Origin of the sequence: Dyella sp. A6, assembly GCF_036320485.1 — a bacterium.
Taxonomy (GTDB): domain Bacteria; phylum Pseudomonadota; class Gammaproteobacteria; order Xanthomonadales; family Rhodanobacteraceae; genus Rhodanobacter_A; species Rhodanobacter_A aluminiiresistens.
Window position 1 is genome coordinate 1,716,787 of record NZ_CP132911.1, and the last position, 55,904, is coordinate 1,772,690.

General features: G+C 62.7%; 54 protein-coding genes, 3 pseudogenes and 1 riboswitch (2 of these 58 only partly in view). Of the genes and pseudogenes, 31 read left to right on the plus strand and 26 right to left on the minus strand.

All coding sequences use genetic code 11. The features are described 5' to 3' along the window. The 8 genes from RA164_RS07485 to RA164_RS07520 form a co-directional block, all read left to right on the plus strand. Positions 1-170 carry the end of a xanthine dehydrogenase family protein molybdopterin-binding subunit gene (locus RA164_RS07485; RefSeq protein WP_329743325.1) on the plus strand. Its footprint begins 2,092 nt before the window's first position, so 170 of the gene's 2,262 nt are visible here — the last part of the coding sequence; its start codon lies beyond the left edge, outside the window; its stop codon occupies positions 168-170. Positions 171-198: 28 nt separating this feature from the next. Further along, on the plus strand, positions 199-1,572 hold the full coding sequence (locus RA164_RS07490) for a c-type cytochrome (RefSeq protein WP_329743326.1): 1,374 nt from the start codon (positions 199-201) through the stop codon (positions 1,570-1,572). 87 nt (positions 1,573-1,659) lie between these two features. Further along, positions 1,660-1,797: riboswitch (molybdenum cofactor riboswitch) on the plus strand. Next, on the plus strand, positions 1,790-2,773 hold the full coding sequence (gene moaA / locus RA164_RS07495) for a GTP 3',8-cyclase MoaA (RefSeq protein ID WP_329743327.1): 984 nt from the start codon (positions 1,790-1,792) through the stop codon (positions 2,771-2,773). (Overlaps the previous riboswitch by 8 nt.) A 3-nt stretch (positions 2,774-2,776) precedes the next feature. Further along, positions 2,777-3,775, plus strand: a complete 999-nt coding sequence (moaCB, locus tag RA164_RS07500; RefSeq protein WP_329743328.1) for a bifunctional molybdenum cofactor biosynthesis protein MoaC/MoaB — start codon at positions 2,777-2,779, stop codon at positions 3,773-3,775. Continuing rightward, a complete protein-coding gene (locus tag RA164_RS07505; protein WP_412731076.1) occupies positions 3,772-5,025 on the plus strand; it encodes a molybdopterin molybdotransferase MoeA in 1,254 nt (417 codons plus the stop codon). The genes moaCB and RA164_RS07505 overlap by 4 nt, the downstream gene beginning before the upstream one ends. Next, positions 5,022-5,282, plus strand: a complete 261-nt coding sequence (locus tag RA164_RS07510) for a MoaD/ThiS family protein (RefSeq protein ID WP_329743329.1) — start codon at positions 5,022-5,024, stop codon at positions 5,280-5,282. The genes RA164_RS07505 and RA164_RS07510 overlap by 4 nt, the downstream gene beginning before the upstream one ends. Position 5,283: 1 nt before the next feature. After that, complete coding sequence (locus tag RA164_RS07515) at positions 5,284-5,880, plus strand: molybdenum cofactor guanylyltransferase (protein ID WP_329743330.1); 597 nt, start codon at positions 5,284-5,286, stop codon at positions 5,878-5,880. Then, complete coding sequence (locus RA164_RS07520; RefSeq protein WP_329743331.1) at positions 5,877-6,230, plus strand: hypothetical protein; 354 nt, start codon at positions 5,877-5,879, stop codon at positions 6,228-6,230. Before RA164_RS07515 ends, RA164_RS07520 begins: the two co-directional genes overlap by 4 nt. Before the next feature lie 42 nt (positions 6,231-6,272). Here RA164_RS07520 and fdhD read toward each other — a convergent pair whose 3' ends face one another. Next, positions 6,273-7,142: a formate dehydrogenase accessory sulfurtransferase FdhD gene (gene fdhD, locus RA164_RS07525; RefSeq protein ID WP_329743332.1), complete on the minus strand. Its 870-nt coding sequence runs from the start codon at positions 7,140-7,142 to the stop codon at positions 6,273-6,275. 28 nt (positions 7,143-7,170) lie between these two features. Next, a complete protein-coding gene (locus RA164_RS07530; protein WP_329743333.1) occupies positions 7,171-9,480 on the minus strand; it encodes an FdhF/YdeP family oxidoreductase in 2,310 nt (769 codons plus the stop codon). A gap of 277 nt (positions 9,481-9,757) precedes the next feature. Between RA164_RS07530 and RA164_RS07535 the strand changes: the two genes are divergently transcribed. After that, complete coding sequence (locus RA164_RS07535) at positions 9,758-11,692, plus strand: AI-2E family transporter (protein WP_329743334.1); 1,935 nt, start codon at positions 9,758-9,760, stop codon at positions 11,690-11,692. Positions 11,693-11,725: 33 nt separating this feature from the next. Here RA164_RS07535 and RA164_RS07540 read toward each other — a convergent pair whose 3' ends face one another. Beyond that, entirely contained in the window at positions 11,726-12,742 is a 1,017-nt protein-coding gene (locus RA164_RS07540) for an IS30 family transposase (protein ID WP_412731077.1), read from the minus strand. 53 nt (positions 12,743-12,795) lie between these two features. Further along, positions 12,796-13,904 (minus strand): IS3 family transposase gene (locus tag RA164_RS07545; protein ID WP_329743335.1). Its coding sequence is split into 2 segments (ribosomal slippage): positions 12,796-13,643 and positions 13,643-13,904, totalling 1,110 coding nucleotides; the frame shifts between segments, so codons are not numbered across the junction. Between the two features lie 264 nt (positions 13,905-14,168). On the opposite strand from RA164_RS07545, the gene clcA reads away from it, so the two are divergent. From clcA to RA164_RS07575, 6 genes are all read left to right on the plus strand, one after another. Then, a complete protein-coding gene (gene clcA / locus RA164_RS07550) occupies positions 14,169-15,566 on the plus strand; it encodes a H(+)/Cl(-) exchange transporter ClcA (RefSeq protein WP_329743336.1) in 1,398 nt (465 codons plus the stop codon). Between the two features lie 271 nt (positions 15,567-15,837). After that, positions 15,838-16,470: a MarC family protein gene (locus tag RA164_RS07555; protein WP_329743337.1), complete on the plus strand. Its 633-nt coding sequence runs from the start codon at positions 15,838-15,840 to the stop codon at positions 16,468-16,470. Between the two features lie 46 nt (positions 16,471-16,516). Then, positions 16,517-18,805 (plus strand): FdhF/YdeP family oxidoreductase, encoded by a 2,289-nt coding sequence (locus RA164_RS07560; protein ID WP_329743338.1) that lies wholly within the window; start codon positions 16,517-16,519, stop codon positions 18,803-18,805. Positions 18,806-18,874: 69 nt separating this feature from the next. Beyond that, positions 18,875-19,798 (plus strand): bestrophin family protein, encoded by a 924-nt coding sequence (locus tag RA164_RS07565; RefSeq protein ID WP_329743339.1) that lies wholly within the window; start codon positions 18,875-18,877, stop codon positions 19,796-19,798. 60 nt (positions 19,799-19,858) lie between these two features. Further along, a complete protein-coding gene (locus RA164_RS07570; RefSeq protein WP_329743340.1) occupies positions 19,859-20,272 on the plus strand; it encodes a DoxX family protein in 414 nt (137 codons plus the stop codon). 124 nt (positions 20,273-20,396) lie between these two features. Beyond that, entirely contained in the window at positions 20,397-20,762 is a 366-nt protein-coding gene (locus tag RA164_RS07575; RefSeq protein WP_329743341.1) for a YciI family protein, read from the plus strand. A 351-nt stretch (positions 20,763-21,113) separates the two neighbouring features. Here RA164_RS07575 and RA164_RS07580 read toward each other — a convergent pair whose 3' ends face one another. Continuing rightward, entirely contained in the window at positions 21,114-21,509 is a 396-nt protein-coding gene (locus RA164_RS07580) for a peptidase C13 (protein ID WP_329743342.1), read from the minus strand. 452 nt (positions 21,510-21,961) lie between these two features. After that, positions 21,962-22,447 carry a hypothetical protein gene (locus tag RA164_RS07585; RefSeq protein WP_329743343.1) on the minus strand — a complete coding sequence of 162 codons (486 nt, stop codon included), beginning with the start codon at positions 22,445-22,447 and terminating at the stop codon, positions 21,962-21,964. Between the two features lie 528 nt (positions 22,448-22,975). Here RA164_RS07585 and RA164_RS07590 point away from each other — a divergent pair. The 3 genes from RA164_RS07590 (at position 22,976) to RA164_RS07600 (ending at position 28,934) form a co-directional block, all read left to right on the plus strand. Next, the gene (locus tag RA164_RS07590; protein WP_329743344.1) at positions 22,976-24,538 is read left to right on the plus strand and encodes an efflux transporter outer membrane subunit; all 1,563 of its coding nucleotides are present in this window, start codon (positions 22,976-22,978) and stop codon (positions 24,536-24,538) included. A gap of 152 nt (positions 24,539-24,690) precedes the next feature. Then, complete coding sequence (locus RA164_RS07595; protein WP_329743345.1) at positions 24,691-25,800, plus strand: efflux RND transporter periplasmic adaptor subunit; 1,110 nt, start codon at positions 24,691-24,693, stop codon at positions 25,798-25,800. After that, the gene (locus tag RA164_RS07600; protein WP_329743346.1) at positions 25,797-28,934 is read left to right on the plus strand and encodes an efflux RND transporter permease subunit; all 3,138 of its coding nucleotides are present in this window, start codon (positions 25,797-25,799) and stop codon (positions 28,932-28,934) included. The genes RA164_RS07595 and RA164_RS07600 overlap by 4 nt, the downstream gene beginning before the upstream one ends. Positions 28,935-29,042: 108 nt before the next feature. On the opposite strand, the gene RA164_RS07605 is transcribed toward RA164_RS07600, so the two are convergent. Further along, entirely contained in the window at positions 29,043-29,942 is a 900-nt protein-coding gene (locus RA164_RS07605; protein ID WP_329743347.1) for a LysR family transcriptional regulator, read from the minus strand. A gap of 145 nt (positions 29,943-30,087) precedes the next feature. On the opposite strand from RA164_RS07605, the gene RA164_RS07610 reads away from it, so the two are divergent. From RA164_RS07610 to RA164_RS07620, 3 genes are all read left to right on the plus strand, one after another. Next, positions 30,088-30,498, plus strand: a complete 411-nt coding sequence (locus RA164_RS07610) for a (R)-mandelonitrile lyase (RefSeq protein WP_329743507.1) — start codon at positions 30,088-30,090, stop codon at positions 30,496-30,498. Between the two features lie 24 nt (positions 30,499-30,522). Then, the gene (locus RA164_RS07615) at positions 30,523-30,750 is read left to right on the plus strand and encodes a tautomerase family protein (protein WP_329743348.1); all 228 of its coding nucleotides are present in this window, start codon (positions 30,523-30,525) and stop codon (positions 30,748-30,750) included. Between the two features lie 67 nt (positions 30,751-30,817). Beyond that, the gene (locus RA164_RS07620; protein ID WP_329743349.1) at positions 30,818-31,858 is read left to right on the plus strand and encodes a zinc-dependent alcohol dehydrogenase family protein; all 1,041 of its coding nucleotides are present in this window, start codon (positions 30,818-30,820) and stop codon (positions 31,856-31,858) included. A gap of 151 nt (positions 31,859-32,009) precedes the next feature. Here RA164_RS07620 and RA164_RS07625 read toward each other — a convergent pair whose 3' ends face one another. Beyond that, positions 32,010-32,399, minus strand: a complete 390-nt coding sequence (locus RA164_RS07625) for a GNAT family N-acetyltransferase (protein ID WP_329743350.1) — start codon at positions 32,397-32,399, stop codon at positions 32,010-32,012. A gap of 257 nt (positions 32,400-32,656) precedes the next feature. After that, positions 32,657-33,595: a hypothetical protein gene (locus RA164_RS07630; RefSeq protein WP_329743351.1), complete on the minus strand. Its 939-nt coding sequence runs from the start codon at positions 33,593-33,595 to the stop codon at positions 32,657-32,659. A 676-nt stretch (positions 33,596-34,271) separates the two neighbouring features. Between RA164_RS07630 and RA164_RS07635 the strand changes: the two genes are divergently transcribed. Then, positions 34,272-34,691, plus strand: a complete 420-nt coding sequence (locus RA164_RS07635) for a hypothetical protein (protein WP_329743352.1) — start codon at positions 34,272-34,274, stop codon at positions 34,689-34,691. A 72-nt stretch (positions 34,692-34,763) separates the two neighbouring features. Next, complete coding sequence (locus RA164_RS07640; RefSeq protein ID WP_329743353.1) at positions 34,764-35,264, plus strand: DUF2127 domain-containing protein; 501 nt, start codon at positions 34,764-34,766, stop codon at positions 35,262-35,264. A 213-nt stretch (positions 35,265-35,477) separates the two neighbouring features. On the opposite strand, the gene RA164_RS07645 is transcribed toward RA164_RS07640, so the two are convergent. From RA164_RS07645 to RA164_RS07670, 6 genes are all read right to left on the minus strand, one after another. Continuing rightward, the gene (locus RA164_RS07645) at positions 35,478-35,861 is read right to left on the minus strand and encodes an HU family DNA-binding protein (RefSeq protein ID WP_329743354.1); all 384 of its coding nucleotides are present in this window, start codon (positions 35,859-35,861) and stop codon (positions 35,478-35,480) included. 416 nt (positions 35,862-36,277) lie between these two features. Next, the gene (ygiD, locus tag RA164_RS07650; protein WP_329743508.1) at positions 36,278-37,066 is read right to left on the minus strand and encodes a 4,5-DOPA-extradiol-dioxygenase; all 789 of its coding nucleotides are present in this window, start codon (positions 37,064-37,066) and stop codon (positions 36,278-36,280) included. A gap of 112 nt (positions 37,067-37,178) precedes the next feature. Beyond that, positions 37,179-38,288 (minus strand): S-(hydroxymethyl)glutathione dehydrogenase/class III alcohol dehydrogenase, encoded by a 1,110-nt coding sequence (locus RA164_RS07655; protein ID WP_329743509.1) that lies wholly within the window; start codon positions 38,286-38,288, stop codon positions 37,179-37,181. Between the two features lie 93 nt (positions 38,289-38,381). Next, positions 38,382-39,221 carry a carbon-nitrogen hydrolase family protein gene (locus RA164_RS07660; protein WP_329743355.1) on the minus strand — a complete coding sequence of 280 codons (840 nt, stop codon included), beginning with the start codon at positions 39,219-39,221 and terminating at the stop codon, positions 38,382-38,384. Continuing rightward, positions 39,218-39,817: a GNAT family N-acetyltransferase gene (locus RA164_RS07665; protein ID WP_329743356.1), complete on the minus strand. Its 600-nt coding sequence runs from the start codon at positions 39,815-39,817 to the stop codon at positions 39,218-39,220. Before RA164_RS07665 ends, RA164_RS07660 begins: the two co-directional genes overlap by 4 nt. A gap of 1 nt (position 39,818) precedes the next feature. Beyond that, positions 39,819-40,226: a ketosteroid isomerase-related protein gene (locus RA164_RS07670; protein ID WP_329743357.1), complete on the minus strand. Its 408-nt coding sequence runs from the start codon at positions 40,224-40,226 to the stop codon at positions 39,819-39,821. A gap of 132 nt (positions 40,227-40,358) precedes the next feature. Here RA164_RS07670 and RA164_RS07675 point away from each other — a divergent pair, with 132 nt between their 5' ends. After that, on the plus strand, positions 40,359-41,282 hold the full coding sequence (locus tag RA164_RS07675; RefSeq protein ID WP_329743358.1) for a LysR family transcriptional regulator: 924 nt from the start codon (positions 40,359-40,361) through the stop codon (positions 41,280-41,282). Between the two features lie 348 nt (positions 41,283-41,630). Here the strand turns inward: RA164_RS07675 and RA164_RS07680 are convergent. From RA164_RS07680 to RA164_RS07695, 4 genes and pseudogenes are all read right to left on the minus strand, one after another. After that, a pseudogene (locus tag RA164_RS07680) lies at positions 41,631-42,194 on the minus strand (transposase); the annotation flags it as partial. A gap of 182 nt (positions 42,195-42,376) precedes the next feature. After that, entirely contained in the window at positions 42,377-43,330 is a 954-nt protein-coding gene (locus RA164_RS07685; RefSeq protein ID WP_329743359.1) for an alpha/beta fold hydrolase, read from the minus strand. A 143-nt stretch (positions 43,331-43,473) separates the two neighbouring features. Beyond that, entirely contained in the window at positions 43,474-44,034 is a 561-nt protein-coding gene (locus tag RA164_RS07690; RefSeq protein WP_329743360.1) for a TetR/AcrR family transcriptional regulator, read from the minus strand. Between the two features lie 273 nt (positions 44,035-44,307). After that, entirely contained in the window at positions 44,308-44,895 is a 588-nt protein-coding gene (locus RA164_RS07695) for an NADPH-dependent FMN reductase (RefSeq protein WP_329743361.1), read from the minus strand. Between the two features lie 58 nt (positions 44,896-44,953). Here RA164_RS07695 and RA164_RS07700 point away from each other — a divergent pair, with 58 nt between their 5' ends. Then, positions 44,954-45,352, plus strand: coding sequence for a winged helix-turn-helix transcriptional regulator (locus RA164_RS07700; protein WP_329743362.1), 399 nt, complete (start codon positions 44,954-44,956; stop codon positions 45,350-45,352). Between the two features lie 107 nt (positions 45,353-45,459). Here RA164_RS07700 and RA164_RS07705 read toward each other — a convergent pair whose 3' ends face one another. Next, positions 45,460-46,401 (minus strand): AraC family transcriptional regulator, encoded by a 942-nt coding sequence (locus RA164_RS07705; RefSeq protein WP_329743363.1) that lies wholly within the window; start codon positions 46,399-46,401, stop codon positions 45,460-45,462. 101 nt (positions 46,402-46,502) lie between these two features. Here RA164_RS07705 and RA164_RS07710 point away from each other — a divergent pair, with 101 nt between their 5' ends. Beyond that, entirely contained in the window at positions 46,503-47,477 is a 975-nt protein-coding gene (locus RA164_RS07710) for an SDR family oxidoreductase (RefSeq protein ID WP_329743364.1), read from the plus strand. A 67-nt stretch (positions 47,478-47,544) separates the two neighbouring features. Here RA164_RS07710 and RA164_RS07715 read toward each other — a convergent pair whose 3' ends face one another. Beyond that, on the minus strand, positions 47,545-48,897 hold the full coding sequence (locus RA164_RS07715; protein ID WP_329743365.1) for an ATP-binding protein: 1,353 nt from the start codon (positions 48,895-48,897) through the stop codon (positions 47,545-47,547). Further along, the gene (locus RA164_RS07720; protein ID WP_329743366.1) at positions 48,894-49,604 is read right to left on the minus strand and encodes a response regulator; all 711 of its coding nucleotides are present in this window, start codon (positions 49,602-49,604) and stop codon (positions 48,894-48,896) included. The genes RA164_RS07715 and RA164_RS07720 overlap by 4 nt, the downstream gene beginning before the upstream one ends. A 175-nt stretch (positions 49,605-49,779) precedes the next feature. Between RA164_RS07720 and RA164_RS07725 the strand changes: the two genes are divergently transcribed. Beyond that, positions 49,780-50,088 (plus strand): hypothetical protein, encoded by a 309-nt coding sequence (locus tag RA164_RS07725; protein ID WP_329743367.1) that lies wholly within the window; start codon positions 49,780-49,782, stop codon positions 50,086-50,088. Between the two features lie 51 nt (positions 50,089-50,139). Further along, positions 50,140-50,946 (plus strand): MipA/OmpV family protein, encoded by an 807-nt coding sequence (locus RA164_RS07730; RefSeq protein ID WP_329743368.1) that lies wholly within the window; start codon positions 50,140-50,142, stop codon positions 50,944-50,946. Positions 50,947-51,537: 591 nt separating this feature from the next. Here RA164_RS07730 and RA164_RS07735 read toward each other — a convergent pair. Then, positions 51,538-52,602 carry an IS30 family transposase gene (locus RA164_RS07735; RefSeq protein ID WP_329742306.1) on the minus strand — a complete coding sequence of 355 codons (1,065 nt, stop codon included), beginning with the start codon at positions 52,600-52,602 and terminating at the stop codon, positions 51,538-51,540. Between the two features lie 228 nt (positions 52,603-52,830). Between RA164_RS07735 and RA164_RS07740 the strand changes: the two are divergent. The 3 genes and pseudogenes from RA164_RS07740 to RA164_RS07750 all read left to right on the plus strand — a co-directional run. Beyond that, positions 52,831-52,965, plus strand: a pseudogene (locus RA164_RS07740) (transposase); the annotation flags it as partial. 52 nt (positions 52,966-53,017) lie between these two features. Beyond that, positions 53,018-54,126, plus strand: a protein-coding gene (locus tag RA164_RS07745; protein ID WP_329743335.1) for an IS3 family transposase whose coding sequence is annotated in 2 segments (ribosomal slippage) — positions 53,018-53,279 and positions 53,279-54,126 — 1,110 coding nt in all. Because the reading frame shifts where the segments join, the coding sequence is not laid out codon by codon here. 18 nt (positions 54,127-54,144) lie between these two features. Continuing rightward, positions 54,145-54,324 (plus strand): annotated as a pseudogene (locus RA164_RS07750) (hypothetical protein); the annotation flags it as partial. Positions 54,325-54,675: 351 nt separating this feature from the next. Here RA164_RS07750 and RA164_RS07755 read toward each other — a convergent pair. The 3 genes from RA164_RS07755 to RA164_RS07765 form a co-directional block, all read right to left on the minus strand. Beyond that, positions 54,676-54,924 (minus strand): hypothetical protein, encoded by a 249-nt coding sequence (locus RA164_RS07755; RefSeq protein ID WP_329743369.1) that lies wholly within the window; start codon positions 54,922-54,924, stop codon positions 54,676-54,678. A 137-nt stretch (positions 54,925-55,061) separates the two neighbouring features. Continuing rightward, positions 55,062-55,397, minus strand: coding sequence for a hypothetical protein (locus RA164_RS07760; protein ID WP_329743370.1), 336 nt, complete (start codon positions 55,395-55,397; stop codon positions 55,062-55,064). Positions 55,398-55,633: 236 nt separating this feature from the next. Then, a protein-coding gene (locus RA164_RS07765) for a ribonuclease H-like domain-containing protein (RefSeq protein WP_329743371.1) crosses the window boundary here: on the minus strand, positions 55,634-55,904 show its end. The gene runs 569 nt beyond the window's last position; 271 of the gene's 840 nt are visible here — the last part of the coding sequence; its start codon lies off the right edge, out of view — the gene reads right to left on this strand; it ends in the stop codon at positions 55,634-55,636.

Below are 55,904 nucleotides of genomic sequence, written 5' to 3' on the forward strand. Positions count from 1 at the left end.
ACCGCATGGCGAACGTGCATGTGCGCATCGTGCAGAGCGGGGCGACCATGGGCGGCATCGGCGAGCCACCGCTGCCGGCGACTCCGCCTGCGGTGGCCAATGCGGTGTCGCAACTGACCGGAAAGCGGATCCGCAGCATGCCGTTGTCGCGCTACAGCTTCGATACCTAATCACCCTTTCGCGGAGTAGCCCATTCCTATGAAGATGCGCCGGTTCCGCAAGGTGGTCGCGTGGTTGCTGGTGGTGGTGCTGGTGATCGTCGCCGGTACGGCATGGTTCGTGACGCGCACGCCGTCGTCGCCGTTCGACGGCGTCACGGCCACCGCCACGCCATCGGCGGCCCTGATCGCACAAGGCGAGTACGTCGCGCGGCTCGGCGACTGCGTGGCCTGCCACAGCACGGCGGACGGCAAGCCGTTTGCCGGTGGCCTGAAGATGGCGACGCCGCTGGGGACGATCTTCACCACCAACATTACGCCCGACAAGGCGACCGGTATCGGCGCCTACAGCCTGGCAGACTTCGACCGGGCGGTACGTCATGGCGTGGCGCGCGATGGTCATCGGCTCTATCCGGCGATGCCGTATCCGTCCTATGCCAGGCTCAGCGACAGCGATGTCCGCGCGCTCTATGCCTACTTCATGCATGACGTGCATCCGGTGCACCAGCCGAACCGGCCCACGACCATGTCGTGGCCGATGAACATGCGCTGGCCGCTGGCGCTCTGGAACGTGGCTTTCGCACGGTCGGAGCCGTACCAGCCGATGCCGACCAGCCAGGCCGACGCGCAGCTGTGGAATCGCGGCGCCTATATCGTGCAGGGGCCCGGGCATTGCGGAAGCTGCCATACCCCGCGCGGATCGTTGATGAACGAGAAGGCGCTCGACGGACGCAGTCCGCTGTATCTGTCCGGCGCGGGGCTGGATGGGTGGTATGCGCCCAGTCTGCGTGGCGACGGGGGCATGGGGCTGGGCCAATGGAGCGGGCAGGACATCATCCAGTTCCTCCGGACCGGACGGAACATGCACGCCGTGGTCTTTGGCTCGATGGCCGATGCATTCAACAATTCGACGCAGTTCATGACCGATGGCGACCTGAAGGCCATCGCCTATTACCTGAAGTCGCTGCCGGGGCTCGCTGTCGCGGGTGGCTCAGCGCAACCTGCCTCGACCTCCGTGCATGCGGCATCGGCGTCCGGCCCGGTTGCGGATACCGCGGGGGCACGGATCTACATGGCGAAGTGCAGCTTCTGCCATGGCCGGGAAGGGCAGGGCCAGCAGCAGTGGATTCCGCCGCTGGCAGGCTCCGCATCGTCGATGGCGGAGGATGATGCGTCGTCCATCAACGTGACGCTGAACGGTTCCGCGCGCGTGGTCGCGGCCGGCGTGCCGGATGCCTACCGCATGGTTCCCTTCCGCGACCAGTTGTCCGATCAGGATATCGCCGACGTGCTGAGCTTCGTGCGCACCTCGTGGGGCAACACCGGTGGCAGCGTCTCGCCACAGGCGGTGAAGAAGCTGCGCGAACGGACCAACCCGGCCAGCAGCGACGTCATCGTGCTGCAGATGCGCTGACCGTTGCGAGGGTGCGGTTTTCGCCGGTCGATCCGGCGGCTGTTCCACCTTCCGGTCATCGACAGACGATAGTGCCGGGAGGCACAATCGAAGCCGCAACTCCGAGGCGCAGGGCCTACGTTTCCCCGGAAACATGGCGTTGCGTCCGTGATCTCCGGATCACCGGGCGGACGGGGAAACGCGTCCGCCTCCCGCACTTTGGAAAGGAGCACATCGCATGACCCCGCTGGCCGATCGCTACGGTCGCCGTTTTCCGTACCTGCGACTGTCGATCATCCCCGCGTGCAACTTCCGTTGCACGTATTGCCTGCCGCATGGCTACCATGCCGAGGCAGGCCTGGCCGGGCCGTTGTCGCTGGACGAAATCGCTCGCCTGCTGCGCGGATTCTCGGCGCTGGGCATGCACAAGGTGCGGATCACCGGCGGCGAGCCCAGCGTGCGCAACGACCTGGTCGACGTGCTGCGGACCGCGGCGGCGGTGCCGGGTGTCGACAAGCTGGCGATGACCACCAATGGCACCTTGCTGTCGCGCCGCCTGGGCGAGTGGATGGACGCCGGGCTCAACGCCATCAATATCAGCGTGGACAGCCTCGACCGCGCGGCCTTCGCGCGCATCACCGGGCATGACCGGCTGGACGACATTCTGCATGGCGTGGAGATGGCGCTGGCTGCGGGCCTGCCTTCCGTCAAGCTCAACGCGGTGCTGCTGCGTGGCGTCAACGACGGCGAGCTGCCGCGCTGGCTGGACTACCTGCGTGACCGTCGGGTGGGCCTGCGCTTCATCGAGCTGATGCAGACCGGCGACAACCTCGCGTTCTTCCGCGACCACCACGTGCGCGCCAGCGTGCTCGAGAGCGAACTGCAGGACGCAGGCTGGCAGGCCTTGCCGCGCGCTGCCGATGCCGGCCCCGCCCGCGAATACCGGCATCCGGACTACGCCGGACGCATCGGCATCATCGCGCCCTATTCGAAAGACTTCTGCGCCGGCTGCAATCGTCTGCGCGTCACCGCCACGGGCGATCTCCGGCTTTGCCTGTTCGGCGAGTTCGGTATTCCCCTGCGTCCGTTCCTGCAGCACGACGAGCAGTTGGACGCACTGGTGCAGGCCATCGGCGGCCAGATCGGTCGCAAGGAGCAGGGCCATTTCCTGCACGAAGGCCGCACCGGCATCACCCCGCATCTGGCATCTACCGGAGGTTGATTCATGTCCCAGCGCGAGGAACGCGCTTATTTCCATATGGCCGATGTGCGCCGCAAACGTGCCACGCCCCGGCGCGCGGTCGCGGTGGGCGAGCTTTACGCCGGCTCGGCCTTCGACGATATCGTGGCCGGACACCTGCCCAAGGGCGATGCCATCGCCATGGCCGAGGTCGCCGGCCTGCAGGGTGCCAAGAATGCTTCGCAGCTGATGCCGCTGTGTCATCCGCTGCCGCTGGAATATCTGGAACTGCGCTGCGAACCGGTGCCGGAGCGCCAGGCGATCCGGGTCTACTGCGAAGTGGCCACCTGTGCCCGTACCGGGGTGGAGATGGAAGCGCTGGCCGGGGTCAACGCGGCCCTGCTAACGCTCTACGACCTGACCAAACCGGTGCAGCCGGCACTGGCCATCGGTGGCGTGCGCCTGTTGTTCAAGGAAGGCGGCAAGAAAGGTTTGTGGTTCCACCCCGATGGCCTCAGCGATGCCGAGAAAGCGCATTACCGCCCGCAGGCCGTGGCACGGCTGGACGGTGTGTCCGCGGCTGTGATCACGCTCAGCGACCGTGCGCACCGCGGTGACTACGAGGACATCTCCGGCCCGCTGCTGGTCGAACGTCTGCATGCGCTCGGCGCCGAGATCGGGCCGGCCGAGGTACGTGCCGACGACGCAGGTGCGCTGTCCGGGCACCTGCGCGAACTGGCGGCTGCCGGCGTGTCGCTGGTGCTGTGTACCGGCGGTACCGGGCTGGGGCCACGCGACGTGACGCCCGAGGCGCTGGCACAGGTCGCCGATCGTCGGGTGCCGGGGCTGGCGGAAATGTTCCGCAGCCAGAGCAGCCAGCACACTCCGCTGGCCTGGCTGAGCCGCGCCGATGCGGTGCTGCTTGGTCGGATGCTGGTGATCGCCTTGCCCGGCAGCGCGAAAGCGGTGGCCCAGGGCATGGATATCCTCGCCCCGGTGCTCGCGCATGCGTTGGCGATGGTGGCGGGTGGGGGTCACGCATGAGTCATGACCTGCTCGATCCGGCCGAGGCCCTGCGCCTGATCGTGTCGGCCTGCGTGCCGCTGCCGGGCGGGAATGTTGCGCTGGACGATGCGGCTGGCCGGGTGCTCGCTGCCCCGGTCCGGGCGCCGGCGGCACTGCCGCCGTTCGACAATTCGGCGATGGACGGCTATGCGCTGGGCGGCGGTGCGGAAGCATTGGTCGCCGGCAGCGAATGGCCCGTCGAAGGCGAGCAGGCCGCGGGCGATGGTGCTACGCGGGCCACCGATGGGGCCTGGGAGATCATGACCGGTGCGCGTGTGCCGGAAGGCCTCGATCGGGTGATTCCCGTCGAGCAGACCGAGCGGCTCGATGCGCCTGCACGGGTACGTCTGCTGGCCGAGGTGGCCACCGGTGCGAATGTGCGCACGGCCGGTTCCGACGTGCCGGCCGGCGAAGCCGTGCTTGCGGCCGGCACGGTGCTGGCGCCGCAGCACCTGATGCTGCTTGCCGCATTGGGCGTGGCCAGCGTGCCGGTGGTGGAACGCCCGCGCGTGGCGGTGCTGTGCACCGGTCGCGAGCTGGTGGACGATCCGGCGTTGCCGCTGGCCTCCGGCCAGATCCGCAACTCCAACGGTCCATTCCTGGCCGAGCGCCTGCCGCGTGCCGGTGCCGATCTGGTGCACCGAGAAACGGTGGGCGATGAGGTGGACGCTTTCCTCGATGCCTTCGCGCGGGCGCGCCATGCCGGTGCCACCGTGGTGGTGTCCACGGGTGCGGTGTCGATGGGGCGCTACGACTTCGTGCCGCAGGCACTGCAGCGGCTGGGCGCGGAGGTGGTCTTCCACAAGTTGGCGATCCGTCCCGGCAAGCCACTGCTGTTTGCACGCCTGCCCGATGGCACCTTGTTCTTCGGTCTGCCCGGCAATCCGATTTCGGTGGCAGTGGGGCTGCGCTTTTTCGTCGAACCGGCGATCCGGGCCATGCTCGGCCTGCCCGGCGAAACAGCCTGGCGCGTGCCGTTGGCGGCGGACTTCAGCAAGAAGCCGCATCTGCGTTTCCATCTCAAGGCCCGCGTGGTGCTGGACGGGCAGGGGCGTCTGGCCGCACATGTGCTGTCCGGACAGGAGTCCTACCGCATCCGCCCGCTGGCCGAGGCCAATGCGTGGATCGTGGTACCGCAGGAGGCGCAGGCGCTGCCGGCAGGTAGCCTGGTGGACGTATGGGGTCTGGGCCACCTTGAAAGCCCGCGCATCGACGGGAGCGTGGCATGAAAGTCCGTATCGCATTGTATGGCGCGTTGCGCGAGGCCGATGCCCGCGGCCATGTGGAACTGGAGGTGCCGGACGGTACCCGCATCGCTGAGCTGCGCGAGTTGCTGGTCGCCCATCTGGCCACACATGCGCCGGCGGTTTCACCCGGGCTGGTGCGTTGCTCCGCCTTCGCCAGCGCGGAAGAGATCCTGCACAACCACCGCACGCTGACCGAAGGCGTGGAGCTGGCCGTGCTGCCGCCGGTCAGCGGTGGCTGAAATGCCCGACCGGCAGGCCACCGCCATGTCGCTGGCGGATGCCCGCCTGCCGTGCATCGGGGTCGTGCTGGCCGGTGGCCGGTCCACCCGGATGGGGCGCGACAAGGCGATGCTGGCTTGGCAGGGCCGTCCGCTGCTCGATCGCCAGATCGACGTGCTGCGCCGTTGTGGCGTGGATGCCTGGCAGATCAGCGGTGACCGCCCCGACTATGGCAGTGTCGCCGACATGCAAGCCGGACTTGGCCCGCTGGGCGGACTCGTCAGCGTGGCAGGGGCGGTGTCGGGCGACGCGGACCTGCTGGTGATTCCGGTGGACATGCCGCTGCTCGGTCCCGACCTGCTGCGACGGCTGCGGCTGGCGCACGCACAGGCACGTTGCCTGCGTTATGCCGGCCACGTCATGCCGATGCGGTTGAGGCTCGACGCGACCAGTCGCGAGCAGCTCGCCGCCTTGCTCGATCAGGCCGAACCAGCCCAGCGTTCGCTGCGTGCGCTGCAACGGGCGATGGACGCGGTCGAGCTGCCGCTCGACGACAGCGAAGCCGCGCAGCTGCTGGACTGCAATACCGAGGCGAGCTGGAACGAGGTGACCCGATGAGAGTGCAACTGCATGGGCAGACGTTGCGTCTGCGCATCGACGAGGCCGAGCTGGCGGTCCTGCTGGCCGGCGACCGCCTGGAAAATGCCACCCGCTGGCCGGATGGCCGTAAGCAACACCAGCGGCTGATGCTGGCCGTGCAGGCCAGCTGGCAGCGGCTGGACGACGACGGCTGGTGCCTGACATTGGTCGAAGCGGACGTACGCGCGCTGGCCGCGCGGCTGCCAAGCCGCGATGGCCTGACGTTCGCACTGGATACGCCGGGTGGTGGGGCGCTCGACGTGCTGTTCGACGTGGACGTGCGCGACAGCGTGCGGCAGCGTCGCAGCGATCGGTCAGCGACGCCTTGAACGCAGCGGTCGCGACCGGGCCGGAGCGAGCAGGGGGTTGCGTCAGTCGGCGAGCAGTCGCTCGGGGTGGGTGTAGACATTGTGGCCGCCGGGCCTGGCAAAGCCGATCAGGCAGACGCCAGCACTGTTCGCCAGTTCGATCGCCAGCGCCGTGGGCGCCGAAATCGCGGCCATGAATCCGATGCCGGCATGGGCGGCCTTGGTGACCATTTCGTAGCTGGCCCGGCTGGTCAGCAGCAGCATGCCCGCATCCGCCGCCATGCCGATGCGCGCCAGGGCGCCGATCAGCTTGTCGAGCGCGTTGTGGCGACCGACGTCCTCGCGCACCAGCATCACCCGGCCTTCCGCATCGGCCCAGGCGGCGGCGTGCACCGCCCCGGTCGCGGCGTTCATCGTCTGCAGGGACGGCAGCTGTTCCAGCGCCCGTGCCAGTGCACCGGCACGGAATGATGCTGCGTGCCGGATGTGCTCGGGCTGGCGCACTGCCGCCTCCAGTTCGCGCGTGCCGCAGATGCCGCAGCTGCCGCGACCGGGCAGCAAGCGTTCCGGTTTGCCGTCGAGCTGCGCTGCCGAGGCTTCGGGCGACACCGTCATGGCGAGCTGGATGCCCTCGAGCCGTTCGTGCAGCTCGCACGACAGCAGCTGCGCCGGCTCGGTGATCAGCCGTTCGCTCAGCGAGAAGCCCAGCGCGAAGTCGTCCAGGTCGTGCGGTGTCGCCATCATCACCGCGAAGGACACGCCGTTGTAGCGCATGTCGATGGGCATTTCCTCGGCGACATCGTCCTGCACCTGCTCGCGGCGTCCCTGACGCCAGCGCTGGATACGCCGTCGCGTGTATCCGGAGGACGTCGCCCCGGCGTCTGTGGCGGCAGCGGTTGCAGTCGGGACGGCTGCTTCGGATGGGCTGTTCATGCGGCTACCGGTTTGCGCGCCGGCCCGGTCATCGTGCCTGCGCACGGACGATGCGCACGGGAATCGATTTGTACGACGGCGTGCCGCTGGCCTGGTCGTTGTAGTCCAGCGGCACCAGGCAGTTGCCTTCGGGATAGTAGGTAGCCACCGAGCCCCTGGCGATGTCGTAGGCGACGGCGATGACGTTGACCAGCTGGCGCTCCGGCCCCTGGCCGATGGCTGTCTCGACGCGAATCTGGTCGCCGGGCTCGATACCGCGTTCGGCCAGGTCGTGCGCATTCATGAACACCACGTCGCGCCGGCCGAAGACGCCACGGTAGCGGTCGTCGAAGCCGTAGATGGTGGTGTTGTACTGGTCGTGGCTGCGCACCGTGGTGAGGGTCAGGATCGCCGGGTCCGCCGGAGCGGGGTCTTCGTGCAGCCCTTTCATGCGCAGGAACTGCGCCTTGCCCGACGGCGTGTTCCAGACCCGCTCGGTCGGCGGCAGCGGCAAGCGGAACCCGCCCGGTGTCAGGATCCGCTCGTTGTAGCGGGCGAAATCCGGAAAGACCGCCTCGATGGCATTGCGGATGATGTCGTAATCAGTGATGAAGGTCATCCACGGCACCTTGCTGTCGGGCAGGGTGGCGGCGGCCATGCCGGCGATGATCGCCGGTTCCGAGCGCAGCTGCGGCGACGCCGGCGGCAGTTTGCCCAGCGATGCGTGCACCATCGACATCGAGTCTTCCACCGTCACCGCCTGGGGACCGCTGGCCTGCAGGTCGCGCTCGGTACGGCCGAGACAGGGCAGGATGAACGTGTTCTTGCAGGTCAGCAGGTGGGAGCGGTTGAGCTTGGTCGCGATATGCACCGAGAGTTCGAGCTTGCGCACGCCGTCGAAGCACCGCTGCGGGTCGGGCATGGCCACGGCCAGGTTGCCGCCCAGGCAGATCAGAACCTTCGAGCGCCCCTCGCTGATCGCCTGCATGGCGGCGACGGCATCATGGCCATGGGCGCCCGGCGGCTTGAAGCCGAAGGTCTGCTCGATGCGCTGGAGCATCACGGCGCCCGGTTTCTCGGTAATGCCGACCGTGCGGTCGCCCTGCACGTTGGAATGACCGCGCAACGGGCAGATGCCCGCACCCGGTTTGCCGAAGTTGCCGCGCAACAGCAGCAGGTTGGCCACCTGCTGCACGTTCTGCGTGCCTTGGTGATGCTGGGTCAGGCCCATGCCATAGGTGACGATGGTGGCGTTCGAGCTGGCGTAGGCCGCGGCGACATCCTGCAGCGCCTGCGCGGGAAGACCGGACGCGGCCTCGATGTCGTCCCAGCGGGTTGCGCGCAGGTCCGCGGCCAGCGCATCGAAACCCTCGGTATGTGCGGCGATGAACGCACGATCCAGCACGGGGCTTTCCTGCGCGCTGGCATCGTCCATTTCCAGCAGCGACTTCATGATGCCCTTGAGTGCCGCCGCATCGCCGCCCACCTTGACCTGCAGGTAGGTGGACGCGATCGGCGTCGCGCTCAGGGTGGCCATTTCCACCGGGCTTTGCGGGTCGGCGAAGCGCTCGAGCGCGCGCTCCTTCAGCGGGTTCAGCACGATGATGGGGACCCCGCGGTGGGCCACTTCGTGCAGCGTGCCCATCATCCGCGGATGGTTGGTCCCGGGGTTGTGCCCGATCGCGATGACCAGTTCGCAGTGGTCGAAGTCGTCCAGCGCGACCGTGCCCTTGCCGATGCCGATGGATTGCGGCAGGCCCACGCTGGTGGCTTCGTGGCACATGTTCGAGCAGTCGGGAAAGTTGTTGGTGCCGTATTCCCGGGCGAACAGCTGGTACAGGAAGGCCGCCTCGTTGGAGGCTCGTCCCGAGGTATAGAACTCGACCGTGTTCGGATCCGCCTGGCTGCGCAGGATCTCGCCGATACGCTCGACCGCGACGTCCCAGTCGACCGCCTCGTAGATGTCCTTTTCGGCGTTGTAGGCCAGCGGGTGGGTGAGGCGTCCTTCGTCTTCCAGCTGGTGGTCATTCCAGCCCAGCAGCTCGGTGACCGTATGCACGGCGAAGAAGTCCGGCGTGACCCGCTTCCGGGTAGCCTCCCAGGTCACCGCCTTGGCGCCGTTCTCGCAGAACTGGAAGGTCGAGGTGTGCTGCTTGTCGGGCCAGGCGCAACCCGGGCAGTCGAACCCTTCCGGCCGCTTGGCGCGCATGGCGTAGGGCTTGTTGGTCCTGAACAGGGTAACGGCCGCTTCCGCGGTGTTCATCTGTTCGAAAACCGCCTTGGCCGTGGCTCGCAAGGCGCCCCAGCCGCCTGCGGGCTGGTCGTAGGGGCGAATGCCGGGAATCTCTTTGTCAGCCATCGGTTGCCTCGTACATGTGCGGCAGGCGTACACCGGTCCATCGCGATCGACGCCTTGCCGGGTACTGCATTCCGACCGATACAGGCATGGCCGGGGGCGATGCGCGTAGCTGTCGGGTTGCGTGAAACGCTGGTCACTATCCTCTTCCAGGCGTGGGCTTGTCCATCCGCAACATGCGGCAGGCAGGCCTGTCGTGATGCCTGTGACACCGCATGCGGCAAATGTGTCGGGTGACCACTAGACTGCAGGCATCCGGCCCAAACAGCAGAGGTCAACGATGTCGACGAGCGACACAGCGCCACCCAGGCTGCAGGCGTCGGGCATCGTTGCGACGGCAGCCCTGGTGGCGTTGCTGTATTTCGGGCGCGAAGTGCTGGTGCCGGTGGTGCTTGCGCTGTTTCTTGGCGCCTTGCTCAGCCCTTGCGTGCGCGTGTGCCTGCGGGTGGGGCTGGGGCATGGCGTGTCCGTGTTGCTGGTGATGCTGGCCACGCTGGCCATCATCACCAGCATGGCGCTGGTACTGGGCTCGCAGGTCACCCAGCTGGGTCGCAGCCTGCCGCAGTATCAGTCCACCATCCACAGCAAGATGCGGACCCTGCGCAGCCTGACGGTGGACCGTTTCGCGGACATCCAGAGCGAGCTGGGGCAGGTCATCGAGCCGGCCGCGCACGGTGCCGCGCCAGCGCCGGTATCGCCCGAAATAACGGGCATGCCGGTTCCGGTGACGCCGCCGCCAACCGCGGCGCCCGAACGGGGCTCGACCTCGTTCGGCGTGCTGTCGCGGCTGATATCTGCGGCCTGGATGCCGCTGCAGACCACCGGTATCGTGCTGGTGGTGCTGGCGTTCGTGCTGCTGGAACAGGAGTCGTTGCGCGACCGCTTCATACGGCTGGCGGGTGGCGTCGACCTGCGCACCTCGACCATGGCCATCAACGATGCGGCGGCACGCTTGTCGCGCTTTTTCATCTCGACGTTTTCGGTCAATGCCGGTGTGGGCGTGGCCATCGGCGTCGGCCTCTGGCTGATCGGCCTGCCCAACGCACTGCTATGGGGCGCGTTGGCAGCGATCTTCCGGTTCGTACCGTATGTCGGCATCTGGCTGGTCGCCGCATTGACCATGCTGTTTGCCGCCGCCGTGGGGCCGGGATGGTCGCTGGTGGTGATGAGCGCGATCCTGTTCGGTGCCGTGGAAGTGATCGTGTCGCAGGTGGTCGAGCCGCTGCTGTACGGGCACGCCACCGGGTTGTCGCCGCTGGCCGTAGTCGTCTCGGCGATTTTCTGGAGCTGGTTGTGGGGGCCGGTAGGGCTGGTCATGTCCACGCCGCTGACCCTGTGCCTGATGGTGGCCGGCCGGCATGTGAAGGCGCTGGGCCAGCTGACCATCCTGCTGGGTGACGCACCCGCATTGACCTTGCCGCAGCGGCTGTACCAGCGCGCCCTGTCCGGCGATGCCCAGGAAATCCTGGAGGAGGCGCGGCGCTACCTGAAACGCAAGAGCTTCGGCGCCTATTGCGACAGCATCGTGCTGCCGGCGCTCAAGTTCGGACGGATGGACCTGCAACTGGGCACCATCCGCCCCGAGCAGCTGCGGACCCTGCGCGAGACCATCGTCACGGTGATCCAGACCCTGAACGGCGAAGGGCGCGCACGCCCATGGCGCAGGCGTCATGCCGGCGTCCTTGCCGAAGCGAGCATCGGCCGGAGGCTACGTCAGCAACGGGAAGACGAACGGGGTCGCTGGCAGGGACCGCTGGCCGTACCGGCCTGTTCGATCGTGCTCTGCGTGGGCATGGGCACGCCCTACGACGACCTGGCCACGGAGCTGCTGACACGCGTCCTGCGCGGCCTGCAGATCGATGCGCGTCATCTGGTTCCGGACGACTTCCAGCGCTTCGATGCCGAATCGCATGCCGACCTGACGCTCGACGCGGTCGCCATGATCTTCCTGGTGAGCACGGAACCGGAAGCACAACGCGAGGGCATGGGCGCGCTGGCCGCAATGTTACGTCGACGCATGTCCCGCGCCCGCATCGTCGTGCTCGATGTGGCCGAACCGCTGAGTGGGCCGGCGGGTGATTTCTGGACGGGCCTGCAGGTCGATGCGGTGGCGACCTCGCTGGTGGAAGCCGCGCAATTTGCACTGCCTATCGCCGGCCGGAGCGAGGGTCTGGAGCCCGAGCGACGTGCGCGTAGCGTCGCATCTGGAAAGTAACGCAGCTACAGGCACGTTCTTATTTGGGCGGTGTCAATCTAGAAGTGCACCATCGATGGCATCGGCCAGATCATCTCTGCCCATGGCACGGATGAACATTTCTGCAGGGCAGTGGTAATCGAGAGTGGCACGTGGCCGGAGGTTCATGCGTCGGGCGATCGCGTCGAGCTGCTTCTGGCTGTAGACCGACAAGTCCGTACCTTTAGGCAGGTATTGGCGCAGCAGGCCATTGGTGTTCTCGCAGATGCCGCGTTGCCAAGGGCTACGTGGGTCGGCGAAGTAGATCGCTAATCCAGTGCGCTCCGATAGCGTCCGGTAGAGCGCCATTTCCTTGCCCTGATCGTAAGTCAGCGTCTGGCGCAGTTCCGGTGGCAGCGGCCGGAATGCGCGGCTGAAGCCTTTCAGCGCATCCTCCGCCAAACACCCCTCCATCCTCACCAGCTTCAGGAAACGTGTCCGACGATCCACCAGTACGCCCACCGAGGATCGGTTACGGGCGCCTTTGATGAAGTCGCCTTCCCAGTGGCCGGGCAACAGCCGTTCATTGGCTTCGAGTGGACGATCATGAATGCTCGGCAAGTCGTGCATCCGGCCGCGCCGGTTCGCACCCTGACCACGCGGCCGACGCGCACATTTGTGCTGCCGCAGAAGTGCGACCAGGCCCCGCCGCAGTTCGCCGCGTGGCGCGGCATAGATCGCGGTGTAGATCGTCTCGTGCGACACGTGCTTGGCTCGCTCATCCGGGTGATGACGCCGCAGTGTGCGACTCACCTGTTGAGGTGACCAGCCCTTGCCCAGCAAGCGGCGCACGAGGCACCACAGCTGACCGTCCCGCCGCAATTTGCGCTCGCGCCGCGGCTTACGTGCCAGGCGCCGGGCGCGTTGGCCGGCTCGACTGGCGTCGTAGCTCAACCTTGGCCGACCCATCCGAGGCAGGACGGACGGTTCCTGGTGACCATTGCGAGCCAGCTCCCGCGAAATCGTGCTGGGTGAGCGACCCAGCATCAGGGCGAGCTGCCGGGCACTCTCCCCCCGAGCCTTGCCGACCATGATCGCGCCCCGTTCTTCGGCGCTCAGATGTCCATATGTCGACTCCCCGTAAATCAGTGCCAAGCTAAATTAGAGGTTGCCGGGTCGTTCTGAAGTCGGAATTCGACGGGCGTGAGCCCGTCGAGGCTGTCGTGGGGAATCTCGTTGTTGTAGTCGGCCAGCCACCGTTCCGCGTGCTCACGTACTTCGGTGAGCGTGCGGAAGATGTACATGTCGAGCACGCCACGGCGGAAGCTGCCGTTGAAACGCTCGATGAAGCCGTTTTGCATGGGCCTGCCGGGCTCGATGAAGTCCAGAGTGATGCCTTTGCGCTCGGCCCATTCGGCCAGCGCCAGTGCGATGAATTCCGGCCCGTTGTCCAGGCGAAGCTTGGCCGGATAGCCGCGCCAGGCCGCAATCCGCTCCAGCGTGCGGATGACACGCGTGGCGGGCAGGTTGAGGTCGACCTCGATGGCCAGTGCTTCGCGACTGAAGTCGTCAATCACGTTGAACGTCCGGAAGCGCTGCCCATCCCACAGGGCGTCGGACATGAAGTCGATCGACCAACTAGCGTTGATCTGCTCGCCAGCCGCCAAGGGCATCGGATGCCGGTTCGGTACACGCTTCTTGCCGCGTCGGCGGCGATTGAGTTGCATCCGGCAATACACGCGCCACACCCTCTTGTGGTTTCGCACCAGGCCGCAGCGTCGAATCAGCTGAAACAGCTTGCCGAAGCCACGCTCTGGAAACCGTTCCGCCAGTTCAGCGAGCAGCGCAATCACTTCCTCGTCCCGATCCGGTCGGCGGCGGTAACGCGCCGTTGATCGCGACAAGCCCATCGCCGAACAAGCCCGGCGCTCGCTCCAGCCGTAGTGATTCATCAACCACGTCAGCAGCGGGCGCTTGTGCGCCGGGTCTACAACTTTTTTGCAATCAGATCCTTCAGCGCGTGGTTCTCCATCGCCAGCTCGGCATACATCCGCTTGAGCTTGGCGTGCTCCGCCTCGACGTCGCGCAGCCGCTGTATGTCGGACGCTTCCATCCCGCCATACTTGGACTTCCACACGTAGTACGTGGCGTCCGATATGCCCAACTCGCGGCACACATCTTTGACCTGCCGACCGCCTTCGACCTGCTTCAGCGTCGCGACGATCTGACTTTCGGTGAACTTGCTCTTGCGCATCTTCGGTCTCCTTGGGGCTAGTTTGCCCGGAGACCTCCAGTTATGCCTGGATCAAGATTACGGGGAGTCGACACATAGTGCTGACCCATGCATCACCTTGTCGTGGGGTGGTGCACTTGATCATAGAAACCGCCTTGGGTTATTTGGGTAAGTCCGAATTTCAACCGTGCTCGTACCTGAAAGCCTCACCCGTCTAGGCTAGGTGCGAATGATGCGACTACGATGGAACGGTCCAGCGATTGCCGCCCGGGGTGGGGAGTGTCGATGAGTCGGACCGACCAGGTTCATGATGCCGATGAGGGTGCGACTGGGACGGCCGGGAGCCTGCTGCTGCTTGGCCTGTTGGCGCCACTGGCCGGACTCGGTGCGGGGGTGATCGGTGCGCTGTTCCGGTGGGTACTGGCCCGGGCAAACCAGTTTCGAGATGCGTTGATCGCCCACCTCGGACACTCCGGCGTGGGTGGCTTCGTGCTGCTGGTTGCATTGGCTGCGATGGCGACGGCTATTGCGGCGTGGCTTGCCAAACGCATAGCGCCGTCGGCCGCGGGAAGCGGCATTCCCCGCGTCGAAGCGGTCCTGCGCGAACAGGTGGAGCCCGCTCCGCTGCGCGTGATCCCGGTGAAGTTCGTGGCGGGCACGCTGGCGATCGGCTCCGGGCTGGCCCTGGGGCGGGAAGGTCCCAGCGTGCAGATGGGCGCGAGTATCGCGTATCACCTGGGCAGGCTTTTCCGACGTAGTTGGGCCGATTGCAGGGCCCTGCTGGCCGCCGGTGCAGGCGCCGGGTTGGCAACAGCCTTCAACGCGCCCATCGCAGGTGCCTTGTTCGTTCTGGAGCGGCTGGTGAGGCGCTTCGAGGCGCGCATGGCGATGGTTTCGCTGGCCGCATCGGCGGTGGCGATCTGGGTTGCCAGGGCCTTGCTTGGCAATACGCCGGACGACCGGGTGCACGCCTTGTTGTCACCGGGCGTCGTGCAGGAGCCGCTGTACCTGTTGCTGGGCGTGGCGGCCGGGTTCGCCGGCATGCTCTACAACCGGACCGTGCTTGCCGGCCTTGGCATCACCGACCGGCTGGGCGGCTTGCCGGTCGAGCTTCGTGCCGCCATCGTGGGTGCGGCGGTGGGGTCCATCGCGTGGTTTGCGCCGGGCATGGTTGGCGGTGGCGACGCAGTTGCCCAGCAGGCGCTGGACGGCATGGGCGGGCTGGCCGTGATTCCGCTGATCTTCCTGTTCCGGCTGCTGCTGATCGCCTGCTCGGTGTCTTCCGGCGCTCCCGGTGGCCTGCTTGCGCCGTTCCTGGTGCTCGGGGCCGAGCTGGGGGTGTGGTTCGGGAAGCTGTTTGCACTGTTGCTGCCTGCACTGGCCATACAGCCCGAGGCATTTGCCCTGGTCGGCATGGCGGCCTTGTTTGCCGGCATTCTGCGTGCGCCGCTCACAGGCATCGTGCTGGTCACGGAAATGACCAACGACGCGACCCTGCTGCTGCCGATGATCGTGGCGTGTTCGGCGGCGATGCTGGTGCCGGCCCTGTTCGGTAACAGCTCGATTCTGGATGCGCTGGGCGCACGCGCGCTGGCTCGTCGCGACCGGCACGCCCGGGTCATGCCAGGTCAAGGGCCGCGCACGATGAACCAGGCACCTGGCGCCGATGATCGCCCGCGTTGAGCGGACAGCGCCATCCGGCGTTATTCGCACCTGCCATGCCGTACAGGCCTGTCGATATGGGTGGTGATCACTGCTTTTTTACGGGCATGAGAGGAAGGTAGAACCAGCCGATGTGGGGAAGGGGATGCGGCGATGATCAACAAGCGGGCTGGGCGTGCGGTGATTGCGCCTGATCGAGCACGCTGATGATCGTCCGCGCGAGCAGCAACGAAACCCGGGTCGGACGGAAAGGATGCAGGAAGCCAGATTCAGCTAAACGAGGACTAGCTAGATGAGTGTAGATTTTCCGTTTGCAATGAAGGTGTTCGCGGCACTGTTCGCCATCATGAATCCGATCGCGAACATTCCGGTGTTTCTGTCGCTTACGGAGGGGGCCAGCGATAGTCAGAAGCGTCGTATCGCCCTCGTCACGATGACCGGTGTGACGGTGGGCTGCATCGTTTCGATGACCGTGGGCGATCTCATCCTTCGCGTGTTCGGCCTCACCATCAATGACTTCCGTCTTGCCGGCGGACTGCTTGTATTGCTGATTGCACTGGACATGCTGCATGGCTCGTCGAGTGCGCAGCATCAACCCGGTACGAAAGAGATGGCCGATGCCCAGGACGTGGCGATCTACCCCTTGACGATACCGTTGCTGGTCGGTCCGGGCACCATCGCCACACTGATCGTATTCGGGCAGAACGCCATGGCCAATGGCCTGGTTCCGGGGCTGATCCTGGGGGTCGCGGTGTTCCTGGTGGTGCTGGCCATGGCCTTGTTCATGGCACCGTTGATCGGACGACATCTTTCGTCCCGGGTCACCGCGATCACCAAGCGCCTGATGGGCATGATCCTCGCCGCGATCGCCATGGAAATGATCGTGGCCAGCCTGCAGGTGGCCTTCAAGGGCATTGCCGGTTAGACATCACCGCTGAAATGGACATCAATCCTGCGTCGAGGTATGCGTCATGGCTGAGGAAAAGCTTCCGTACAAACCCTACAGGCACCCGGCCGGCGGCTGGGGTGCTGCCGCCGCAACCGCCAAGGTGCTGCTGCAGCAGAGCGTCGTCACCAGCGGATCGCGCGCGCTGCTGTCGATGAATCAGCCTGGGGGCTTCAAATGTCCCAGCTGCGCCTTCCCGGACCCGGATTGCAGGAAGACCCTGGAGTTCTGTGAGAACGGCGCCAAGGCGCTGGCCTTCGAGGCGACCAAGCGTCGCGTGACGCGCGAGTTCTTCGCCGCGCATTCGGTATCCGAGTTAATGCAGCAGTCGGACCACTGGCTGGAAATGCAGGGGCGGCTGACCGAGCCGATGCGCTACGACGCGGCAACCGACCATTACGTGCCGTGCGAATGGGACGCGGCATTCGAGCTGATAGGCCGTCACCTGCGTGGGCTGGACAGCCCGGACCAGGCCGAGTTCTACACCTCGGGCCGCACCGCCAACGAGGCGGCGTTCCTGTATTCGATATTCGTGCGCGAGTTCGGCACCAATAATTTTCCGGACTGCTCGAACATGTGCCACGAGCCGACCAGCCGTGGCCTGCCGCCTTCCATCGGCGTCGGCAAGGGCACGGTGGTGATGGCGGACTTCGATCATGCCCAGGCGCTGTTCATCATCGGCCAGAACACCGGCACCAATTCGCCGCGGATGATGACCAACCTGGTCGAGGCCCGTCGGCGTGGCATCCCGATCGTGGCCATCAACCCGATGCCGGAGCGGGCACTGATCCGCTTTACCGAGCCCCAGGATGTCGTGCAGATGGCGACCTTCGGCTCGACACCGATCACCAGCGAATTCGTGCACATCCGCATCGGCGGCGATCTGGCCCTGCTCAAGGGCATGATGAAGGTGATGTTCGAGCGCGAGGCCGCCGGCGAGAAGATCCTGGACCACGATTTCATCCGCGAGCACACCGTCGGGCTGGACGCGGTCCGCGAGGAGGTGCTGGCCCAGAGCTGGAGCGACATCGTGGAGATGTCCGGCGTGGACGAGGCGCAGATCCGGCGGGTCGCCGATATCTACATCCGTTCCAGCGCCACCATGATCTGCTACGGCATGGGTCTTACCCAGCACCAGCAGGGTTCGCGGCTGCTGCAGCAGGTGGTGAACGTACTGCTGCTCAAGGGCAATTTCGGCAAGCCCGGTGCCGGCATCGCGCCGATTCGTGGCCACTCGAACGTGCAGGGCGACCGCACCGTCGGCATCGACGAGCAGCCGCCACGCGAATACCTGGATCGCGTGCGCGATGTCTTCGGCTTCGAGCCTCCGCGTGCGAACGGGCACCACACCATTGAGGCGGTCGAAGCCATGATGCGTGGCGAGGCGCGGGTGTTCATCGGCATGGGCGGCAATTTCGTGCGCGCCGTTCCCGATACCGAACGCTCGTATGCCGCGATGCGAAATCTCGACCTGACGGTGGGCATCGCCACCAAGTTGAACCGCGGTCACATCGTGCATGGCCGCGATGCGCTGATCCTGCCTGTCGTCTCGCGCTCCGAGACCATACGGACGCCGCTGGGCGAGCAGTTCGTCACCATCGAGGATTCGATGTCGAATGTCTCCGCATCGCGCGGGGTGCTGGAACCGGTCAGTGCGCAGGTGCTTCCCGAAGTCGAGATCGTCTGCCGCATGGCGCTTGCGACGCTGCCCGACAGCAAGGTCGCGTGGCGCGATTACATGCACGACTACGCCCTGATCCGCGACCGGATCTCGGTCATCTATCCGGCGATCTACAGCAGCTTCACGGAGAAGATCCAGAACCCCAAGGGTTTCACCCTGGATGTGCCACCGCGGCGCCGCGTCTGGCCGACACCGAACGGCAAGGCCAATTTCCTGGTGTTTCCGGGACTGGACGCCAACGATCGGGTCAGTGACCCGGACATGCTGCGGCTGGCGACCATCCGCTCGCACGACCAGTTCAACACCACGATCTATAGCTACAACGACCGTTATCGCGGCATCTACAACGACCGCATGGTGCTGCTGATGAATGCGCAGGACCGGGCAGCCCGCGGACTGCGCGATGGCGACCGCGTCGACGTGGAGACCATCAGCAACGACGGTGTCGCGCGTCGTGTCGAAGGGCTGACGGCGATCGACTATCCTTTGCCGCCGGGAGCGGTGGCTGGCTACTACCCGGAACTGAACCCGTTGCTGCCGCTGTCGTATTTCGACAAGATCAGCGGAACGCCGGCGGCCAAGTCCATTCCGGTCCGCGTGATGCCCCATGTCATGGAGACGCCCGAAGCCTGACCGGCTTCATCCTTACGGGTCATGCCGACAGGCATGGCCCTTGCCAAGGCCCGAGCCGACCTCAGCTCCATGATCGTACGCCCCCGAAATCCGAATTCCGTATTCACGCTGCTGTTCGCGCTCAAGGGTTCCATTGTCCCGGTCATCTGGCCGCGCGTGCTGTACACCATGCTCCTTTCGCTTGCCGTGGTGGTCGCCGACAAGCGTGGCCTGGCCCTTCACTTCACCCTGAATGCGGCACCGTTGACCCTGCTGGGCCTGACCCTGGCCATCTTCCTGGGTTTCCGCAACAACGTGGCCTACCAACGTTGGTGGGAGGCACGCACGCTGTGGGGCGAACTGGTGATCGCCTCGCGCAACCTGGCGCGCCAGACCCTTTCGTACATGCCGACGCTTGCACCGGCCGAGCAGGCCTGGCTGGTGAAAAACATCATCGGGTTCACGCATGTGCTGCGGCATGAGCTGCGCGGGACGCCGGCCGATGCCGATGTGCGGCGATGGCTGTCGCCGGATGCGGTGGCGGACATCACCGCGTCGAAGAACCGGCCCAATGCCGTGCTGGGCATGGTCGGTACCGCCTACGCAGATGCGGCCCGGGCCGCTGGCGTGGACAGCATCCTGATGGCGTCCATGGACCGGGAAATCGACACGCTCTCGCACGTGCTGGGCGGCTGCGAGCGCATCAAGAACACCCCGATACCGTTCGCCTACATCCTGCTTCTGCACCGCACCGTGCATGTCTACTGTTTCATGCTGCCGTTCTGCCTGATCGGGCCGCTGGGCTGGCTGACGCCGCTGGCCGTGGGCGTCATGGCCTACACGTTCTTCGGTCTGGACGCGATCGGCGAACAGATCGAGGACCCGTTCGACCTTCTGCCCAACGACCTGCCGCTGGACGCGCTGTGCCGTACGGTGGAGATCAGCCTGCTCGAACTGCTCGGCGAAGCCGACATTCCTGATCCGCTACATCCATGCAACAACGTGTTGTCCTGAGCTTGCCAGCCAGGCGAATCAGGGCACTCTCGATCGTCAACCTGTAGAAGGAGGTGTGTCATGGTGAAGGGGCATGATGGGCTGTTGTTGGTGGGGCGTTTCCTGCTGGTGCTTCTGTTCCTGGTTTTCGGCGTACAGAAGCTCGACTACGCAAGTACGGTGCATTACATGATGCAGGTCGGCGCACCGCTGCCCGGGCTGGCGGCGGTTGTCGCCATCGTCATGGAGACCCTCGTTCCGCTGGCGATCTTCATCGGTCTGGCCACCCGGCCGCTGGCGCTGCTGCTTGCGCTGTACACCCTGGGCACCGCGATCGTCGCTCACCATTACTGGAGCATGAGCGGCATGGCCCGGTATGAAAACGAGATCAACTTCTTCAAGAACGTCAGCATCATCGGCGGCCTGTTGCTGCTGTACGTGTCCGGTGCGGGCGCGTATTCGATCGACGCCCGGCGGCGCGAACGTCAGGCTTGAGTCACCGGCCGAATGTTGCCGGTCCGGGGCAGGGCATGTCGAACGACAGCCCTGCCGTTCGTCGTGAAGGCAGACCCTGCACACCGGTCCGACCCAGCTCAGTCCAGTCCTCCTGGAGGCGCACATGCCGCAATATCTCATCTCCACCTACCTTCCCGACGACTTCGATCCCTCGCAGATGACCGAGCAGACCATCCAGGCGATCCATGCACTGAACCGGGAATTGATCGCTGCCGGCGTCAGGCGATTCGCCTGCGGGCTGAGCCCGAAAGCCGTCACCGTGCGCTCGCAAGCCGACGGCGAGGCCATCGTGACCGACGGCCCCTACCTGGAAACGAAAGAGTACGTGGGCGGACTGTCGATACTCGAGACCGAGAATATCGACCAGGCACTGGCCTGGGTACGCAAGGGCGCCAGGGTCATTCCAGGCGTGGTCGAGGTGCGGGAGATCTTCTTCAACCCCGCACCGGCGGAAGACTGCGTGAGGTAGGAAGTCAGGAATACAAGCCGGCAAGATCGACCATCAGCGCCTGATTTCGGGGTAGAGCCCATCCGGACGTCCACCTCGCGTCGCGGCCGATCCCCGCACGCCGGACAGTCCGATGAATGAATGAGGTCGCCGGGTGCGGTTTATACCCTGGTCCGGGTCGGCAGCATCGCCCCCACACGACCGTTTACGGAAATGCAGTCTGGCGTCCGTTGAAACCGCATCGCATCGACACACACCACGTGCTACCGAAAGACAACATTCTGATTTGTAGTGGCCCGAAAGCCCGTGGCAAAAGCGTCATGCGCCCGGGGTTGATCGGAAGTCTCTTGCCGAGTTGTTAGAGAACACGCGCTAAGGCTCAATGCTCATATCGATTTCAATTGGTATGCCAGATTTCCCGAAAGATGCAGGAGGTGCCGGAAACGGTGCATGCTTGAAGCCGTTGATGAAACATTGAGCTATTTTCGTTTCAGGACGCACCTCAACTTGCGAAAGAGTGCGATTGGGCAAGATGTTAGCGACAACCGTAAAAGGTTTGGTTCCGGAGCTTGAAAAATTGTTGAAGCATGCGGTCATCACGGTTGCACCATAATGCCCAATATGATCCCAAAGCGTCGTTTGGTATGCCTTGCCCACAGCAGAATTTTCGATGCGTTTAGCATTTTGTACCCTTGCCGAAAATGAATCCGCTGCTACAGCTGATGTCGTAGTAAGGATGAGAAATAGGCAGAGCACGGTAATTTTCATGGCGCTCTAACGCTGGAGTTAAGCGGCGTGCGTCAGCGCGTCCGCTTGGATGAATTGTTATGTGCGCCGTGCTTAGGCCTATAGGACACGACGTGCACAATGATTATGGGTTCTTTCTGGGTAGGCACCGAGGTGCGCCCAACGACCTTTAGGCAGAATTGACCAGCTACGTGACCGTTAGCTATCACTTCGTGCCTCATGCCCTTGGGGAGCGGACTTTTCTCGTAGCTCCCGTAGACAGTCCCCAATTTTTTATCTTTCAAGCGCAGTGATGGCGGATACCCATTCCATACATGGAATACACCAGTCACCACCTTGCACTTGGCAGCAAGTGACTGCTGCGTGAAAAGCAGGGCTGCAAAAATGACGACAGTGGTAAAAATCTTCATAGCGTATAACGCTTGAGTTAAGCGGCGCGCGTCAGCGTGTCCGCTTGAATGACTTGTTGGGCATCATCGCACCGAACTGTTGCTGGCGCCCAACGCGTTTGTAAAAAACTTTATCTGTTGCTCCAAAGCCGCAATGCACTTGTTGCGTAGCTGCAAAAGGGGTTTGTTGTGGACGGTGAGCAACGCAGCCTTGCGTGCACGAAGTTCGCGGAGTTGTGCTGCAGGATGATCTACGTAGTCATATCCAAGGTTTCCAAGCAGCCCTGGCATGCAAAGCTTGCATCCGGCGAACTGGCTGCGTTGCAATTCCTCAAGGAACATTTTCGGATTCACCTTGATTAGCTTGCCAAGCACGATGTCTTGAGCTTCAGCGGAAGCGCCGTCGGTATTGAGTGAGAACACTGTTCTGACTGCTGTCCGGTTACCAGAAGCCACGGCATTTGCGTAGGCAAACACCTGTTCCTCGTCGACAACTTTTTGGTGTGCAGAGACCCCTGTGCTCACCGCAATCAAAAGAACTGCCAAGGCACAAGAGAAGTATCGATTCATGACGCCCAACTTAAATTCGGTTTCAAACTGCAGTGTAATCCTTCCATCTAACACGCGTCGTTACGCGCTGACTTCAACGAACTTGTAACTGTTTCCGTGGCTTACATTAGCCGATGCAGCCTAACCGTGCAGCCTAATCTTGCGCCGTCAGTACACCTGCCACAAACGGTATGCGGAGACTCGACGGTTCCACGCGACTGTCGGGAGTGATATGGGGCGCTTTTGGTCGTTCGTCCGGAGTCCCTGACAGGATCTTACCGGTCACGTCGGTCGGCAATATGGCTTGTGTTAGCCGAGTGATTCTTGCAGTCAGGGGTGGGCGTTGGCCCCACCACGACATTGCGATGGCCGTGGTTGTCCAGGGCTTGCCTGCCAGTCGCCGTGCCGTCGCAGGATGCATGGTCGCTATGGGATATGTCCGATTTGACGGATATTAGACTTTGGCAGTACTTTGCCAAGAACGATATAACATTACAGTCCTCTGCTGCCCCATGCCCTGCGGTCTGGAGCGGCAGGACACTCCCGAAGTTGAACCCCTTCGGACCGGCCTTCCGGCTGGCCCGCGTGGAAGAGAGCCGTTTGCCCATGGGTGTTGAATCGCAGCTGTCGATGGCCTTGCGGCGTATCGTCCCGTCTGCCGTGCTGACGTGTGCACTGGCGGGTTGTGCGGTGGGACCGAATTTCAAATCGCCGGCGGCGCCCGAGCTCAACGGCTACACCGCGCACGCACCAGCAGCGCCGGTGGCGACGCCCGGCGTGGCAGGCGGAAGCGCGCAGCGCTTCGCGCGGGGTGCCGATATTTCCGGCGACTGGTGGACGCTGTTCCATTCCCAGGCGCTCGACGCGCTGGTCAATCAGGCGCTGAAAGACAACCACGACCTGAAGGCGGCGCAGGCCGCGTTGAAGGTGGCGCACGAAGATGTGCTGGCGCAGCGTGGCGCGTTCTTCCCGAGCGTTTCGGCAGGCTTCGACACCAGCCGCCAGAAGGCGCCGGTGACCCTGGCGCCGATGCCGAACTACCCGGTGGTGCCGCAGGAATACCGCTTCGACCTGTATACGCCGCAGCTCACGATTTCGTATTCGCCTGATCTGTTCGGTCTGAATCGTCGCACCTACGAGTCGCTGAAGGCGCAGGAACAGTCGGCGCGCTTCCAGATGATCGCGGCATGGACCACGCTGACCTCCAATGTGGTGGTGACCGCGGTGCAGGAGGCCGCACTGCGCGAGCAGGTGCAGGAGACCCGCAAACTGGTCGCACTGGACCGCAAAAGCCTCGCGATCCTGAAGCTGCGGTTCGAGAAGGGCGCGGCTAGCCGGCTGGACGTGGCCGCCCAACAGGCGCAGCTGGCACAGACCGAGGCTGGCCTGCCGGCACTGGTGAAGCAGCTGGCCGCGACGCGTCACGCGCTGGCCGTGCTGGTGGGTGATTTCCCGGGCCAGTCGCCCGGCGCGGCGCTGTCGCTGAACGACCTGCATCTGCCTGCCGATCTGCCGCTGAGCCTGCCGTCGCAGCTGGTCGCGCAGCGTCCCGATATTCGCCAGGCCCGCGCCGACCTGCATGCGGCCAGCGCGGCGATCGGTATCGCCGAAGCCCAGCGTTTCCCGAACATCTCCCTGTCCGCGGATGTCGGCAGCACGGCGCTGGCGATGTCGAAGGTCTTCAATTCGGGTACGGGCTTCTGGGGCGTCGCCGCATCACTGACGGCACCGATCTTCCAGGGCGGTCAGCTGATGCATCAGGAACGCGCGGCGAAAGCGGCGTATGTCGAGGCCGCCGAGCAATATCGCGGCACCGTGCTGACGGCCTTCCAGAGTGTCGCCGACACGCTGGTCGCGCTGGACCAGGATGCCCGTGGCCTGCAGGCTGCGGCAGCCGCCGAGCGTGCGGCAAAGACCACGCTGGATCTTTCGCAGCTGCAGTTGCGACACGGCTACATCGGCACCTTCGAGCTGCTGGCGGCGGAACAGTCGTATCAGCAGGCACGCATGGCGCTGGTGCAGGCGCAAGCCAACCGTTTCGCGGATACCGCGGCGTTGTATCAGGCGCTGGGTGGTGGCTGGTGGCACCACTCGGCATTGGGCAAGCGATAAACATGACGAATCCTATGAGTCCAGTGGCAGCGCACGGCAGGCGATCGCGCCTTGCCCATCTTTCCCTCGGGGCAACTCCTTCCGGTGACGGCACGACACGACAGGGCGGGGCTGCGGCCCGCGGCCGGCGCGGGTCGCTCGCGACGCTGGCGATGACGGTGCTCGCGGTGGCGACCCTGGCCGGTTGTTCCGGCAAGCCGGTCCCGGCGGGCACAACGACCACACCGCATGACGTCACGCTCAGCAAGGAACAGCAGCAGAGCATCCATGTCGCGACGGTCGAGCCCTCGACCTACCGCACCACGGTGACCACCACCGGGGTGGTCGATTTCGACCACAACCGCGCGACCGACATCGTGGCCCCGTTTTCGGGCGCGGTGACCCACGTACGGGTGACGCTGGGCCAGCATGTCGCCAAGGGGCAGGCGCTGGCCGATGTCGCTTCGCCCGACTTCGCCGCCGCTGCCGGAGCCTATCGCAAGGCCGTGCTGGCGGCGAAGGCGGCCGATGCCGTGGCCGCCAACGACCGCGACCTCTACGCGCACCAGGCCATCTCGCAACGCGAGAACGCCAGTGCCCAGGCCGATGCCGCCAGCGCCGACGCCGACCGCGCGTCCGCGTTGCAGGCACTGCTCGCGCTGCACATGGATCCGCAGGCCATCGCCGCTGTCCGTGCCGGCAAGCCGGCCGCCGACGGCGAGGGCGTGATCCGCGCGCCGATAGCCGGCACCGTGGTGGCCAAATCCATCGCCCCCGGGCAGACGCTCGCCGCTGGCACTTCGCCGTGCTTCACCATTGCCGATACGTCGCGCATGTGGGTAATGGCCGAGGTCTTCGGCGATGACATCACCCGGGTGCAGAAGGGCGATTCCGCGACGATCGACACCGGCGACGGCGACAAGCCGGTGGCCGGCACCGTCACTAATGTCGGCGCGGTGGTCGATCCGGCTACGCGCTCGGTGAACGCGCGGGTGCGCGTCGACAATCCCGACGGCCTGCTGAAAAAGCAGATGTACGTGACGGCGAATATCCAGTCGAAGCAGACCTACAGCGGCTTGCTGATTCCGGTCACGGCGGTGCTGCGCGACGACGAAAACCTGCCGTTCGTCTACGTGGTCGAGCATGACGGCAGCTACGCCCGTCATGCCATCACCCTGGGCGCGCGCATCGGCAACCGTTACGTGATCAGCAAGGGTCTCCACGCCGGCGAAAAGGTCGTGGTGGACGGCAGCATCTTCCTCAACTTCATGCAGTCGCAATGAGCGCGCCGCTTCCTCCGGATCAGGCGCCGGCCGGATCGACGCCAAGGTCATCGCTGATCAACCGCATCGTGGCGTTCGCGTTGCAGCAGCGCCTGTTGATCGTGCTGCTTTCGGCCGCGCTCACCGCAGCCGGCATATGGGCCTACAAGGTCCTGCCGATGGATGCGTATCCCAACCTGTCGCCGCCAATGGTGGAGGTCATCGCGCAGTGGCCGGGACATTCGGCGGAAGAGGTCGAGCGCCTGATCACGGTGCCGATGGAGCTTGGCCTGAATGCGATTCCGGGCCTGGTCACCAAGCGCTCGATCTCGCTGTACGGCTTGTCCGACGTCACCCTGACGTTCACCAACAGCACCGGCAACTACTTCGCCCGCCAGCGCGTCTACAACCGTCTGCCAGGCATCACGCTGCCAGCCGGAGTGACGCCGTCGATGTCGCCGATGTCGCCGCCATCCGGCCTTGTCTATCGCTACGTATTGCAGAGTTCCGACCGTTCGCCGATGGCGTTGAAAACGCTGGAGGACTGGGTGGTCGCGCCGCAGTACCGTTCGGTGCCCGGCGTTGCCGACGACTCCGCCTTTGGCGGCGGCAACATGCAGTACCAGGTCGAACTCAACCCGGTGAAGATCGCCGGACTGGGGCTGAGCGTCAGCCAGATCGATGCCGCGCTGGCCGCCAACAACAGCAATGCGGGTGGTGGCTTCTACCAGCAGGGCGGGCAGTTCATCTATGTCCGCGGGCTGGGACGCATCAAGACGCTCGACGACATCCGCAATACCGTGCTGGCCGTGCATAAAGGCACGCCGATCCTGCTGAAGGATGTCGCCAAGGTGGATATCGGCATTGCGCCGCGTCTCGGCGAGTTCGGTTACATGAACCAGAACGACGCCGTGGAAGGCGTGATCCTGGCGCTGACCGGCAGCAAGACCGAGGACGTGCTCAAGCGGGTCGAGGCGAAGACCCGGGAGCTGAACGACCACATCCTGCCGAAGGACGTGAAGGTCCATCCGTTCTATGACCTCACCTCGCTGATCAACCAGACCAAGGCGGTGGTGATGCACAACCTCACCATCGGCATGGTGCTGGTGATCGTGGTGCTGATCTTCTTCCTGTACGACGTGCGCGCCGGCCTGATCGTGGCGGTTACCGTGCCGTTGGCGCTGCTGTTCGCGTTCCTCTGCCTGGATATCAAGAATGCCTCGGCCAACCTGCTGTCGATCGGCGCGGTGGATTTCGGCATCCTGGTCGACGGCGCGATCTTCATGGTCGAGAACATCTTCCGCGAACTGGCGAGCCGTCGCGGAACGGACTACGACATCAAGGAAGTGATCCTGACCGCGGCGGCGGAAATCGACCGCCCGCTGGTGTATGCCGTGGCGGTGATCGTCGCCAGCTTCCTGCCGATCTACTTCCTCACCGGGCCGTCCGGCACGCTGTTCAAGCCGATGGCCGACACCATGATCTTCGCGCTGATCGGTTCGCTGGTGGTCACGCTGACCCTGCTGCCGGTGCTGTGCGGCGTGTTCATGCGCAAGGGCGTGCGCGAACGTCGCAACGCGCTCTACGAGAAGTTCAAGAACGGGTACATGCGTGTGCTGGACCGTACCCAGCGCATGCCCTGGGGCGTCACGGCGGTGTCGGCCGTGCTGCTGGGACTGGCCCTGCTGGTGATGCAGGGCATCGGCGCCGAGTTCATGCCGCACCTGGATGAAGGTGCGCTGTGGGTGCGCGCGACCATGCCTTACACCATCTCGTTCAACAAGGCGTCGGAAATCTCGCCGGAGATCCGCAAGGTGCTGCGCTCCTTCCCGGTGGTCACCACGGTGACCTCGGAACTGGGCCGCCCGGATGACGGCACCGACTCCACCGGCCTGTTCAACGACGAGTTCTTCACCGGCCTCAAGCCCTACGGGCAGTGGCATGGTGCCTATCGCAGCAAGCAGGCGCTGATCAACGCGATCAACAGCAAGCTCACGCAGAAATTCCCGGGGATCCAGTTCAACTACAGCCAGCCTGCCGAGGATGCGGTGGACGAAGCCGAGACCGGCCTGAAGAGCGCGCTGGCGGTGAAGTTGTACGGCCCGGACCTGAATGTTCTGCAGAAGGAAGGCAAGGCGATCAAGGCGGTGATGGAGAAGGTGCGCGGCATCACCGACATCACCCTGGTGCACGAACTTGGCCAGCCCAATCTCGCAGTCAAGATCGACCGCGCGAAGATCGCCCGTTACGGCCTCAACGTCGACGACATCAACAACCTGATCAATGCCGCGATCGGCGGCGACGTGGCCACCGAGGTGGTGCAGGGCGAAAAGCAGTTCGACCTGGTGGTGCGTCTGCAGAAGCGGTTCCGCAACAACTCGCTGGAGATCGGCAATATTCCGGTGGCGACGCCGGACGGTCAGGAAATTCCGCTGAAGGAACTGGCCAGCATCAAGATCGAGAACGGGGCCTCGTTCATCTATCGCGAGAACGACTCGCGTTACATCGGCGTGCAGTACGCGGTGCAGGGGCGTGACCTGGCCAGCGCCGTGGACGACGCGATCGCGCAGGTGGCCAGGGACGTGAAGCTGCCACCGGGCTATCGCCTGGAGTGGGGCGGCGAGTACAAGGAATACACCGCCTCGCGTGCGCAGATGCGGGTGATCCTGCCGCTCACGGTGGTCGTGATCTTCGGCTTGCTGTTCGTGCTGTACGGCAACTTCAAGTTCCCGTTGATCACGGTGCTCGGCGTATTGCTGTCGGCACCGGTGGGCGCGATCTTCGCGATGTGGGCGACAGGCACGCCGTTCTCGGTGTCGTCGGGCATCGGCTTCATCGTGCTGTTCGGCGTGTCGGTGCTCACTGGCGTGGTCTACATCTCCTGCGTCAACGAATTGCGTCTGGGCGGCATGGACATGGAAAAGGCCGCGCACGAAGCGGCGGTGCTGCGTCTGCGCCCGATCCTGATGACGGCGCTGGTGGCCGCGCTTGGACTGTTGCCGGCCGCCATTGCGACCGGCGTCGGTACCGACTCGCAACGCCCGTTCGCGCTGGTGATCGTGGCCGGCATGCTATCGCGGCTGGTGATCGGCATTGTGCTGATGCCGGCGCTGTACAAGCTGGTCGCACGCAAGAACGATCGTCTGCTGGTCTGACCCAGGGCCGATTCACGCCCAAGGCAAGCGCTTCCGCCCCGACGAATGGGGCGGAAGCCAGCCAACCCCAGAGTCGATACCGGGGCTTTGCTTTTCATGGGTGCGCCCTCAGCGCGACGGCCGCGATCGCAGCGCTTCCAGCACCAGGCTGAAGGCGGGCGAGGGCTGGCGACGGCTCGGGTAGTAAAGGTAGTAACCGGGGAACGGCGGGCACCAGTCCTCGAGCAGGCGAACCAGGTTGCCCTGTTCGAAATGCGGCGAGAACTCGTCTTCGGGCAGGAACGCGATACCCATGCCGGCCAGTGCCGCCTGGACGATCGGCGGCGTCGTGTTGAAGGTGAGCTGTCCTTCGACATGCACGTTCAGCGGCCGCCCGCGACGCTCGAACTCCCACACGTAGAGGCCGCCGTAGGTCGGCAACCGCAGGTTGATGCAGCGCTGCCCGAGCAGGTCTTCCGGCTTGGTGGGTGTCGTGCGTGATGCAAGGTACGCAGGCGACGCCGCGGCCGCCATGCGCAGCGGTGGTCCGATCGGCACGGCGATCATGTCCTGGTCGATGCTTTCGCCCAGGCGTACGCCGGCGTCGAAACGATCGGCGACGATGTCGCGCAGGCCGTAGTTCACGTCGAACTCGATCTCGATGTCGGGATAGTCGTGCAGCAGCGGCGTGAGCTTGGGCAACAGGGTGGTCCGCAGTACCTGTTCGCCGCAGGTGATGCGCACCGTTCCCGCCGGCTTGTCGCGCAGCGCGGTGAGTGCTTCCAGTTCGCTCTCGATTTCGTCGAAGCGGTGGCCGATGGCCTGCAGCAACCGTTCACCGGCCTCGGTGGGCGACACGCTGCGCGTGGTCCGCGTGAGCAGGCGTATGCCCAGCCGTTCCTCCAACGCCCGCATGGCCTGGCTCAGCGCCGACTGGCTCACGCCCAGCTGGGCCGCCGCGCGGGTAAAGCTGCCTTCGCGGGCGATGGTCACGAAGGCGAGCAGGTCGTTGAGGTTGCGTCTGGCCATGGCACAAGGGTGGCACAGGATATTAATTAGCTGATCTTATATCGCCTTTAAGCATTCATTAGCTAGTTACAGGGTTGGTTGGGCGGGAAAATACGCCGTGTCATCGACATCCGTTCACTTTCAAGCAGGAGTCCACACCATGCAGATGCGCATTTATCGCAACGGCTCGCGTCCTTCCGTCAAGGGACCGGCCGACTGGTTCATCGGCAACGTCCGGATCGACCCGCTGTTTGACCCGGCCGGTCCCGGCCGCACATCCGCCGCCCAGGTGACCTTCGAACCGGGCGCACGCACCGCTTGGCATACGCATCCGCTGGGCCAGCACCTGATCGTGCTCAGTGGGCGCGGCTGGACACAGTGCGAAGGCGGTCCCAAGAAGGAAATCCGTGCCGGCGACGTGGTGTTCTGCAATTGTGGCCAGAAGCATTGGCACGGCGCCACCGACACCACTGCGATGAGTCATATCGCCGTGCAGGAATGGCTCGACGGATCGCCGGTCACCTGGCTCGAGCAGGTGGCCGATGCCGACTACCTCGGCCCGGTCGAGCACGACTGAAGCGCGACCAGGGAGTCAGACCTCATGCCACATGTCATTGTCAAAGCCTGGCCTGGCAAGACCGAACAGCAGAAGCAGGCCCTGGCCGACCGGATCACCGCCGATGTGATGGACGTCCTGGGCTACGGCGAGGAGTCGGTGTCGGTGGCCTTCGAGGAAGTAAGTCCGCATGACTGGGCCGAGAAGGTATACCAGCCAGATATCCGGCAGGCGCGCGGCAAGCTCTACAAGAAGCCCGACTACAGCATGTAGCGGGCAAGCACCGGTACGCGGGACAGCCCGCACCGGCCCGATCGAATCACGAATACGGAGACACGCCATGCGCGCGACCATCATGTATGGCGCCGGCGACGTTCGCGTCGAGAACGTACCGGACGCCACCCTCATCCAGCCGACCGACGCGCTGGTTCGGGTTACCCGCGCCTGCATCTGCGGCAGTGACCTGTGGCCTTACAAACTCATGCAGGCGGCGGAAGCCGGTCGCCCGATGGGGCACGAGGCCATCGGCGTCGTGGAAGCGGTCGGTGCCGACGTCAGCCGGGTCAAGCCGGGGGACTTCGTGATCATGCCGTTCGCGTATTCGGACGGCACCTGCGATTTTTGTCACGAAGGTCTGCATACGTCCTGCGTGCACGGCGGCTTTTTCGGAATCGGTGCGGAGAACGTCAGCGGCGCCCAGGCCGAGGCCCTGCGTATTCCGCAGGCGGACGGCACGCTCTACATGCTGCCGGCGCCGAAGGACGATGCACTGATGGCGTCGATCCTCAGCCTGTCCGACGTCATGGGCACTGGCCATCACGCCGCGGTCAGCGCGCGGGTCGGGCCCGGCAAGCGCGTCGCGGTGGTGGGTGACGGTGCGGTGGGGCTGTGTGGCGTGATCGCCGCGAAGCGGCTTGGTGCCGAGCAGATCGTGATCATGGGCCGCCACCCCGACCGGATCGCGCTGGCGCGTGCGTTCGGTGCGACCGACGTGGTCAGTGAGCGCGGTGACGATGCGGTCGCGCGGGTGCGCGAACTCACCGGCGGTTTCGGTGTGCACTCGGTCCTCGAATGTGTCGGCAGCGACCAGGCGATGGCCACCGCCATGGGCGTGGTACGGCCCGGCGGTGCGATCGGGCGTGTCGGGGTGCCGCACTACGACGTGATCCCGGGAGCACAGCCGGCGTTCTACAGCAACGTTACCGTCAGTGGTGGGCCGGCCCCCGTACGCGCCTACATTGGCGAACTGCTGCCCGATGTGATCGAGGGCCGCATCCAGCCCGGGCGCGTCTTCGACCGCAGTATCGGCCTGGAGCAGGTGCCCGATGGCTGCCGCGCGATGGATGCCCGCGAGTCGATCAAGGTGATGGTCAAGCCCTGACACAGGGCCGCGCACGCCATCACGTCATCCTTCCGGACCGGTTCGCCGGTCCGGGTCGGAAGCTCAGCTCCGATGTGGCGAATACGGGGGCACCGATCTCAGGACGATCAGCCCGTGGGGGCAGCTTGAACGACTAAAAAGCGGGCCGTTTTCAAGCAAGTGTCTTTTCGTAGCAGTTCGCGATCAGCGTGTGCGAAAAGAACGCTGTTTCGGTAATGCTTGCCAGCCGGAAGCCTTGCGACTGGAAAAGACGGTTGGAAGGTATGTTGAACGCCTTCACCAGAACCTTGATCACCGGGCAGCCCGCCACACGGACCTTGTCGATGGCCGCCTGCACCAGCCGGCGGCCCACGCCCTGTCGGTGATTCTCCAGGCGCACGAAGATTTCCCGGATGGTGTCGGTCTCGACCAGCACGAAGCCGAGCAGTTCATCGTCTTCCACCGCAACCATCATGTCGTCCACTTTGCGCGACAGGATGGCCCGCGCCTTGCCATCACGGACCCATTGCTCGATCTCGGCGTAGGTCAGCACATGGATCATGGCGGCCAGCCAGCTGCGGCCGGCGACTTCCACGATGGCGTCAATATCCGATGTCCGGGCAGGGCGAATCTGCATGCACGTCTCCTGATGGGCCGGATCAGCAGGGATGATCCAGTCAGGCTGGAAGTGACCAGTCCATGTAGACCTTGTACGCAGAATGGCCTGATGTCCACCCGCTCTGGATGTCGAGGGCGAGGGAGGTGCGGGCAGCGATGTCTTGCTGGCCCAGGCCGGGACGCCGCAGCGTTTGTAGGAACTCAGGCGGCGTGATCCACCAGATCGGTGTAGGCCAGCACGTCTTCCTTGTCGCGTCGCGCTTCCGCCAGCGCGCGGACCCGGGCAGTGCGGGCGGCGGACCAGCGCTGCACGATTTCCCGGCTGGGCCGGTGCGCGGGCAGCGAGGGCGACAGGCGGGCCAGATGCTCGGCATGGAAGGATGCATACGCATCTGACAACGCCGCCTGCCTGAAGGGCGAGGGCATGAAGGTATCGATCATGCAACCGAGAATCGCCGCGGACCGGATCGCAATGCGTGCGTTGGTCCGGATGACTGGAGAATGCGTGTGCCTGCGGTTCCTGGTCGAACTGTTCCCGATCGAGCTGATCGCGTCGAGCACTCTGCAGAGCGTGTTGAATTCATCGCGATCGAGTGGCCGTTGGGCGAGGTCGGCCTGACTCCTGTCGACGATCCAGGACTGCAGCGTTGCCGGGAGTGCGTATGACTCGGCGCGGACTTTGGCGGCAGCCTGCGATGCCGAAAGACCACCATGCCTGGTCAACTCCTGCACCAGCGCCTCGCGCGTCAGGGGCAACGCCCGCTGATGGCCGAAAACGTCGTGCCAACGCCGGTACTCGGTAGTCATCTTGCCTAAGGTTTCAGGCCGAGGACGGTCGAACACACGTCTTTTATGTTCGGGTCCAACGCTGGGCATGATTGGTTGCGCACCACGCGCACGTGCCTGGAGAACACGGTCCAGCAGAATCTCGGCGATAGCCAGCAGGTCATGGTATTCGGCGGTGTCGCCCGTATCGTCAAGGCGTGGCGTGTAAACGAAACGGATTCCCGGACAATGCGGACGGTTCCGCCCGGAAAGCGATGCGGACCAGCCCTTGCCAGCAGCAGACGAGCGGGCCGCTGCCTCTGACGTCGGCATCGACATCGACGCTGCGTGCACCGACGGCAGTCGGCGCAACATGCTACCCACCAGATCGCTCAGCCCTTGTGGATCCTCGAGCGGTTCCTGTCGCCCATGCGTCGCCGTGAAATGGGCTCCGTGAATGCGGACAGGCGGGACGCCGGTCCGCTGGTCCGGGCCTGTGCCGGGGCGGCTTGGCATGGTTGTGTTCGGCGCGATCTCAAGCATTTCTGGGGACTATGGGGAGGTTCAATGTCGTGACGCCTCCATGCGCTTGAGTACCTGACGCGCCGATTTTTATCTATTCCGCGTCTGGCATCTTTTCTTCGGCAGCACTGCATCAGGTCTGAAGGGAAGAAAGTGCCGACCCTGTCACAGGTTTCCGTTTTGACCGTCAATCGCCACCGTCGAGGGCTGTGGATCGTGGGTTGGCACGACGATCCCGAATCACCATGCATGGCGGAAATCACATCAATGTTGGAGTTGTTCGTGATCTCGGATATGGACAGCAGTGCGAAGGCCACGCATCCGGCCATGACCGTGACTGCCAGCTGTACAACATCGGCCGGATGGCACGTGGCTAAGTGACCCATAAGAATCCGGGCGTATCTAGGAACCATGCGAGACGATTGATGCATTCGATCAAGCGCTCGGGATGGAGAATCGGACGGCTGGGTTCTCCGCTCGCATGGTGTAAGCAAGCCGTGTATCGAGACAGAGCTAACGGAGGTGGGTCATGGTCAAGCGCGTCGTTGCCAGGCAGATGTTGATCGGGTTGGCGGTTGCGACTTTGTGCGCCGTGCCGCTGGGCGCATCAGCCCATGATCATTGGGGTCACGGTGACCGCTATCAGCATGAGTGGCGCCAGGGTGACTGGCATCGCGATCGCGGCGACTGGCATCGCGATGACGATGGCTGGCGTCGCGGCGATGACAGGGGCGGTGGCCGGTGGATGGCTGGTGTGATGGTGGCCGGTGCGGTGGCGGGCCTCATCGACGGTGCGGTTGCGCCGGCTCCCCGCTACTACGAAGCGCCGCCGAGAGTGATCTATCGTCGACCGGTCAGGGTGATCTACGAAAATGCGCCGGTGGTCACGCGGACCGTCGTGTATGGTGCGCCGTACGGGCCACGTTACGACGACGACGATGGCGACTGAGTTTGACCGCCTGGATTAGGCAAGAGCCCGGCCCAGGCCGGGCTCTCTAGTTTCAGGATCGACGAAAGGCGCATGCGGCATCTATCCATACAGACGACGACCGACAAGGCATTTGCCATCGCGCTCGCACTCAAGGGCATCGATGCCCTGGGCGAAGTGGCGGGTGGCCTGTGGCTGCTGCTGATCGATCCGCGATGGCTGCAGGGCAGGGTCGCCGCGCTGGTCGCACCCGAGCTGCGTGAGGACCCGCACGATTTCATCGCCGTGCACATCCTGCACTGGGCGATCCATCTCAGGCAGCACGCCGTACTGTTTGCCTCTGTCTACCTGCTTTCGCACGGCCTGACAAAGCTGGTGGTGCTGGTGGAGATCGTGCGCGGCCGGCTGTGGGCCTATCCGGGGCTGATCGTGTTGACTGCACTGTTTGCGGTCTACCAGCTTTATCACATGGCCGTGACGGGTCTATCGCCGGGCTATCTCGCACTGACGCTGTTCGACCTGCTGATCATTGCCCTCACCGCCGTGGAGTACACCAAGCTGCGTTCCCACCGCCGTCGCGGGCATTGCACATGACACCGGCACACGATCGACTGATGTGAGCGTGCAAGTGGGGGCTGCTCGACGACGTGGCGGCCCCTGCCTGCTTCTCTGGCTGAGCGTTCGATCCACTGCTTCGGCGTACACCGGGGTAGGTGTATAACGCCGTCCGACACGCCCTTTTAGAGCAGTGAGGTCGCGCATGCTCCGCATCCCCTGCAGTTGTTGCTGCAGGGGCGTAAGCGGAGATCAGAGCGCGGCGTCTTTGAGCTTCTTGAGCGGACGCACCTTGACCTTCACAGTGGCCGGCTTGGCCGCGAATACCTGTTCTTCGCCAGTGAACGGGTTCTTGCCCTTGCGCTTGGGCTTGGCCGGTACCTTCACAGCGTTGATCTTGAACAGGCCTGGCAGCGTGAAATTGCCAGCTCCCTTCTTGTGGACCGCACCGAGCACCGTGTGTTCGAGGGCGGCGAGCACGGCCTTGACGTGCTTGGCGTCGACACTGGCGTGTTCGGCCAGATGCGCAATCAAGGCAGACTTGGTCAGCGTGTCCTTGATCGGTTTGATGGTGGGGGCTGCCTTCGGCGCAGCTTTGGTAGTTGCGGCCTTCTTGGCCGTGGATTTCGTCGCCATGATCTCGGGTCTCGTGCAGTACACCGTTCCTTGTGGAGCGATGGCCGTTTGGCGTGCCAAATCTACGTGGTTATGACGCCACAAACCACCCCGGGCCCGTAGCTGATCGCGTGTAAGCCACCTGCCATTGGGCGTGTGAAGCGCCTCGGTAGCCCGCTTCTTCTGGCCCCATGCCATTCATCGACTTGTTTACCCATCGCCTCAACTATCGCCTGGATGGCCGTGAGGGTGCGCCCTGGCTCACCTGCAGTGGATCGCGCAGGAAACCCGGCATGGCCGCTTCGTCCAGGTTCACGGGCGGCACTTGTGCAATCTGGAGTCCCCTGCAGACTTCAATGCCGTGGTGGGCGACTTTCTTTGCTGAATCGCCTGCGGGGAGCTGGGGATTGCCATCTCAAGCAGAGTCCCGGCACGTCTCAGAGCTGTACGTCCTGCCCCACGATGAGGGATGTCATCGAAAGCGACGACGCCACTTCGTCGTTGAAAAACGACAACGCGTCGTCGTCGGCCTGGGCCGCCAGCACGTAAAGCAGCGGCAGGTAGTGTTCGGCCGATGGAATGGCCAGTGCCGCGTACTCGCCCAGCGATTCGTACCGGCACAGTGCCGCATGGTCGTGCTGCTCGATCAGCTCGTTCACCTGACGCTGGAACGCGCTGGCCCATGCGGGAACCGTGCGATCGTGAAAGCGGAACAACCCGAGGTTGTGCACGATATTGCCGCTGCCGACGATCAGCACGCCTTCGTCGCGCAGCGGTGCCAACCGTTGTGCCAGCTCGTAGTGCCGGCCACCGGAGCGTGTGGCGTCGAGGCTCAGTTGAATGGTGGGAATGTCCGCTGCGGGATACATTCCGCGCAGCACGCTCCACATGCCGTGATCAAAGCCGTGACCGGCATCCAGGTGAACGCGCGGCTCGATATCACCCAGCAGCCCGGCCACGTCACGGGCCAGCACCGGATCGCCGGGGGCCGGGTACTGCACCGCGAAAAGCTCGGCGGGAAACCCGTAGAAGTCATGAATGGTTTCGGGCCGTGACGCACCGGTGAGGTAGACGCCGCGTGTTTCCCAGTGCGCCGATACACAAACGATCGCCCGTGGACGTGGCAAGGCAGCCCCGAGTCGCTGCCAACTGGCGTGATAGCGATTGTCCTCGATCGCGTTCATGGGGTTGCCATGACCGACAAACACCGCGGGCATCCTGTGCATGGACACGACGACTCTCCAGTAACCGTTCGAGAAGCTCGCATGCTAGCGAACTGTGACGCCTACCGGGCCAGTCACCAGTGACATCGCCCGCCGAGGCCAGTGACGGCGCTCGTCAATAATGGATGACCGAGCGGATCGATTTGCCTGCATGCATGAGGTCAAAGGCATCATTGATGTCTTCGAGGTCCATGGTGTGGGTGACAAACGGTGCGAGATCGATCTGTCCGTTCATGGCGTCCTCGACCATGCCGGGCAACTGGGATCGTCCCTTGACGCCACCGAAGGCCGAGCCCTTCCAGACACGGCCGGTCACCAGCTGGAAAGGACGGGTCGAGATTTCCTTGCCGGCCCCGGCCACGCCGATGATGATCGACTGGCCCCAGCCGCGGTGTGCGGCCTCCAGCGCCGAACGCATGACATTGACGTTGCCGATGCATTCGAAGGTGTGATCCAGCCCCCAGCCGGTCATCTCGACGAGAACCTCGTGGATGGGCTTGTCGTGGTCATTGGGGTTGATGCATTCGGTGGCACCGAACGTCCGGGCCAGCTCGAACTTGGCCGGGTTGGTATCGATGGCGATGATGCGTCCTGCCTTGGCCTGGCGTGCGCCCTGAATCACGGCAAGACCGATGCCGCCGAGGCCGAAGACCGCCACCGAGTCACCGGGCTGTACCTTCGCCGTGTTGTGAACCGCACCGATGCCGGTGGTGACACCGCAACCGAGCAGGCAGACATGCTCCGGATTCGAATCCGGATTGATTTTTGCCAGCGAGACTTCGGCCACGACGGTGTATTCGCTGAAGGTCGAGCAGCCCATGTAGTGATAGAGGGGTTCGCCGTTGTAGCTGAAGCGCGTGGTCCCGTCAGGCATGACTCCCTTGCCCTGGGTGGCGCGTACAGCGACGCACAGATTGGTCTTGCCGCTCTTGCAGAACAGGCATTCCCCGCATTCGGCGGTGTACAGCGGGATCACGTGATCGCCAGGCTGGACGCTGGTCACGCCCTCGCCAACCTCGACCACGACGCCGGCACCTTCATGGCCCAGCACGACCGGGAACAGTCCTTCCGGGTCATCGCCACTCAGGGTGAAGGCATCGGTATGGCACACGCCCGTATGGGTGATTTTGATCAGCACCTCGCCAGCCTTGGGCGGCGCGACATCGATCTCGACGATCTCCAACGGCTTTCCAGGAGCGAAGGCTACGGCTGCCCGTGATTTCATGGTGTGGTTTCCTTTGCTGAGTTGAATTTTCCATGCCGCATGCAAGTCGGCGCGGCGCGACGGCGTGGTTTCGGGTCAGTCCGTCTCGGTCTTCTAGTTGTGCCAGTCATGGTCCACGGCGACCTGGGCACGTTCCCGCTGGCGTTCCAGCAAGCCGATGTCCAGATCGGCGATCGCCCAGGTCTGCTCTCCCCGCGTCATGGCCAGGATTCCGTCCGCCGGAAAACCGTGATCCATCGGCACATAGATAGCAGCCTCACCGGTATTGATGTCCAGCGCAGGGCTCCAGTCAGCCGTGCCGCTGGTCACTGCCGTGGCAACGAACATCCAGTTTTCCAGTGCGCGCGCCATGCAGCCCACGCGGACCCGGGTGGCGCCGGCTGCGGTGTCGGTGCAACTGGGAACCAGCAGCAGACGCGCACCGGCTTCACGCTGCGCGCGTACGGGCAGGGGGAATTCGCTGTCGTAACAGACGGCGATGCCGGTAGGCACGCCGTTGAGGTCGAAGACTCTGAGCTCGTCACCCGCCTCGATGACACCGGACTGCTTTTCGAACGCGGTCAGCTGAAGTTTGTCCTGATAGCCACGCTGGCCGTCCGGAGCGAACCACCAGGCCCGGTTGCGGTAGCGCTCCGGCGCAACCTGAGTCAGGAAGGTGCCGGCCTGAATGGTCATGCCCAGTTCGCGCGACAAGCCGGCATACAGCGCCTGCCATGTTGCCTGATGGACTTGCAGCGCGGCCAATGAAGCATGCAGGTCGGCGCTGATCGCACGGGGCAGGGTGGCGGCCAGTTCCAGCGAAAGGTATTCGGGCAGCACCGCCAGCTCGGCACCGGCACGCGATGCCTCTTCCAGTATCTCCCGCTGTCGCATGGCGAACGCCTCGATGTCGGCAGGCATGCCCACGCTGTACTTGGCGACCGCAACCTTCATGAGTCCACCTCCAGCGCATGCAGCCACATCGTCAATGTCTGCTCCGTTTCCCTGGCTTCACCGACTTGTTTCCATGGAAGACGAACCTTCATGTGATGCTGTGGCGCATATCCACGCCGCTGCCAGAACGGCTCGTTGCTGCGATAGTCCGGCGGGCGACGAGGATCATCCTCGGCACGATCGACCGACACGAAGGCGCTCCACTTTTTGCCGAGTGTGCGGGCATGCCTCTCTCGCTCGTCGAAAAAGCGGTGCCCCAGCCCCTGGCCGCGGAAGGCGGGAATGACCAGTGATTCGCCGCAATAGAACACGTCATCCAGTGCGATACCTTGGTCGGAAAAAGGTTCGCGAAAAGCGGACGCGGCCTCGCTGAGCGGCAGGCCAGTGGACGCTCCCACGACGTGATCGCCGGCAAGCGCCACCACCAGCAGGCTGTTGGCCGACTGGGCATAGGTGGTGAGATAGCGCTTCTCGTATCCGGCGTCGCCATCGTACAGATACGGGAACTGGCGAAAGACCTCGATGCGCAGTCCCGCCACGGCATCGCACCAGTCGGCGACTTCGGTACCACGGCAGGTCAATACGCGTAGCGTCATGTCAGCTGTTCCCGGCGACCTGTGCTATCCAGTCGCCAAGATTGTAGTAGTTGGTGACGCGCGCGATCTTGCCGTCGCGGATGTCGAAGAATGCTCCGCCAGGCAGGACGTAGCGTTGTCCCTTGGCTTCCGGAAGCCCTTCGTCGGTCGCCTTGTATTCACCATGCACGACATATTCGGCGCCTGCATGCATGCCGTCGGAGGTGGCCATGATGACGATGTTGCTCAGCTGTTCGCTGTAGCAGCGATCCATGCGTTGCAGGAACACGCGGAACGCATCACGCCCGATCTCGCGCGAGCCCTGGTTGAGGTCGTGTGCCACATCGTCCGCGAGCAATGCCAGCATGGCATCGCGGTCACCGCGGTTGAACGCGTTGTAATAGGCAGAGATGAGGGGCAGGGGCGTCATGTTGTCCGGGTTCGTTGGGGCTGAGGGCACCAGTATGTGCAGCGATGGTGCTCTCGTATATGGAATTATCTAGATTTCATAATTCCATCCATGGGAATATTATGGGATCTCGACGATTGCGCCGCTGTTGTCATGACCAATGAACTCGAACTGCTTCGGATCTTTCGTGGAGCGGCCGAAAGCCGCAGTTTTCGCGAAGCAGCTGTCCGACTTGGCACCTCGCCGCAAGGCATCACGCGCGCTGTCCAGACGCTGGAGAAGCACTATGGCGAGCTGCTGTTCCATCGCAGTACCCGGCAGGTGCGCATCACGCCCTTTGGCGAGCGTCTGCTGCTTCAGGCACGCGTCGCGCTGGAGCAGTTCGAGGATCTGTGGCGCATACCCGGGACGGATCAACGCGCCACCGTGTCGGGCACCGTGCGAATCACGGCCCCGTACAGCCTGGGCACGCGGGCGGTTCTGCCTGCACTGGAACATGTCGCCGCGCTGCACCCCGAGATCGCGCTTGATGTGCGCTTGTCCGACCGGATCAGCAATGCCGTCGACGAGGGGATCGACGTCGGTGTCCGGGTGGGTTTCATGCGAGACAGCCGCTTTGTGGCGCGCAAGGCGGCCGACATGCGTCTGCCGATCGTCGCCACGCCACACCTGATCAGGCGGCTGGGTGTTCCGGTGGACGTCAGTGCACTGGAGCAATTGCCGGTAACCGCCACGCTGGATTCGAACACCGGCCGGCCCTGGCCTTGGTATTTCAGGGCCGGCCGTCAGTGGACACCGGCTTCCCCGGCCTTCATCACCGACGATGCCGACATGGAAATGCGGGCCGTGCTGGCCGGGATCGCCTTTGGCCAGCTGGCGGATTACATGGCCGCCCCCCACATTGCCAGCGGCAAGCTCGTGCGGGTCCTGCAGAATGAAACGCCTCCTGCCTGGGGGCTGTACGTCTATCGGCCCCAGCGCACACCGGTGCCAGCCCGAGTCAGGGTTGTATTCGATGCGCTCCATGCCGCGATCCGGTCACTGCCGCATTGCGGATCCGACGCCGTGGCCAGCTAAACGTGTGCAGGCTGGGTAGTGCGGCGTGTGTGTCGTTACCCATTTAACCGTGTCACTTCATAAGCAATTCAATATATTCAATGTGTTACGAGTTTTATGTGAGACGCGGACGATGTTGCCTGTCGAGAAAGTGACATGGTTACGCGGCATTCTTGGAATTAGTGACACGGTTAAGCGGTGTGGTCGGGCGCTTAGGGAAGCTGCGCAGAGCGGATGGGCTTAGCAGGCTGCTGAGAAGCACCATCCTGCGTCAGGCTTCATAGCCATGGTCTATGGATCATCGGCTTTGCGGTAGCTACAGGACACGATTTTCCGCCCTGCGGACGCACGTCTCCCGTCATCGCTCACGTCGGTGGTGGACGCGTGCGTCTCGTTGCTGCGCGACTGGCCACGGAAGTTGTCGCCATCACCGTCGCCGGGGCCGTCCTTGGGCCGGAAGCTCTTGTGCGAGGCCCATGCCTCCAGCAACGTGCCGTCCACCGAGAAGTGCTCGTCGCTGACCAGATCACGCAGCCGCGCCAGCAGCACGGTGTGCTCGCAGAAGTGCTGGGCGATCGCCTCGTCGAACAGCCGTTGGCGGTTGAAGGAGAACGTCGAGTGGTCCCACACCGGATCGTCGATGTTCAGGCCGACGAACCAGCGGAACAGCAGGTTGTAGTTGAGCTGCTCCATCAGCAGCCGCTCGCTGCGCACGCTGTAGACCACCTGCAGCAGCGAGCCACGCAGGATGCGCTCGGGTGGTCTCGACGGGTGGCCGCCCGCGGCATAGCGTGCCGCCAGCAACGTATCGAGCTCGCCCAGGACCGCGTCCACCAGCACCCGCAGTTTGCGGATCGGATGATCGGGCGGTACGCGACCCTCGACCGATACATACGAAAACATGCCAAGCTGCTGGACGTCGGGGCTGCGTATCGGATCAGGTGGTCAGTGATTGAGAGCGTCTATGACCGCGGCGATGCGTGGAGGTTTCTCAATAGCCTGTTAGGGCGCGTTGTCGAGGGTGAAACAGACCTGGCTTCGCCCCTTTGATGTCACTTCGTAGGGCGTCGCGCCGGAAAAAGCAGCCAGGCCGGGTAGGGTTCTCGAGGAAGTGATCACCTTTGGTGCTGGTGCAGTGTCATGAATTCGATAATGAGCCGGGCGACCGTACGTGGCGCTTCTTCCGGCATGTAGTGCCCACAAGCATTCAATACGCCGCCCCGCACATCGTCGGCGACCAGCTTCATCGTCTCGATCAACAGGGGGCCAACACCTTGCTGTGCGCCATAGGCCAGTACCGGTATCGCAAGCTTGCGTTCAGCGCGTTTTCGGCTCTCGGCCAATCCTTGTTGGCTGAATTGGTGGCGATAATAGGACAGCGCGGCGCGCAACGCGCCCGGTGCAGAGTTGATACGAACATATTCGTCCAGATCAGCGGCACCCATCGTCCAACTGTGAACCGACTTGGCATGGAACAGCCAGGTTAGGAACTCACGCTCTCGTCCTTTGAGCAGAATTTCCGGAAGATCCGGCAACCGGTTGAAGGCAAAATGCCAGGTCTTCATGTTTGCCTCTTCCGAAGGAATGCCGTTCGCCATTAGTGGCGAGACACCGGGCAGTGCCGAATCAAAAACGGCCAGCCGCTTCACTTCTGCAGGCCATCCGGCCGCATAGGCGTAGCCGATCCATGCCCCGATGTCGTGCCCCACGACATCAATGGGACCCTCGGCCAGAAGGCCGAGTGCTTCGACGATTCCATGAACTTCCGAAGCCACGGTCTGTATGTCATATCCCGATGTTGGTCGGTCCGAATCTCCCAAGCCCCGTGGATCCAGTGAAATGACACGGTACCCTGCCTCGACGAGCTGTGGCATCACATACCGCCATGCGTACCAACTCTGAGGCCAGCCAGGCAGCAGCAGAATCGGCGCACCTTCACCTCCTTCGACGTAATGCAGGCGGACGCCATTTATCGTGGTCGTACCGTGGTGAAATATCGACCAGAAAGCTCCCTGCGCGAGAATCGGCGCTGTATCGTTTTCAGGAGTTTGAATCGTCATGTGTTCCATAAAAGGACCTTCTTCATTCAGGTTCGATCGCAGTCATTGGGGCGCTGCGAGGTGAGAGAGCCGGCGGCAAGGATTCGTGTTGTGCCATCGAAACCTTGCTTCCTATATGGGTAGTGATCGTTACCTATTTAGGTAAAAAAATCTCACTTGATGAGCTTCAGCGCTTGTTCGATCGGTCGCGTCATGTCCTCGCGCGAGCGACCGGTCTTACCCAGCACACGCATGCCATGTAAGACACACACCAGCAGCCGTCCGACAGATTCCGCATCCACGTCGGCGCGGATGGAACCATCGTCCTGTCCTTGCCGCACACAATGGACAAGGCGCTTTTCGTGCATCTTGAAGATCAGGTCGACGCGCTTCGCGACTTCCGTATCGGAGCTCGCCAGATCCACGGCACTACCGACCACTAGACAACCACGTCGACCTGCAGCGCCAGAGCTGTACTCCACATAGAGCTCCAGGACCGCTCTCACTTGCTCGAAACCCGTTGGAGCACGTGACAGCGCCTGCTCCAGACGAGCAGCGCGCAGTTCGACGTATCGCTCAAGTGCCGCGAGGAAAAGCGCGTGTTTGTCTTTGAACGCCTTATAGATACTGCCTTCGGTAAGCCCGGTGGCTTCGGTCAACTTGCCTAGCGACGTGGCTGGATAGCCAAACTCGCTAAAGACAACAATCGCCTTGTCCAGAACAACCTCGAGCACAAATTCCCGAGGGCGTCCTGGCCCGCGGGCGACTGAGGTGGGCGTGGGTGATCTGGGCATGCGTGTATATTAGGATGTAATCGCTACCTAATAAAGGCGGGTTGGTGGGGCAGCGGTCAGGGCGTCCTCGTAGTGTCGGTGAAGCCCCGGGTGAATCGTCCCGTGCAGCCTAGACGCTCTCGAGAGATACACCTCACATCGAACGCCGTTTCGACATTGCCGCGTACTATTTGTGGGCAAAGATGGCGTTTTGACCGATTCTGGTCGCCGCTCTCAAAGGGATTGGGCGCGCGCGACCATTGTTGCGCGTGCCCACCAGGCAAGCTCGTCGAGCGCCGCGGTGGCCGACGGAAGCAGTGTCTTCTCAATCTCCTCAACGGGTTTGTTGCCGAACGCCGGATGTATCGCCTGGAAATCATGACCGCCAATGTGGACGGCGCTGCGTGTTGACACCATGTGCAATTCGATTGCAATGCAACGCAGGTGCTCAAGTGCTCGACTGGCGCCTAAACCACCATAGCCGATTGCGGTGAAAGGCTTGCGGTTCCATTCGCTGTAGGCCTGATCCAGCGCGTTTTTCAGTACCGCGGTGATCGAATGGTTGTACTCCGCGATCACAAAGATGAAGCCGTCGTATTGACGGAGCGTCTGCTGCCATCGACGGGCTTCAGCAGACTGGCTGGGGGCACGCATGCTTGAGGCGACCTCAGCGAAAAACGGCAGGGGATGGTCACGCAGATCGACCATGTCGACCTCCATGTCATCGCGCTCCTCGGCCTGCTTTAGCATCCATTGGGCAGGTACGTCCGCAAATCGGCTGGGGCGGGTGGAGCCGATGATGAGTGCAATACGTGGTTTCATGTTGAAAGTTTCATCCTGTATGTTGGTTTCTGATTGAAACCATCCTAGGAGCGCCCTCATGACGCCACAAGAAGGCACCAATTCGAAACTACAGAACCCACATGATCCCGCTGTCTGCGAGCACATCAGCCGGATGCTCGCTCGAATCTGCGACAAGTGGACCTTGCTGGTGGTGCGGACCCTGGGGCGAGGACCGCTTCGATTCAATGCACTTCGTCGAGAAGTGGGCGAAATCAGCCAGAAAATGCTCACCCAGACCCTTCGGGAACTGGAGAGGAATGGACTCGTATCGCGAACTGTCACACCGGTAAGACCACCCCAGGTGGAGTACGCGCTGACGCCGCTCGGCAAAGACTTCCTCAAGCCGGTGAGGGGGCTGTCGCAATGGGTTGCGTTGCACTCTCAAGAGCTGACCGATTCACGGATCGCCTATGACCGATCGGTTGCCCGTGATTGATGTCAACGTCGCCCCAAGAAGCGGCCGGAAGATACCGACTACGGTTGCATTACGGAGCAGGGCACAAAGGCGATCGTTCCGCGTGCATTATGCAAGCAGTACGCCTGTTACGACGACGGCGTGTTGATGACTGACGTACCGGCAAGCGCAGCTTTGCCGTATCGCCGTGGTGAGCAGTGCATCACGCGCTTGAACGTGGCGCTGAAGGATTTTTCGGATTCGTAACCCAGGGCAGCACTGATCCCCGCCAGCGACTGGCGTGACGTTGTCAGCATTTCGGCGGCGCGCAACATGCGCCAGCGTGTCAGGTAAGCCATGGGGGTCACTCCGGCGGCCTGCCGAAAGCGCATTGCGAAGGCCGTTCGCGACATGGCGGCTTCGGCAGCCAGCGACTCGACCGTCCACCGGTGGCCGGGCATGCGGTGCATCGCGCCGATCGCGGCCCTCAACCTGGGGTCGGCAAGAGCGAACAACCATCCTGTCCCCTGATGCCGTTTGTCGGTTAGATGAACACGCAAAGCCTGGACAAGAATCATGGTCGCCAGCTGTTCGGCGATGACGAAATCGCCGGGCTGGCCTTCCGACAGTTCCTGCCGCATGCGCTGGACACACCAGCGCAGCATTTCGTTGTCCACACTTTTGCGTATATGCAGGATTGGCGGCAGTGTCTCGATCAGCAGGTCGGCCTGGCCGCCCGACAGCGTGAAATATCCACCCACGCTCAGAAAATCACCGCCACCGTTGTACGTGATGATGCGCCCATTTTGCACCGGGGGCAGGATCTGCTGGATGTCCACTGGACTGATGGCGGGATCGCTTGCTATCCGGAATGCCTTGCCATGCGGAAGAAGGAATGTTTCACCCGCTTGAATGCGTACCGGCTGTGGTGCGTCCTCCAGTGTGATCCAGCAGGCACCCGTAACGACGGCATGGAATTTGATCCCTTCGTGCTGGCCGAAGCGCACCGCAAACTCGCCGCCGGCATCGAAGCCGCCTGACACATAGCTGCGCAGCTTTAGCACCGACAAAAGATCTGACAGAGGGTCCATACCCGCCAACGTGTACGCTTGAATACGTATTGTGCACTCTAAGGTGTATTTCGTACCGCTTCCAGTGCCTATCCTGAGTCCACCCACACAGGAGAACAGTCATGCGAATTTTCGTGACGGGTGCATCGGGCTTCATCGGAACGGCCGTCGTTCGCTCGTTGGTTTTGTCGGGCCATGAAGTGACGGGTCTTGCGCGGTCTGCCGACGCCGCGAAGTGTCTGGTGTCGGCGGGTGCCGCTGTGGCGCGAGGAACCATTGATGACCTTGATGTACTGCGGCGCGAGGCAACAAAAGCCGATGGTGTGATTCATACCGCCTTCTTCCACAAGCTCTCCCACATGGAATTCGGCACGCGCTTGCGCGTACTGCTCGGTGGTGTGCCGTCGGGTATTGTTGAACGATTCAGCACCTGTGCCGTGGATGCCGACCAGCGAGCAATCCAAACGATGGGACGTGTGTTGGACAAGGGAGCGCCACTGATTGCTGCATTTCCGACCATGGCGCTAATGGCAGGGCGATGGGCGAAGGAGACCGATGCGGCGGATGTCCGCTCGGTCGGCGGTGCCCGGTCGCGGTCGGAGCGGGCAATCCACGAACTGGCGGAGCGAGGCGTGCGTGCCGCCACCATACGGTTACCGCCCTCCGTCCATGACGCGACGAAACAGGGGCTGGTTACGCAATTGATTGCGCTGGCGCGCAAGAAGAACGCTTCCGCCTATTTGGGTAGCGGAGATCATCGCTGGTGTGCCGTACACCGAGAGGATGCAGCGGCGCTGTTTGTCCATGCGCTGGAGCGCGGGGATGCCGGGGCCCACTACCACGCCGTTGGCGAGGAGCCCATAACGTTGCGCAGCATTGCCTTGACAATCGGTAGCGCATTGGACGTTCCAGCCAAATCGCTTTCAGTGACGGAAGGTACGCGACATTTCGGATGGCTTGCCCCATTTATCGGCACCGACAATCCGGTATCGAGCCGAATCACGCAGGAATCGCTTGGATGGAGGCCGGCGGGACAACACCTTTTGGACGATGTGGGCGCCTCTATAAAGCGCGGTAGCGCTCTAGCGTCTTCATGACGCGTGATTCCAGCCTCACCGTCCCTGGCGCCGGCGGATGCGTTCTGATGCACGTTGAACGCACGAGTCATGAACGATGCTTGAGCGTTATACGTGCACGTAATCCATGCGGACGAAGGTTTTCGATTGTCAGTTCGCCGTGATGACTACGAATAATCTGCAAGGCCGATGCGAGGCCAAGGCCGAAGCCGCCCGTCGCTCGATTACGAGAGGGTTCGCCACGGAAGAACGGTTCGAATAATTTGGGAATCAGAGCCGGTGGTATGCCTGGCCCCTGATCGTCGATCATGATCACGACGGATTCGCGATCCTGCTCTAACTTTACGCTAGCAGAATTCCCGTATTTCACAGCGTTGTCGATAAGGTTCGTCACCGCACGCTTCAGTGCGATGGGCCGCCCGTGATAGACCACGCGAGTCGTAGGAAGATTCCATTGCACCGATGCACCCAAGTCCCGGAAGTCGTCGACGACGGTATGCAGCAACTCGCCAAGATCAAGTGACACCAACGCTTCCTGCTGGCCATCGAGACGGAAAAAGGTGAGGCTGGACTCGATCATTGCCCGCATGTCGTCAACATCGCGAAAGAGCTTTTGCTGTTGCTCGGCATCTTCGATGAACTCGCCACGCATGCGCATGCGTGTTAGCGGAGCCCGAAGATCGTGCGAGATGGCGACCAGCATGGTTGTACGGCTGTCGAGGAGTTGCTGGATGCGATCCTGCATAGCATTGAAAGCTGCCGCGACCTCGCGAATTTCCAACGGACCATCCAGGCGGAGCGAGGCAACTCGCGAACTCGAGCCGAAGTCTTCGGCAGCTTTGGCCAGTTGCTGCATGGGGCGCGCCAGGCGCCGGCTGGCGATGGCAGTCATTGACCCAGTAACAAAAAGGACCAGTAGCGAAGTAAGAAGGAATTTATCGGTGCGACCTATTCCCCAGCTCCGGTCATGGGTGTCGAAGCTCACCCAGCTTTGATCGCTTAGTTGGATCGCAATGGCATAGTCGCTGGAAGCAGACGCTGGCAAGGTGTCTTTGTCGTCGGGGTCGGCGCCGAGTATTGCTATACGCGGACGCCCAAGCAGACGCGCAACACGACCCCAGATGGGGCTGCTCAGGGGTCTTCTTTTCGCTGTTCGAAGCGGTAGCGGGAGTTGTTCGCGCCTTGCGTACCAATGTGTGTTGAATGCAGGTGAAGAAAGCCTCTCGGTCAATGACGCTCGTTCCGCAGCTGGTGTTGCGTCTACAGCCTTAGTTATTCCGACCGCTTGGTCGAGTAGGCCCGCGCTTCCGAGCGACGGCTTTGCCCAGACGCCTGCAAAGTGCGTGATGGTCATGGTAGTCACGAGTGAGACGAGAATCGCAGACACCACGTTCAGAGCGAGCCATGTGGATAGCCTGTCAAGCAAGCGCGGCCACTTCATCCGATACTCCTGACTGGCAAGGTGAAGATGTAGCCTGAATTGCGCACAGTGCGAATGACTTCTGGACTCCTCACATTGGTTTCGATCTTCCGCCGTATCCGACTTATCTTGACGTCGATGCTTCGGTCGAACACCTCATGCGTGGAGCCGTGCGCGTAATCAATCAACTGTTCTCTTGTCAGAAGTCGCTGCGGATGCTCGAGAAATACGAGAAGTAGCTCGAACTCTCCATTTGACAAGGGAACCTGCGTTGCGTCTTCCGATCGAAGCTCACGCTTGGCCACGTTCAATTGCCATGTGCCGAACTGCAGGACAGCGTTGTGTCCGGTCAGAAGCTCACCATAGACGGTTGAGCGTCTTAACAGCGCACGGATGCGAGCGAGCAGCTCACGAGCGTCAAATGGTTTGGCGAGGTAATCGTCGGCACCAAGTTCGAGTCCGACGATACGGTCAGTGATATCAGTCATGGCCGTCAGCAAGATGACCGGAACACGGGATGTTGTGCGCAAGCGTCTGCAGAGACTGAGCCCGTCTTCACCTGGAAGCATGATATCGAGGATCACCACATCGAAGGCTGTGGTTCTCATACGGACGTCCATCTGTGCGCCAGATGTGACGGTGTCTACGACGTAGTGGTGGCGCTCAAGAAATTTCTTGAGAAGGGCAAGGAGGTCTTCGTCATCGTCCACGACAAGAATCTGGTTCACGGCATTTCACTTGGATAGTGCAGGTGGTTGGAGTCTTTGCTTTATACGTCAACGGAATGATGTCTACCAATATTTCAACGTAGAAACATTGTTTCTGATTGATGCAGGCGCAGACAAACTGGAGACACGTTTTGCGAGCAGGATATAGCCACTCCGGTGATCCTGAAATCCCACCATGCTGCACATATTCGAGCGCTTTCGGTATTGGTCAACGCAACTTACCTACGGTAGGGATGCCGATGTTCCTATGTATCGCCAGTCGTCTTCATCCACTCCAGGTGAGCGTGCTGAATGGGATCGCTCAGTGGTCTTGTCCGTGGCACGAACGATCGAGCCCGATGCCGAACGTGTCATGTGCTGGTTTACCGGCGACCCGATTAACGAGCTTGGCGGCAGAACTGCGCGTGAACTTGTCGATGAGGGGGTGACCGCTCCACTACTGGATATGTTGATAGCAATTCGTAGCGGTCGTCGCGAAACGTGACGGACCTGATATGCATTACGACTCTCTTTCTTTCCTCCTGGAATATCACTGATGAAGAAGATCGGTTTGTACGTATTGATGACGGCGCTGCCACTCTGCGCTCGGGTGCACGCACAGTCATCGACGGAAGGTGCTGAAGCAATGCGTGGGTCATCGCCTCAATGGCAATTGGGTGTAGGTGTCATATCTTCCGACCATGCCTATGCTGGTAGTGGGAGCCAGATCACTCCGATCCCTCTGGTCGACTACGAAGGTAAGCGCTTCTTTTTCCGGGAGGTTGAGGGTGGTGTGCATCTATGGAAGAGCGCGCAACGGAACTTCACAATCGATGCGATCATTGCGCCAGGTTTCAACAACATCAATGCGAATGAGTTCAGTCGAGACGTACTTGCGCGTCGTGGTATCAATCGTGACGACCTCGATAACCGTTACCGAAGCATCGATGTGGGCCTTGCGGCAACCATCCGAGGTGCGGTTGGGCAATTTCATTTGGAAGCAAAGTCGGACGTTTCGGGTAACAGCAAGGGTCCGGAATTTTCACTGCAGTATGGCTACCCAATGCAGTGGGGGCGCCTTCATATAGAGCCTTCTGTCAGCGCGACATTTCTCTCAAGCGATGTGGCTAACTACTATTACGGCATACACCGTGACGAGATAATTCGCGGCGTGCCAGGCTACCAGCCAGGAGGTGCCCTTATTCCGGCGGCTAGTGTCAGCATAGCAAGGCCTGTCGGCGCAAAGTGGGTGCTTATGTTTAATGCAAAAGTTCAGGTGCTGCCAAGCAAGATCAAAGATAGTCCGCTCGTTGATCGAAGCTACGGTAGTTCTGTATTCGTGGGGATTGCCCGCAAGTTTTGAATGTCCGTTTATCGTCGTCACAAGCTGAGCTTTGTGAGAGAAGTCGAATGAGTCAAGAAACGGCCTCGTCTTTCCTTTTTTCGGTTTTGGTGCTGTGTCGTTGAATATAGGGAGGGGCGTCATTTGTCTTTTGTCTACGCTGGGTAGGCGATGAATGGCCGTCGACCCACTTAAATGCCACTTTTTTGTCCTATTTTTTACTGGCATGCTTGCATCGAGCTCTGCGGCCTACTCGGAACCCGTCCATGTTGTAGTCATTGCTTCGAAGGGCATGTCCGCCCATTTGATGAGTGCAATTACGTTACATGACATCTATCTCAAAAAGATCTTAGTGGCCCGAAATGGCGTTGCTTATATCCCAGTCAACTTGCCCCCGGCAAGTCCACTTAGGCGTGCGCTTCTGGATGTGATCACCCATCTCGATAGACGCCGATTGGTGGAGTATTGGAACCGTATGTACTACCAAGGTTCCAGCCCACCGTATGTGCTCGGATCTCAGAAGGCTGTGGTTGAGTTTGTAGCTGAGACACCGGGCGCTATCGGATATGTTCAGGCTTGTTATGCGACTGCCAAGGTTAAAGTAGGGCGGTGTCAATCTAGAAGTGCACCATCGATGGCATCGGCCAGATCATCTCTGCCCATGGCACGGATGAACATTTCTGCAGGGCAGTGGTAATCGAGAGTGGCACGTGGCCGGAGGTTCATGCGTCGGGCGATCGCGTCGAGCTGCTTCTGGCTGTAGACCGACAAGTCCGTACCTTTAGGCAGGTATTGGCGCAGCAGGCCATTGGTGTTCTCGCAGATGCCGCGTTGCCAAGGGCTACGTGGGTCGGCGAAGTAGATCGCTAATCCAGTGCGCTCCGATAGCGTCCGGTAGAGCGCCATTTCCTTGCCCTGATCGTAAGTCAGCGTCTGGCGCAGTTCCGGTGGCAGCGGCCGGAATGCGCGGCTGAAGCCTTTCAGCGCATCCTCCGCCGAACACCCCTCCATCTTCACCAGCTTCAGGAAACGTGTCCGACGATCCACCAGTACGCCCACCGAGGATCGGTTACGGGCGCCTTTGATGAAGTCGCCTTCCCAGTGGCCGGGCAACAGCCGTTCATTGGCTTCGAGTGGACGATCATGAATGCTCGGCAAGTCGTGCATCCGGCCGCGCCGGTTCGCACCCTGACCACGCGGCCGACGCGCACATTTGTGCTGCCGCAGAAGTGCGACCAGGCCCCGCCGCAGTTCGCCGCGTGGCGCGGCATAGATCGCGGTGTAGATCGTCTCGTGCGACACGTGCTTGGCTCGCTCATCCGGGTGATGACGCCGCAGTGTGCGACTCACCTGTTGAGGTGACCAGCCCTTGCCCAGCAAGCGGCGCACGAGGCACCACAGCTGACCGTCCCGCCGCAATTTGCGCTCGCGCCGCGGCTTACGTGCCAGGCGCCGGGCGCGTTGGCCGGCTCGACTGGCGTCGTAGCTCAACCTTGGCCGACCCATCCGAGGCAGGACGGACGGTTCCTGGTGACCATTGCGAGCCAGCTCCCGCGAAATCGTGCTGGGTGAGCGACCCAGCATCAGGGCGAGCTGCCGGGCACTCTCCCCCCGAGCCTTGCCGACCATGATCGCGCCCCGTTCTTCGGCGCTCAGATGTCCATAGTGCTGACCCATGCATCACCTTGTCGTGGGGTGGTGCACTTGATCATAGAAACCGCCTAGTTAAAAGGTTCTTGTTGGATGTTCCAGGGTTTCATCGATGCAGTCGTGGCGGCCAGTGGCGTTCCCCGCCCTGAGTGGCGGAACGGTACGGAGCCCGGATCTAGGGAGGTGGCGACGTCCCCCCGGTTTTGAGTAGCACGGCCGTTTGGAGTCCAATCCCCCAACCGAAGGAGATTGGACGTGAAGAAGCGCTTTTCCGAAGAACAGATCATCGGCTTCCTGCGCGAGGCGGATGCCGGCCTGCCGATCAAGGAGCTGTGCCGCAAGCACGGCTTCAGCGAGGCCTCCTACTACTGTCGACTCCCCGTAATCTTGATCCAGGCATAACTGGAGGTCTCCGGGCAAACTAGCCCCAAGGAGACCGAAGATGCGCAAGAGCAAGTTCACCGAAAGTCAGATCGTCGCGACGCTGAAGCAGGTCGAAGGCGGTCGGCAGGTCAAAGATGTGTGCCGCGAGTTGGGCATATCGGACGCCACGTACTACGTGTGGAAGTCCAAGTATGGCGGGATGGAAGCGTCCGACATACAGCGGCTGCGCGACGTCGAGGCGGAGCACGCCAAGCTCAAGCGGATGTATGCCGAGCTGGCGATGGAGAACCACGCGCTGAAGGATCTGATTGCAAAAAAGTTGTAGACCCGGCGCACAAGCGCCCGCTGCTGACGTGGTTGATGAATCACTACGGCTGGAGCGAGCGCCGGGCTTGTTCGGCGATGGGCTTGTCGCGATCAACGGCGCGTTACCGCCGCCGACCGGATCGGGACGAGGAAGTGATTGCGCTGCTCGCTGAACTGGCGGAACGGTTTCCAGAGCGTGGCTTCGGCAAGCTGTTTCAGCTGATTCGACGCTGCGGCCTGGTGCGAAACCACAAGAGGGTGTGGCGCGTGTATTGCCGGATGCAACTCAATCGCCGCCGACGCGGCAAGAAGCGTGTACCGAACCGGCATCCGATGCCCTTGGCGGCTGGCGAGCAGATCAACGCTAGTTGGTCGATCGACTTCATGTCCGACGCCCTGTGGGATGGGCAGCGCTTCCGGACGTTCAACGTGATTGACGACTTCAGTCGCGAAGCACTGGCCATCGAGGTCGACCTCAACCTGCCCGCCACGCGTGTCATCCGCACGCTGGAGCGGATTGCGGCCTGGCGCGGCTATCCGGCCAAGCTTCGCCTGGACAACGGGCCGGAATTCATCGCACTGGCGCTGGCCGAATGGGCCGAGCGCAAAGGCATCACTCTGGACTTCATCGAGCCCGGCAGGCCCATGCAAAACGGCTTCATCGAGCGTTTCAACGGCAGCTTCCGCCGTGGCGTGCTCGACATGTACATCTTCCGCACGCTCACCGAAGTACGTGAGCACGCGGAACGGTGGCTGGCCGACTACAACAACGAGATTCCCCACGACAGCCTCGACGGGCTCACGCCCGTCGAATTCCGACTTCAGAACGACCCGGCAACCTCTAATTTAGCTTGGCACTGATTTACGGGGAGTCGACAGGAGCAGCTATGGATACGCACGCTGGATCGGCGCATGCCGTTCGGCAAGGTGCTGGTGGCCATCGCCAATAAGCACGCGCGGCAGGTGTGGGCGATGTTGGCGCACGACGTCGACTACGACTCGCACGCCTGCCTGCAGCACCCGAGGCATCAACCGACGAACACGGCGCAAGCCGCTTGAGAGAGATTCGCTTCATCGTCCGTGCGACGCGGTAGACAACGGGTCAGACCGACCCGGCGAGAACCTGACTAACTATTTGGACGTCCATCCCGCGTTGCGGCCGATCCCCGTACGCCGGTCAGTCCGATGAATGAATGAGGTCGCCGGGTGCGGTTTATACCCTGGTCCGGGCTGGCAGCATCGGCCCCACAAGACCGTTTACGGAAATGCAGTCTGGCGTCCGTTGAAACCGCATCGCATCGACATGCATGACAAGTAATTGGGGGGCAACACGATGACCGGCAGTGGCCCGAATGCCTGGGGCAAAAGCGTCATGCGCCCGGGGTTGATCGGAAGTCTCTTACGGAATAGTTAGCGGCCACGGCGCCGGAACTCCGTGCGCTCGAAGATTGACCCTTTTGGCCAGACCAAATTTGCGCGCTCCGCCAGATACTGCAACTGCTCCGGGTCCGCGCCGCGCTGGAGAGCCCAATGACGCCACTGCGGCACATAGTACGACCACCACACCCAAGCCGCGGGTATCGCAAAGATGATTAGAAAGAAGCTAACCACAGGCAATAGCTTGAAAGCGGCGACGCCGCCAATAAGGCCGCCGAACATGATGGAACGTACGGGCCAGTTTATTAGACGAACCCCACGCCTTACCGCCAGTTGCGCATTGATCAGTTTTGGATCCGTAGCTCGGTCAAATGTCATTGCTAGTCTTGGACGCTAACGCTTGAGTTAAGCGGCACGCGTCAGCGTATCCGCTTGGATGAATTGTTAGCGGCCTGTTCATGAGACTTTGGGTAGTACCGCCGTACAAATGCTGCTGAATCCAACGTTGTCTTGCAGAGACGAGAGAACACTTCTGAGCCGTTTTTAGGTTCATGACCTAACCAGCAGGCATTCCAGTGGCCTATCGGCTCGATGCAGAAATTTGCAGACGGGTCATCGGCACAATAACCCCGAGCCTCCGCCTCAGCCAGCTCAAACGCATGATCAAAGCTCTTGGCGTAGAAAAGGACAACGCGCTCTTCGATGTTTGCCGTCTCGCCGGACTGCTTGAAGTACCAGCGGAACAGTCCTTTCACGGAATACCATTCTTGTGGCATGGCTAAGAGGCCGCTAACTATTGAATATACGGACATGTTCGTCCGGTTATACGTCCCCGGTGGCGCAACGGGATTCCTGCGCAACTCGTTGTTCTTGCGCCAGCTTATCCTTGCCGCGTCCGGCTAACAACCTAACGAAAAGCCGGACAGAGGGGCCGGCCCTGGAACGGCAGCTTTGGGTCGATTTCTGCCGATCACCATCTGATCGCTAGCGATCATACCGCCTTACAGATGGGTGGCAGTTGCGCCATGTGAAGCAACACACCCGCGAGGCTCTTCAGGTCCTGCTGGTTGTGCGCCAGGACGCGCCTGAGGTTCACGGCCGAGCCGCCGCGCAGATAGCTCAGCCAGGCCGCCGGGGCTTCGGCGCCGGGTAGATCGTCCTCACGCACCACTCCCAGCAACTCGCGCTCGGCGGTTGCCAGGCGGCAGTTTGCCCACACACCCTTCCAGTGCCGGCGTACGGGGTGCAGCAGGTCGAGGTGC

What these genes read in the sequence shown, in the direction of transcription:
- RA164_RS07490 (WP_329743326.1), top strand. Translation starts at nt 199, where the DNA reads ATGAAGATGCGCCGGTTCCGCAAGGTGGTCGCGTGGTTGCTGGTGGTG.
- moaA (WP_329743327.1), top strand. Translation starts at nt 1,790, where the DNA reads ATGACCCCGCTGGCCGATCGCTACGGTCGCCGTTTTCCGTACCTGCGA.
- moaCB (WP_329743328.1), top strand. Translation starts at nt 2,777, where the DNA reads ATGTCCCAGCGCGAGGAACGCGCTTATTTCCATATGGCCGATGTGCGC.
- RA164_RS07505 (WP_412731076.1), top strand. Translation starts at nt 3,772, where the DNA reads ATGAGTCATGACCTGCTCGATCCGGCCGAGGCCCTGCGCCTGATCGTG.
- RA164_RS07510 (WP_329743329.1), top strand. Translation starts at nt 5,022, where the DNA reads ATGAAAGTCCGTATCGCATTGTATGGCGCGTTGCGCGAGGCCGATGCC.
- RA164_RS07515 (WP_329743330.1), top strand. Translation starts at nt 5,284, where the DNA reads ATGCCCGACCGGCAGGCCACCGCCATGTCGCTGGCGGATGCCCGCCTG.
- RA164_RS07520 (WP_329743331.1), top strand. Translation starts at nt 5,877, where the DNA reads ATGAGAGTGCAACTGCATGGGCAGACGTTGCGTCTGCGCATCGACGAG.
- fdhD (WP_329743332.1), bottom strand. Translation starts at nt 7,142, where the DNA reads ATGAACAGCCCATCCGAAGCAGCCGTCCCGACTGCAACCGCTGCCGCC.
- RA164_RS07530 (WP_329743333.1), bottom strand. Translation starts at nt 9,480, where the DNA reads ATGGCTGACAAAGAGATTCCCGGCATTCGCCCCTACGACCAGCCCGCA.
- RA164_RS07535 (WP_329743334.1), top strand. Translation starts at nt 9,758, where the DNA reads ATGTCGACGAGCGACACAGCGCCACCCAGGCTGCAGGCGTCGGGCATC.
- RA164_RS07540 (WP_412731077.1), bottom strand. Translation starts at nt 12,742, where the DNA reads ATGGTCGGCAAGGCTCGGGGGGAGAGTGCCCGGCAGCTCGCCCTGATG.
- clcA (WP_329743336.1), top strand. Translation starts at nt 14,169, where the DNA reads ATGAGTCGGACCGACCAGGTTCATGATGCCGATGAGGGTGCGACTGGG.
- RA164_RS07555 (WP_329743337.1), top strand. Translation starts at nt 15,838, where the DNA reads ATGAGTGTAGATTTTCCGTTTGCAATGAAGGTGTTCGCGGCACTGTTC.
- RA164_RS07560 (WP_329743338.1), top strand. Translation starts at nt 16,517, where the DNA reads ATGGCTGAGGAAAAGCTTCCGTACAAACCCTACAGGCACCCGGCCGGC.
- RA164_RS07565 (WP_329743339.1), top strand. Translation starts at nt 18,875, where the DNA reads ATGATCGTACGCCCCCGAAATCCGAATTCCGTATTCACGCTGCTGTTC.
- RA164_RS07570 (WP_329743340.1), top strand. Translation starts at nt 19,859, where the DNA reads ATGGTGAAGGGGCATGATGGGCTGTTGTTGGTGGGGCGTTTCCTGCTG.
- RA164_RS07575 (WP_329743341.1), top strand. Translation starts at nt 20,397, where the DNA reads ATGCCGCAATATCTCATCTCCACCTACCTTCCCGACGACTTCGATCCC.
- RA164_RS07580 (WP_329743342.1), bottom strand. Translation starts at nt 21,509, where the DNA reads ATGAAAATTACCGTGCTCTGCCTATTTCTCATCCTTACTACGACATCA.
- RA164_RS07585 (WP_329743343.1), bottom strand. Translation starts at nt 22,447, where the DNA reads ATGAATCGATACTTCTCTTGTGCCTTGGCAGTTCTTTTGATTGCGGTG.
- RA164_RS07595 (WP_329743345.1), top strand. Translation starts at nt 24,691, where the DNA reads ATGACGGTGCTCGCGGTGGCGACCCTGGCCGGTTGTTCCGGCAAGCCG.
- RA164_RS07600 (WP_329743346.1), top strand. Translation starts at nt 25,797, where the DNA reads ATGAGCGCGCCGCTTCCTCCGGATCAGGCGCCGGCCGGATCGACGCCA.
- RA164_RS07605 (WP_329743347.1), bottom strand. Translation starts at nt 29,942, where the DNA reads ATGGCCAGACGCAACCTCAACGACCTGCTCGCCTTCGTGACCATCGCC.
- RA164_RS07610 (WP_329743507.1), top strand. Translation starts at nt 30,088, where the DNA reads ATGCGCATTTATCGCAACGGCTCGCGTCCTTCCGTCAAGGGACCGGCC.
- RA164_RS07615 (WP_329743348.1), top strand. Translation starts at nt 30,523, where the DNA reads ATGCCACATGTCATTGTCAAAGCCTGGCCTGGCAAGACCGAACAGCAG.
- RA164_RS07620 (WP_329743349.1), top strand. Translation starts at nt 30,818, where the DNA reads ATGCGCGCGACCATCATGTATGGCGCCGGCGACGTTCGCGTCGAGAAC.
- RA164_RS07625 (WP_329743350.1), bottom strand. Translation starts at nt 32,399, where the DNA reads ATGATCCATGTGCTGACCTACGCCGAGATCGAGCAATGGGTCCGTGAT.
- RA164_RS07630 (WP_329743351.1), bottom strand. Translation starts at nt 33,595, where the DNA reads ATGTTGCGCCGACTGCCGTCGGTGCACGCAGCGTCGATGTCGATGCCG.
- RA164_RS07635 (WP_329743352.1), top strand. Translation starts at nt 34,272, where the DNA reads ATGGTCAAGCGCGTCGTTGCCAGGCAGATGTTGATCGGGTTGGCGGTT.
- RA164_RS07640 (WP_329743353.1), top strand. Translation starts at nt 34,764, where the DNA reads ATGCGGCATCTATCCATACAGACGACGACCGACAAGGCATTTGCCATC.
- RA164_RS07645 (WP_329743354.1), bottom strand. Translation starts at nt 35,861, where the DNA reads ATGGCGACGAAATCCACGGCCAAGAAGGCCGCAACTACCAAAGCTGCG.
- ygiD (WP_329743508.1), bottom strand. Translation starts at nt 37,066, where the DNA reads ATGCACAGGATGCCCGCGGTGTTTGTCGGTCATGGCAACCCCATGAAC.
- RA164_RS07655 (WP_329743509.1), bottom strand. Translation starts at nt 38,288, where the DNA reads ATGAAATCACGGGCAGCCGTAGCCTTCGCTCCTGGAAAGCCGTTGGAG.
- RA164_RS07660 (WP_329743355.1), bottom strand. Translation starts at nt 39,221, where the DNA reads ATGAAGGTTGCGGTCGCCAAGTACAGCGTGGGCATGCCTGCCGACATC.
- RA164_RS07665 (WP_329743356.1), bottom strand. Translation starts at nt 39,817, where the DNA reads ATGACGCTACGCGTATTGACCTGCCGTGGTACCGAAGTCGCCGACTGG.
- RA164_RS07670 (WP_329743357.1), bottom strand. Translation starts at nt 40,226, where the DNA reads ATGACGCCCCTGCCCCTCATCTCTGCCTATTACAACGCGTTCAACCGC.
- RA164_RS07675 (WP_329743358.1), top strand. Translation starts at nt 40,359, where the DNA reads ATGACCAATGAACTCGAACTGCTTCGGATCTTTCGTGGAGCGGCCGAA.
- RA164_RS07685 (WP_329743359.1), bottom strand. Translation starts at nt 43,330, where the DNA reads ATGGAACACATGACGATTCAAACTCCTGAAAACGATACAGCGCCGATT.
- RA164_RS07695 (WP_329743361.1), bottom strand. Translation starts at nt 44,895, where the DNA reads ATGAAACCACGTATTGCACTCATCATCGGCTCCACCCGCCCCAGCCGA.
- RA164_RS07700 (WP_329743362.1), top strand. Translation starts at nt 44,954, where the DNA reads ATGACGCCACAAGAAGGCACCAATTCGAAACTACAGAACCCACATGAT.
- RA164_RS07705 (WP_329743363.1), bottom strand. Translation starts at nt 46,401, where the DNA reads ATGGACCCTCTGTCAGATCTTTTGTCGGTGCTAAAGCTGCGCAGCTAT.
- RA164_RS07710 (WP_329743364.1), top strand. Translation starts at nt 46,503, where the DNA reads ATGCGAATTTTCGTGACGGGTGCATCGGGCTTCATCGGAACGGCCGTC.
- RA164_RS07715 (WP_329743365.1), bottom strand. Translation starts at nt 48,897, where the DNA reads ATGAAGTGGCCGCGCTTGCTTGACAGGCTATCCACATGGCTCGCTCTG.
- RA164_RS07725 (WP_329743367.1), top strand. Translation starts at nt 49,780, where the DNA reads ATGCTGCACATATTCGAGCGCTTTCGGTATTGGTCAACGCAACTTACC.
- RA164_RS07730 (WP_329743368.1), top strand. Translation starts at nt 50,140, where the DNA reads ATGAAGAAGATCGGTTTGTACGTATTGATGACGGCGCTGCCACTCTGC.
- RA164_RS07735 (WP_329742306.1), bottom strand. Translation starts at nt 52,602, where the DNA reads ATGGGTCAGCACTATGGACATCTGAGCGCCGAAGAACGGGGCGCGATC.
- RA164_RS07755 (WP_329743369.1), bottom strand. Translation starts at nt 54,924, where the DNA reads ATGTTCGGCGGCCTTATTGGCGGCGTCGCCGCTTTCAAGCTATTGCCT.